The following is a 56,880-nucleotide window of genomic DNA, read 5'->3' as shown; positions in this document are numbered from 1 at the left end:
CAGCTATGCATCGACATCGCCGTGCCGCCGCGCATTCTGCGCACGTTCAGGCAGCCGCCGAACAGGTCGAGGCCGAGTGCGCGCAGTTTCGTTTCGCCATAATGATCGAGGATCCGGGCGAAGGCGCGCGCGGCGCTGTCATGCACTTTTTCGTGGATCGAAAAGCGGCGGACGATCGTGTCGGTATCCCAGGCGAGTCGCATCGCGAAGGGGAGGTCGAGCTTGGTCTGGTGCTGGCCCGGTGCGCCATAGAAAGCGCGCACATCCTTTTGGCGCGGGAAGCGGTCGGGCTGGTGCGCGATATCGACGGGAGACGGCTCGACGGTGCGCTGGCCGTCCTGCCACCGCTCCAGCGCGATCCGGGTTTGCGGACCGACAAGGCCGTCGATCGGGCCGGTTTCGATCCCCGCCTCGGCCATGATCGCCTGTTCCAGCGCGATGCGGCAGCGCGGATCGATCCATGGCGCGATGGTATGGCCGTCCGCGATCAGCGCATTCCGCGTGGCGCGGCGCGAAACATCGCCATAGAGGCCGTCGATCGCGCCTGTGTAAAATCCGCCTTTGGCGAGTGCGCGCTGCACCGTGCGATCGTCGATCAAAGTCCGTCTCCTGTTGAATAACCAAATAGGCAAATATTGCTCTAATAAGATATCCAACATATCAAGCGACACTGATTGTCCGGCGAAGATGGCTTGCATCGACCGTCCCTTGCCGCGACAAGGGACGGCAGCAGGAGCGACCTATGACCGACGACCCCCTCGCCCATTGGCGCGACCAGATTGACGATATCGACGGCCAGATGGTCGCGCTCCTCGCTAAACGCTTCAAGATCACGACCGAAGTCGGCCGCTGGAAGGCGGAGAATGCAGTGCCGCCGGTCGATCCCGACCGGGAGCGCCGCCAGGTCGAACGGCTTCAGACGCTCGCGTCCGAAACCGGCCTCAGCCCCGATTTTCTCGAACGGTTTTTGCGCATCATCATCGATGAAGTCGTCTCGCATCATCGCAAGATTCGCGACGAGGATTTCGACGCCCCCTCGCCGCTTTAGGGTCAGGACCCTAGTTCCGTGACGCCGCCGGACATCTATGGCTGGCGCACCGATCCGGCCGTACCCGATTTCGATGATAGCCAGCCGCTGATCGTGTTCGACGGCGATTGCGTGCTTTGCTCGCGCTCGATGCGGCTGATCCTGCGGTTCGATCGCGCGCGGCGCTTCCGCCTCACTCCGGCCCAAGGCGAGATCGGACAGGCGCTTTACCGGCATCTCGGCCTGCCGACCGATGCATTCGAGACCTATCTGCTTATCGCCGACGGCCGCATCTATCAGCGCTCGACCGCCGTTGCCCAGATCGCCCGGCGCCTCGGCTGGCCATGGAAAGCCGGCGCGGCGCTTGCGATCATCCCCCGCCCGGTCCGCGATGCGCTGTACAATCTCGTCGCCCGCCACCGCTACCGCCTCTTCGGCCGCAAAGCAGCGTGCGGCATCGCCGATCCCGCGCTCAGGGACCGGATGTTGTGACCGGCGCCGCGTTACGGCTGCCCAACCCGTCCAGCCTCATCGGTCTGAGCGGCCAGCCGATGCCGCCGGAGACTATGGCGGCGACGAGATTGCGGGCGGGCCAGAGGCCGGCGAACCAGTGGACGAGCTGGTCGCGGATGAAAGGGCGGAGGCCGTCGCCGGCCTGATAGAGCGGCGTGAAGACGCAGCTCAGCGCCTGATAGATCTGGATATGGTTGGTGCGGAGCCAGGCGTAATAGGCAAGCGCATCGGCGATATCGGTATGACGATGGAAGGCCGAGGCGAGGCCGGCAGCGTCGAGCAGCGCCATGTTCGCGCCCTGGCCGAGCTGCGGGCTCGTCGAATGCCAGGCATCTCCGAGATGCGCGAACCGCGCTGATACCGGTCGGCGAACGGTGCGGTGTGCATAATGGGCGAAGACCATGTCGCGCGTGTCGGCGATCTGATCCAGCAGCGGGGCGGTTTCGGGCCAGAGCGCCAGCACGGTATCGCGCCATTTGGCTGTCCCGCCTGCGTGCAACGCCTCGATCTGATCAGCGCGCACGCTCCAGAAGAAAGCCGCGCCCTGCTTGTCGTTCGAAGGCCGGAGGCCGATCGGCATGACGCCGACCATCTCATGCGCGCGGCGATAGCGCTGGTCGAGCGCATCGTCGAGAAAGCTCACGTCATGCGGCCAATCCAGCGTTGCCCATAAGGCGCCATAGGCAAGATCGCGGCCCGATGGCGGGGCCAGCGGGGTACGCGCGCCGAGCGCATCGATCAGACAATCGAACCGGGCGGACGTTGCGCCGTCGGCAAAGTCGAACCGTCCGCCGCCTGTGTCGATATCGACAGCCGTGACGGTGCGGCCCGTTTCGATCGCAATGCCTTCGGCGCGTACCGCATCGTACAGCGTTCCGAACAGCAGTGCGCGGTGCACGCCATAGGCGCAGGCGTCACCGCGCAGCGCCCCATAGCGGACATCGAGCGCGCGCTTGCCGGAGGGGATGGAGGTGCCTTTGAGGAAATCGATGCGCGCGCCGCGTTCGCGAATAGGTGCGGCCAGGCCGAGCGTTTCGAGCACCTCGAGGCCGCTCGGTTGCACAAGCAAGCCGGAGCCGACCGGGCGCGGTTCCTCGAACCGTTCGAACAGGGTGATGCGATGGCCGAGCCTGTGCAGGAACAGCGCCGCCGCCAATCCGCCCGGACCGCATCCCGCTATGCCGATTTCATATGCGCGCGCCATCGCCCCTCTCGATCCGGCGCGATTCAGACGATCTCGGGCGGCGCGCTTTCGGCGGCCGGCAGGCTGAGCCGCACCAGCAGACCACCCAGATCTTCGCTTTCCTCCAGGGCCACCGCGCCGCCATAGATTTCGGCCACATCGCTGACGATGGCGAGGCCAAGGCCCGTGCCGGGCTGGTTCGTATCGAGCCGCGCGCCACGGCCGAAGATCGCGTCACGTTCGGCCTCGGGAATGCCGGGCCCGTCATCCTCGATCAGGATATCGACGAAATCGGGCACGGATTCGGCCTGACGCGCACGCTTTTCGACCGTCACGAATACGCGTCCGCCGCCATATTTCGCGGCATTCTCCATCAGATTACCGAGCAGTTCATCGAGATCCTGCCGCTCGACGGCGACGATCGCATCCTGCGCCCCGGCGATATCGATCGTCACATCGTCGTGCAGGTGGCGCACCGCGCGCTCGACGGATTGGAGCGCCTGCCAGACCGGGCTGCGCGACTGGCCGGCGCCGCGTCGCCCCACGGCCCGGGCGCGCGCCAGATGGTGATCGACCTGCCGCCGCATCACGCGTGCTTCGCGGATCACCGTATCGGGCAGGTCGGCATCCTGCGCCTCGGCCTCGTTCTGGATCACGGTAAGCGGGGTTTTCAGCGCATGGGCGAGATTGCCGGCATGGCGCCGCGCTTCCTCGGCCTGGCGCTCATTATGGTCGAGCAGGTTATTGAGTTCGACGACGAGCGGCTCGATCTCACGCGGCAGCGTTTCGTCGACGCGAGCCTGCCGCCCGGTGCGGACATCGGTGATCGCCTCGCGCACCCGCCGGAGCGGCCAGAGGCCATAGGTTGCCTGCAAGGCCGCGAGCGCGATCAGGCCGAGACCGAGCAGGGCGAAAGACCGGACGAGCGTGCGCCGCAATTCCGCGATCTGCTCGTCGAGCACGGCGCGCGACGAGGCGACCTGGAAGCGGAACGGCGTATCGCTTTCGGGCAGTATCGCATCGCGCTCCAAGATACGCAGCGGCCCTTCGATCCACTCGTCCTCGTTATAGCTGTGGATTTCGAAATCGTTATGCGGCTCGCCGACCGGCAGGGCACGATCCCAGAGCGAGCGCGAGCGGAACGGTTCGCGCCCGCCGCCCGATACCTGCCAGTAGAAGCCCGAATAGGGTTCGAGGAAGCGTTGATCGGCGGGCTGGCGGATAAAGCGGACCTCGCCATCCGGATCGAGCTCGGCCGAAACGATCATCGCGGAGAGCACATATTCGAGGCGGGCGTCGAAATTGCGTGTGAAGGCCTGGCTCAGCACCCGGTCCAGCGCGAAGCCCCCGATCGCGAGCAGCACGACGATCCAGATCGAGGCGATGCCGATCATGCGCCGGGTCAGCGAACCACCCTTGCGCGCCGCGTCTATGCTGGCGCTCGCTCTGCGAAGATGTTTCGTCGGCTGGTCCATATTCGCGAGCTTACTACACCTTTCGCGCCGGACTTGTCGAAGAGCGGTTTTGGTTGGTCAGAAACTTCCTGTCGGAAGTTCGCCGCACCAGCCCTCTCCCCCTCCCGACCTCCCAACAGGATACACTCAATGGGAGGTCGGGAGGGGGAGAGGGCTGGTGCGGCGCTCAACCGCTAGGTTGAGTCTGACAAACTATTCAGCTCGCCGCTCGCTCGGGTCTTCGAGGCTGTAGCCCAGCCCCCGGATCGTCGTTATCACCTCGGCGCCGAGCTTCTTGCGGATGCGTGTGACGAACACTTCGATCGTGTTGGAGTCGCGGTCGAAATCCTGGTCGTAGATATGTTCGATCAACTCGGTCCGGCTGACCACCTTGCCCTTATGGTGCATGAGGTAGCTGAGCAGTTTATATTCCTGCGCGGTCAGCTTCACCGGCTCGCCGTCCAGCGTCACCTTGCCCGAGCGGGTGTCGAGGCGGACATCGCCGGCGACGAGCTCGCTCGACGCGTTGCCGGATGCACGGCGGATCAGCGCACGCAGCCGCGCGATCAACTCTTCGGTCTGGAACGGTTTCGCCAGATAATCATCGGCCCCGGCATCGAGCCCGGCGACCTTGTCGGACCATGAGTCCCGCGCCGTGAGCACCAGCACGGGTATCGTAATATCTTCCTTGCGCCAGCGATCGAGCACGGTCAGCCCGTCGATCTCGGGCAGGCCGAGATCGAGCACGATAGCGTCATAGCTTTCAGTGCTTCCGAGAAAATGCCCGTCCTCGCCATCGGTGGCGAGATCGACAGCATAGCCCGCGCCTTCGAGCGTCGCGCGGAGCTGCCGCCCCAAAGTCGGTTCGTCTTCGACAATCAGTACGCGCATGGTTCTTTACCTATCGCTTCGGTTCCGTATCCGGCCCGATCCGGCATCCACTTCAACGCGAATGACCTGACCGTCCCGCATAAAGGTCATGCGATAGGTGTTGCTGCGCTCAAAATAAATAGGGTTGCCCAGATAGTCATAGCCGCGCATCTGCGTGACGACGCGGCGTTCGATGACGCGCAGGGGCATGGCGCGGCCCTGCTGGCGGTTCTCGAACACCATGTCCTGCTCGCTGCGCTGCTGGGCATGCGCTGGCATGGGCGCAGCGATCATCGCCGCGACTCCGAGCGCTAAAGCAAGACGGATTCCCATTGCCATAATGGCTGGCATAGACCGGGGGCATTGAACAACTGGTGAATAACCGAACTGGCTCTGGTTCAGGAAAAACTGTTGCAACTATGCCGCAGCACAACGGGTTCAACAGGCCGTGCTGCCGAAAAAGGGCGCTTCGCGGGACCACGATCCGCGAAGCGCCCCATTGAGCCGGTTATATTTCCCGCAGACGCCCTTCGGAGAGCTGGGAATGGGGGACCGGCCCCTTGCGCCGCCTGTGTGAGGAATGGCGGCGCAATTCTGTCTGGCGGCCTAGTCGCCGCTGCCGCCGAGGATCAGCGCCCGGGCTTCCGCGATCGCCTCGGCCTCATCCTGATCGCCGGCGTTGATTGCGTCGCCGAGGCCGTAGAGCGTCGCGGCATGCGTATTGCCCATATTGGGCTCCTCGGTCAGCGTGATACCGTTATCGGCGCGGATCGCCTCGTCCCAGGCCTGGCGCACGGCGGCCCAATAGGTCTCCGTGTTCGCCCAATAACTGTCAGCAGGCGCGGGATCGTAATCCTCGGTCTTGGCGTAGGTGTTGAGCACTATCTCCTGAACGACCGGGAAGGTCTCGCCATCTTCCTCGCCCATTTTGAGATTATCCTGCCAGTGGATCCAGCCGACCGGCGCGGGCGAATGACGGTTGATCGCGAGATAGCGGTCATAGATCGGATCGCGGATGGCATCGCGCCGGGCGAGCGGCCGCCAGCTCCAGTTCGATTCCCAGCGCGGGACACCGCCCTCGGATGTCCAATGGCCGATGCCGCCATAGCGCGGCGAATCATCGACCTGCCAGACGGTCTGTGACCAAACGCCCTCACGCTCCCCTTCGGGCACGGCGACGAGGTCCCAGCGGCCATTGCCGGCATAGGAGAGATAATCGGCGGGTTCATAGGTCCAGTCCTGCCGCCAATGCTTGACGACCATCGGATTGTCAGAGCTGCCGACAATCAGCAGATGCTGGAGTATGATATGATCGCCCGTGTCTTCGAGAATGCGCACGCTCTCGAAGCCGCCCGACATTTTCTCCTCGAGCGGTGTGTAGTCTGCATGCCAGCTCGTCGTTTCGCGCATATCGAAACTGACGCGATAGTCGCCGGCCATGCCGAGAATCGCGGCGCGTGCGGCTTCGAAATCGGCGCGCTCTTCGGCGCTCATTGCGGCGGTGTCGACTTCTGCGGCAACGGGCGCAAGCGGCGCGACGGTCAGCATGGCGCCGGCCATCAGCATGGCTGTGAAACGGGATGTGGTCATGGTCTTCTTCCTTCTGTGGTTTCGGCCCCTCCTCATAGGGGCCGTCATGGTCAAACTCTTAGGGCCTAGAAGCGCGCGCTCAGCGAGACGCGCACATTGCGGCCGGGTTGGGTGAAGGCGTCGGTGTCCGGTGCGTTCACGCCGAGTCCACGTACGTCCGCCCACCAAGCATATTTCGTATCGAAAATGTTGAACAGGCCTGCGCGCAGCGTGAAATTGTCGGTGATCCGCCAAAATGCCGTTGCGTCGAACACCGTGAAGCTTGCGGGCCGGAAGCATTCCGTTGTGCAGACACCGATCGTATCCTCAAGATCCTTGCGCGCGGCGAAGGTCATAATGGCCTGTGCGCCGAAGCGATTGTTGGGATCGCGCCAGCCCGCGCCGAGCACGATTTCAAGTGGGTTGATCGTCGAGAGCGGGGCGGACGAGCCGTCTGGCTGGATCACGTCGCCCGTCGCCCAGGCGAAGCTCCCATCGATGTCGAAGCCGCCCGGAAAATCGAACGAGAAGCGGCCTTCGATGCCTTCGATATCGACCTCTTCGAGATTGATGAACTGGAAGACGCCGGGATCGCCGGGGCTGAAGGTTCCGGATACGACTTCCTGGCTGATGAAATCGTCATAGCGGCCGATAAAGCCGGTCAGCGAAGCCGAGAAAATGTCGCCGGTATAGCGCACGCCGCCTTCCCAGGTCTCACTGGTTTCGGGATCGAGGTCGGGATTGGGGAGCGAGGTATAGCCGAAGATGAAATTTTCGAAGAACTGATTAACCTGGCTCGGTTCGGGCGCGCGGAAGCCCTGCGCGTAATTGGCATAAATGCTGAAGCCCGAGCCCATATCGACGACCGCGCCGATCCGCGGCGTGAAGCGCGAACCGCTTTGGCCTTCGGGCGTGAAGGTCGGCAGCAACGGATCGGGATCGACGTTGAGATCGTAAAAATCGAAGCGCGCGGCCGGGAAGAAGGTGACAGGGCCCAGTTCGAATTCACCACCGAGGAACAGGCCGCCAAGCGTGAAATCGGTTTCGGGAAAGGCCGCGCTCGGAAATGTCTCGCCGATCGGCGGCACATCGCCGTCGCGCAAACCGGTCTGGTTGGTCACGGAGATATCGCCGCCAAATACGATGCGTTGCCGGACATCGCCATGTCCAAAGGCCAATCTGGCCTCGGCATGCGCGCCATAGACTTCGTTGTTGAACGTGTTGAGCCGCTCCCGGTCGGGCGGGTTGGTCGGTCCGCTGCGATCCTCATCGGCAAATTGCCGGTTCTCGCCATCCTGCCAATAGAGTGCGATCTGCGCATATTCGAATGTGCCTTCGCCCTGGTAGCGCCAGTCGAGGCTCACGCGCGTGCGTTCGATGGTGTCGCGCGCCGTCAGGCTGTCGGTCGTCGCGCCGGTGAAGAAGGAGGTGACGCGGCCGCTCAGCACATCGCTGAATACGAAGCTGTCGAGATATTCGCCGGTCAGCCGGATCGTATGTTCTGGCGATGCCGCGAAGACGATCTTGCCGAGCAGCGCATCGGAACTCGTATCCTGAGGATTGGGCAAGGTGCGCGTCTGGCCGGTGCCGCCGACATCGCCCTCATTGTCCAACTCCTCGCCGTCGCGGCGTGTATAGGCGATCATCGCGGATATGTTGCCCGCGCGGCCCGCAAGGATCGCGGTCTCGGAAAACTCGTCGCTCGCCGAATCATAGGTAAAGCGCCCGAGACCGGCGATATCATTGTCGCCTTCCAGAAAGTCTTCGGGGTCCGATGTGATGAAGCTGACAACGCCCGCCAGACCGTCCGATCCGTACAGCGCCGAGCCGGGGCCGCGCAGCACTTCGAGCGATTTGACGACGCCGATATCGACATAGTCGCCACGCCCGGCCGCCTGTGCGCCGAAGGAGAAACCGTTGGGCGCGCGAATACCGTCGACCTGGATCAGCACGCGATTGCCGCCGATCCCGCGAATATTGATGTCGGCATTGCCATCCCGGCCCGTAGAGCCGAGGGCCGCGCCGAACCGCGCCGGTGCACGGCGCACAGTCACGCCCGGTTCGAAGCGCAGGATATCGCGGATATCGGTGGCGAGCAGGTCGGCAATCTCTTCGTCATCGACCACCGTGACGCTGACCGGAACTTCGCTGGTCAGCAGTGGCTGGCGCGTCGCGGTAACGGTGATGACGGGGCGGCTGGCTGTAGCATCCGCCGTTCCGGAGGCGTTCGCCGGAGAGCTGTATAAGGAAGCGGCAGCTATGACCGCAGAAGACAGCAATATGGTCCGATACACTCAATTCCCCCTACAGGCCACACAGATGATAATGCGAGTGATTCGCAATATTATCTAGAGCCGGCTTTTGGATCGGTCAACGGATAATGTGCTGCGCGGCGAAATTTGTTCGCCTGTGCAGAGAGACAGGCTTGAGGCGGGCGCGCGCGCCAATTAAGCTTTTGTCATGGTTAGCCAATTCTCCGCCGCGCGATCGGGATGACGGGCAGCGCGTTCATCCCGCCCCATCCGCCGCGCACGGCGGAAGCGGCGCCGATCTGGCGGGGCTTTTTCGGCGAGCGGGCGCGCAATTCCGTCTATGGCTGGTCGGAAAAGGCGTTCGAGATCGATCATATCCGGCGGCAGGTGTTCCGCTTCACCGTCCATATCCCGCTCGATCCCGATGCCGTGCAGCGCGTGCTGCAGAGCAATGCCGCCAATTATGCGAAACCCGATATCGTCAAGAAGCTGATCGCGCCGATGATCGGCCGGGGCCTGCTCTCGTCCGACGGCGAGCTCTGGCGCAAGCAGCGGCGGATCGTCGCGGCAAGCTTCACGCCGGGCGCGGTCGAGACGGTCGCGCCGATCTTCGGCGCAGCGGCGGATGTGCAGGCGGCGCACTGGGTCGATGGCGATACCGGCGATATGGCTGCCGAGGCGACAGCGACAACGATGACGATCATCGCCGATACGCTGTTCAGCGGCGATGCGCGGCTCAAAACGCCCGAAGCGATGCGCAATATCGCCGCGTCCCTGAAGGCCGGCGGCGAGGTGCGTGTAACGGCGATCCTCGGTCTGCCGCCGCTCCCATGGAACAAGACGATGCGCGAGGGGCAACGCGCGCAAAAGGCTTTACGCCGGACCTTGGCCGATGTCGTGCGCGATCGCTTTCCCGATGGCGGCGACGACTTTCTTGGGGCTCTGATCCGCGATCTGATCGACCAGTTCGGCCGCGAGGAAGCCCTGCCGCTCGCCGTCGATAATGCCGCGACCTTCTATCTGGCCGGGCATGAAACGACAGCCAATGCCGTGACCTGGACGCTCTACACGCTCTCCGCCCAACCCGATCTGCAGGAGCAGGTCGCCGAAGAGGTGCGCGCGGCGCTGGCCGAAGACGATGCGGCGACTCTCGCGGACCGGGTGCCATTGCTCCGCCGCGTACTCGACGAGACGCTGCGCCTCTACCCGCCCGTTCCGCGCTTCGATCGCCAGGCGATCGGGGAGGACGAATTGAGCGGCACCAGGGTCGAACCCGGCGATATCATTTCGATCTGGCCCTGGGTGCTGCATCGCCACAAGGCGTTGTGGGACGATCCGGACATGTTCGACGCCGACCGCTTCCTGCCGGAAGCCAAGGCCGAGCAGCATCGCTTCCAATATATCCCGTTCGGCGCGGGGTCGCGCATCTGTGTCGGCATGCGCTTTTCGATCGTCGAAGCGCTGACGATCCTTGCGCACTGGCTGGCCGCGTGGCGCTTCGCGCCCGCGCCCGGCCATACCGTCCGCCCGGTCGGCACGGTGACGCTCAAGCCCGAAAACGGGCTACCTCTGGTCCGACACCGGCGGGACTGATTGCGGGCTGGCCGTTCTTCGCCGCGCCGCCTACATGCGCCCGATGGCCGCGCCGCTTCTCTCCTACGAAAATCTCGGGCTCAACCAGGGCACGGGCTGGCTCTTTCGCGGCATCGATATCCATATCGGCGCGCGCGACCGGCTGGCGCTGATCGGCCGTAACGGCACGGGCAAGACGACGCTTTTCCGTCTGCTTGCAGATCAGATCGAGGCGGACGAGGGGCGGCGGACGATCCAGCCAGGCACCAATATCGTGCTGCTCGAGCAGGACCCGGACATGAGCGGGCATGCGACGCTTAAGGACTGGACGCTGGCTGGCGAAGACGCGCCCGCGCCGCATGAGGTGGACGCGATTGCCGGGCAGCTCGGCATCGATCTCACCATCGATCCCGAGACCGCCTCGGGCGGCGAGCGGCGCCGCGCCGCGATTTCGCGCGCATTGGCGCAGGACCCCGATATCCTGCTGCTCGACGAGCCGACCAACCATCTCGACCTCACGGCCATCGACTGGCTCGAAGACTGGCTCGGCCGCTACACGGGCGCGTTCATCGCGATCAGCCACGACCGGACGTTTTTGAAGCGCCTGACCCGCGCGACGCTGTGGCTGGATCGCGGTACTCTGCGCCGCGCCGAGATCGGTTTCGGCGGATACGATGCATGGGTCGAAAAAATCTATGCCGAGGAAGCGAAAGCGGCCGAACGGATAGACGCCAAGCTCAAGATCGAGATGCACTGGCTGCACCGCGGCGTGACCGCACGGCGCAAGCGCAATCAGGGGCGGCTGACCAAGCTCTACGAGATGCGCGAACGGCGCGAACAGATGCTGTCGCCAACCGGCGTCGCCAAGCTCGCGGTCGAGAGCGACGAGGTGAAAACCAAGAGCATCATTGATGCGCGCCGGGTGTCGAAAAGCTATGGCGCCGAAGACGACAGGCGCACGATCATCAACGATTTCACCTTCAAGGTGCAGCGCGGCGACCGGATCGGCATTGTCGGCGCGAACGGGGCGGGCAAGACGACGCTCCTCAAACTGCTCACCGGCGAGATCGAGCCCGATGCCGGGCGGATCAAGCGCGCCAAGACGCTCGATGCGGTGATCATAGATCAGCAGCGCGTACTGATGGAGCCGGACAAGCGGGTCCGCGATGTGCTCAGCGAAGGTAGCGACTGGATCGATGTGCGCGGTACGCCGAAGCGGATCGAGGCCTATCTGAAGGATTTCCTGTTCGATTCGAAACTGACAGACGCGCGGATCGGCACCTTTTCGGGCGGGGAGAAATCGCGGCTGTTGTTGGCGCGCGAATTCGCGAAAATCTCGAACCTGCTCGTGCTCGACGAGCCGACCAACGATCTCGACATGGAAACACTGGACCTCTTGCAGGAGGTGATCGCCGATTATGAGGGCACGGTGCTGATCGTCAGCCATGATCGCGATTTTCTCGACCGCACGGTCACGGTGACGCTGGGCCTCGATGGGTCGGGGAAGGTCGATATTGTGGCGGGCGGTTATGCCGACTGGGAACGCAAGCGCACGCCGCCGGTTGAGAAGCAGACCAACGGGTCCAAGCCGAAATCGAAAGCGCCGCCCCCTCCTCCGCCATCGAAGCCGACCAAGCTCAGCTACAAGGACCAGCGCGATTTCGATCGGCTGCCCGGCGAAATCGAGAAGATCGACGCGGCGATTGCCGAAGCCGAAGCGGCGCTCGCCGATCCCGACCTCTATCAGCGCGACGCGGATCGCTTTCACGTGCTGACACAGGAGATCGAAGACGCCCGCGCCACCCGCGCCGCGCATGAGGAGCGCTGGCTGGAAGTTGCCGAGATGGCGGAAGCGCTGGAGAGCGGCTAGCCCAGCCCCTCGTCGGCCAATGCCTGCTGCACGCTGGCGCGTTCGAGATTGCGCGCCTGATAGGCGTCCAGCTCGGCGGGCAGGTCGATCTTCAATCCCTGCGCCCAGCGCAGCACCACGAACAGATAATTGTCCGCGACGCTCAGCTTACCGCCGACGAGCCAGTCCGCGCCCTCCATCAGCTCGACGGTCAGAGCGAACTGCCCGGCCAGTTTCTCGCGCGCGGCCTGTTTGGCCTCTTCGCTGCCGTTCCAGAAGAGCGGGACGAACTGTTTGTGCAGCTCCGTCCCGATAAAGCCGAGCCAGCCGATCATCGCATATTTGTCTGCGCCCTCGCTCGGTCCGACATCGTAATGGTCGGCGAGATAGGAGAGCACGGCCGGGGCTTCGGTGATGAGACCGGCATCGTCCGTGGCGAGCGCCGGAACATAGCCTTTGGGCGTCACGCTGCGATAATCCGAGCCGTCGGGCAGCAGCTTCTTGCGGATATCGACCTTGATCGCTTCATAGTCGGCGCCGCTTTCGGCGAGGGCGATATGGGCGGCGAGGCTGCAGGCGCCGGGCGAATAATAGAGTTTCATGGGAGTTCGTCCTTTCGATGCTGGGTCAGGTCCGAGATAGTCACTCGATCTAGCGTATCCACGCCCCCGATGCGTTCGAACGATAGCCGAGAATTTCGTACGTCCGGTCGATCAGGCTCTGCCCGCGCTCGTTGAGCATGATGCCCGGGCCCATCTGGTTCATCGTATAGCTGAAGGCGAGGCCGCATTCGGGGTCGGCGAAACCGACCGAACCGCCCGCGCCGACATGGCCGAAGGCGCGCTCGCCGATGATCGCGCTCATCTGCTCGCCGCCCGGATAGGCGCGATTGTCCATCGATTTCATGAAACCCGAAGCGAAGCGCGTGCGGCTCAGCAGCGTGGCATCGATGCCCGTGGCTGCCGAGCAGCGCTCCATGATCGCAAGCTGGTCGGCGGACACGAGCGTCACGCCATTGTGCGATCCGCCATTGGCGAGCGGTGTATACATCGCCACCTGCCCGCGCGCATTGGATATGCCGCCCCCGCCGCCGATCTCGGCGCGATGTCCGTCGGCATCGTTGGGGCCCCAGCCGCCGGTGTTGAGGAAGCTCAGCGCTTGGAGCGAATTCGGTTCGGTCAGCAGTTTGATCGTGAACGGGATCGGCGTTTCCTGCCCCGTCGGCTGGTAGAGCCGGATCGGCGCGATGGGGTGGGGAAAATCTTCAGGGATACCGATCCAGAAATCGCTGCCCAGCGGCTCGGCGACTTCCTCGCGGAAGAACTGCCCGAGGCCCTTGCCGGAAGCGCGCCGTACGAGTTCGCCAACCGTCCAGCCGAAATTGACCATATGATATCCGGCCGTCACGCCCGGCTCCCACCAGGCCTCCTCCTGCTCCATCCGTTCGATCATATAGTCCCAGTCGAGAAAGCCACCCGGCTTCACCGGTTCGCGCAGCGCGGGCACGGCGCTTTGATGGTTGAGCATCATCTGGACGGTGACGCCCTCCTTGCCCTTCTGCGCGAATTCCGGCCAGTAATCGGCGACGGGCCTGTGCAGTTCGAGCTGGCCGCGGTCGATCAGCATATGCGCGCACAATGCGACCGCCGCCTTGGTGCAGGAAAAGACGATGGAGACCGTGTCCTCGCCCCAGTCCGCGCCGGTATCCGGGTCTGCCGACCCGCCCCACAGATCGACCATCGTTTCGCCGTTGACGCTCAGGCAGACCGACGCGCCGACTTCGCCCCGCTCGGCGAAATTGCGCTCGAATTCTTCGCGGACGGCGGCGAATTTATTGTCGGCGGTGCCGTGGACTGTGCTCATATGCGTTCCTTCTCATTTGTCGCGGTTTGTCTCTGCCAAAGACCGGCCAGAGCGCCCAGCCAGTTCAACGATATATTGCCAGGCGACACGGCCCGAGCGGCTGCCCCGGCGGGTCGCCCAGCCGATGGCGTCCGTTTCATCGAAGGCCAGTTCGAAATGGGCCGCATAGGCCTCGATCATCGCCAGATAATCGGCCTGGCTCGCGGCATGAAAACCGAGGCTCAGGCCGAAGCGATCGGATAGCGCAAGGCTGTCGTCGCGCGCGTCGCGCGGGTTCACCGGATCGTCCTGCTCGGCCATCGAGCGCGGCACGATATGGCGGCGGTTGGAGGTGACGTAGAGCCGCATTTTGGCGGGTCGCGCTTCGGCCCCGCCTTCGAGCAGCGAGCGCAGGGCGCGGGCGGCGGCCGCATCGCCGTCGAAGCCGATATCGTCGATAAACAGGATGAAGGCGCGCTCCACTGGCGCGAGCAACGCGAATAACTCTGGCAAGCTGTCGAGCCGGTCGGACGCGACCTCGATCAGCGCGAGATTTTCGCCCTCGGCCTGCAGCGCGGCGACGGCGCTTTTAGCCAGCATCGACTTGCCCGATCCGCGTGCGCCCCAGAGCAATATGTCATGCGCCGCCGCACCCTGCGAGATCCGGCGGCTATTCTCGAGCACCGCCGTTTTCTGCGCATCGATCCCGGTCAGCAGCGCCAAATCGAGCGGCGCGAAATGCTGCGCGACATGAAGCCCGCCCTCGCGCCAGATATAGGCGGGATGGGCAAGCGGATCGGCCGGCTCGCCGAGTGGCGGCGCGATCCGGTCCAGCGCATCGGCGATGCGGGACAGGGTGTCGTCGGTCATGGGGCGCTTGTAGACGCCGAAGCGCGTTTCGCGCCAGTTATGTTTGGCCGGCGCGCGCGGCGGCCAGCCGTTCGGCGATCTGCGGATCGTCCGGTGCGAGGCTTTGCGCCTTTTCGAGCATCGCGATGCCCAATTCCGGATCGCTGCTGCCATCGGCAAGGATCCAGCCGTAAATCTCGCTGGTCGAGGCGTTCATCGGCAGCAGCAGATAGGCGCGGCGGGCAAGCGCGAGCGCGCGGTCCACATCGCCCATCTCGTATCGCGCCCAGGCAAGATTGGCGAGCAACGCCGCGTCGCGGTCGCCGAGGCGCAGGCGCAATTGTTCGAGGATCGCGGCCGCCTGGGTCCAGCGCCCCGCCTGCAGGTTGAGCTGCGCGGAGATCATCGCGGTTGCGATATTGCGCGGGTTTTGTTGCCGGAACAGGCTGAGCACGCGCAACGCCTCTTCCGGCTGTCCGGCACGCTGCAGGGCCTCAAACATGCCGAGCGCGGCACGTTCGGAAAAGCGGATATTCGCTGCGCTCGCATAGGCGGCCGCAGCATCGCCATAGCGGCCGACGGCTCCGAGTGCGTCGCCATAGATAAGATGCGCGTCCGGCGCGCCGAGATTGGCGTTGCGCAGCGTTTCTGCGCGCGCGAGTGCGTCGCCGGTGCGGCCAAGCGCGAGATAGGCGCGGATCAGCTCGACTTCGGCCCGGGCGCCGCCGCCTTGTGCGTCGCGCTGGATCAGCGCCAGAGCCGCGGCGTCTTCGGGCGGCGCGCCGAGCGGCGTCAGGCCGCTGCGCATGGGCCGGGCCGCGCGGCTCAGATAGAGCGTGGCGCGTTCGAAATCGCCTTCGCGTTCCCAGGCGCGCCCGACCAGGGTCAGCACATAGCTATCGGCATCGGGGCGGTCGGCGAGCGGGCCCAGCGCGGCGATCACGGCGGGCATATCGCCGGCATGGAATTTCGCCGCGCCGAGCAGACGGGTCGCCGTCCGGTTGGCCGGCTGGAATTCGAGCAGGCGCTCGAGCCGCCGGATCGCCGCCTCGTAATTCTGTTCGCCATAATCGATCGTCGCCTGCAGCAGCATCATCGACGGCTGGCCATCGAGCATGCCGCCCGTCAGCGAGACGATGCGCCGGGCGAGCGGGAAATCGCGCGCCCGCGCTGCAAGCACCGCCTGCAGATAGAGCGCGCGCGGATTGCCGGTATCGAGGGCGAGCACGTCGCGCGTCGTATCCAGCATGTCGCGCATCCGGCCGATCTCGCCGAGCGTCGCCGCGCGTTCGAGCAGGGCCGGAATGTGGCGGTCGTCGATCTCGAGCACGCGATCGAACCAGGCGAGGCTAGCGACCAGACCATATTGATCGCGCGCCATCCGGCCCTTGAGGATCAGCGCATCGATATCGGCCGGATCGAGCCGCAGCGCTTCGTCGACTGCCTCGATGGCCCCGGCCTGTTCGCCGGTCGTCAGTCGGAAACGCGCGATATCGAGCCAGAGCCCGGCGCTTTCAGGATCGTTCTCGATCGCGATGTTGAAGGCTTCGGCCGCGGCCTGGATCTGCCCGAGCTGCTGGAAGGCACGCCCGCGGATGCGCGCGGCTTCGCCGAAAAATTCGGGATCAATTTCGGCATTTTCGGTTTCGGCCAGCGCGGCGTCGGCTTCGCCCATGAGCAGCATCGCCTCGGCCATCAGGTGGCGGGTGCGTTCGGGCGGCACGCCGGCATTGCGCGCTCGCTCGACCGTCCCGCGCGCGGCCGTTCCGTCGCCGAGCGCGAGCTGGCTGCGTGCGAGCAGCCGCCATGCGGCTTCGTCGCCGGGCGCGTGGTCGACGGCGTTCATCGCCTCGACCCGGGCGGCCCGATGATTGCCGCTGGCTTCGAAGGCCTCGGCGCGGGCCAGGGCGCCGGCCGGATCGCTGCCGCGCAACGAAACGATCATGACGAGCACAAGGACGACCGCCACGCCGCCGCCCAGCCAGAGCAAGGCGCGGCGCGGGATGGCCGGCAGCTTCAACCGGAACCTGCGTTTGCGCCGCCGCCGGCTCATGGGCTCAGATCATATTGTTTGAGCAGATCGTAGAGTGTCGGGCGACTGATCCCGAGCAGCTTGGCCGCCTGCGAGATATTATTCTCCGCGCGCGACAGGGCGAGCCGGATCGCCTTGCGGTCGGCGATTTCGCGCGCGGCCTTCAGGTTCAGCGGTTCGTCATCCGCGCTGTCCTCGAAATCGAGATCGGTGGCCGTCACCAGCTTGCCATCGGCCATGATGGCTGCGCGTTTGACCCGATTTTCGAGCTCGCGGACATTGCCCGGCCAGTTCCAGCCTTCGATCGCGGCCAGCGCTTCGGGGCTATAGCCCTTGACCGCCGAGTTCATCTCGCCGGCATATTTGCGCAGGAAGTGGCGGGCCAAGAGCGTCGGATCGCCGGGCCGTTCGGCGAGTGCGGGAATCGTGACGACGATTTCGGCGAGCCGGTAATAGAGATCGTCGCGAAAACTTTTCTCGGCGATCATCGCGTCGAGATCCTGGTGCGTCGCGCAGACGATCCGCACATCGACCGGAATCGTCTTGCGTCCACCGATCCGCTCGACCACGCGCTCCTGCAGGAAGCGCAGGAGCTTCACCTGCAAGGGCAGCGGAATGTCGCCCACTTCGTCGAGAAACAGCGTGCCGCCCTCGGCCAGTTCGATCTTGCCCTCGGTGGTTTTGACCGCGCCGGTGAACGCGCCCTTCTCATAGCCGAACAGTTCGGCTTCGAGCAGATTTTCCGGAATCGCCGCGCAGTTGATCGCGACGAACGGCTTGTCGGCGCGCGGGCTTTCGTCGTGCAGGCCACGCGCGAGCAATTCCTTGCCGGTGCCCGAGGCGCCGAGCAGCATGACCGAGACATCAGCCGATGCGACGCGCTCAATGGTGCGCGCGACCTTGAGCATTTCCGGCGCGGCGGTGATCATGCCGCCGAGCACGGTTTGATCCGCCCCGGTGCGGCTCGCGAGCCGCTCATTTTCGCGTTCGATCGCATGGAGCTGAAATGCCCGGGCTACGATCAGGCCGAGCTCGTCGATATCGACCGGCTTCTGGTAGAAATCATAGGCACCGCTCGAAATGGCGCGTAAGGCGCTTTCCCGCGCGCCATGGCCCGAAGCGATGATCACCTTGGTATCGGGCTTTAGCGTCTGGATCGCTTCGAGCGTCGCAAAGCCCTCGCTCGTTCCGTCCGGATCGGGCGGCAGGCCGAGGTCGAGCGTGACGACCGCGGGCTCGTGCTGACGAAACATATCGATCGCCGTCTCGCGGTCGCCGGCGATCACGACGTCATAGTCTTCATAGGCCCAGCGCAATTGCCGCTGCAGGCCTTCGTCATCTTCGACGATCAGAAGCACGGGTTTGGTATCAGCCATCAGGCGATCTCCCGATCGGTTTCGGCATCCGCCGTCGCGGCAGGCAGGGTGATGGTGAAGCGCGTGCCTTCGCCCTTTCGGCTATCGACATCGATCCGGCCGCCCATTTCTAAGACGAGCGAGCGCGCTTCGAAGGCGCCGATCCCGAAGCCGCCGGTTTTTGACGAATTGAACGGCTGGAACAGTTTTTCGCGAACGAAATCCTTGTCCATGCCCGCGCCATTATCCTCGATCGCAATCCAGGCCTCGTCGTCATCGCCGCCCACAACCAGCCATATCGGCGTTTCGGCCGGGCTCGCGTCGATTGCATTCTGCACGAGATGGGTGAGCGCCGTTTCGAGCCGGACGGGATCGGCCATGGCATGGCATTCGGGGCCGCCGACGATGCGGATCGGATGCGCCTGACCCTTCTGCCCGGCAATCTGTTCGGCCATCTTGCGCAGACCCAGCGGGCGCGGCGCCTCGCTGCGGGCGCGGTCCTTGGGCGCGAGACGGGCCAGAAGATCGTTCATCTTGCCCACCGAATCCTGCAGCGTCGCGACCATATCGGCACGGAATTCCGGATTGTCGGCATGGCGCTCCGCATTGCGCGCGACGAGGCTCAGCTGGCTCACCAGATTCTTGATATCGTGCAGGATGAAAGCGAAGCGCCGGTTGAACTCGTCGAAACGGCGGGCCTCGGCCAGCGCATCTTGGCTGCGTGCTTCAGCGAGATAGCTAGCGGCCTGCCGACCCGCGATGCGCAGCAGATCGAGATCCTCCCAGTCGAGCGTGCGATCGACCTTGGGCCGCTTCAGCAGCACCGCGCCGGCGAGCCGGTCGCGATGGATGAGCGGCGCGAGCGCCCAGGCGTCCGCCTCGTCGAGCATCCAATGCGGGACGAGCGTTGCGATCGCCTCCGGATCGCCATGCTCGCCGCGCCGCAGCGGGTCGAGTTCAACAATATGGCCGCTCGTGCCGAGCCAGTCGCCGAGCGCGCCGTCTTCGGTCGGTTCGGCGCTTTCGAAATCGTCCCAGTTCCAGCGGGCGCCGGGTCGAAGGCTGTTGTCGTCCTGCGGAATGAGCAGCAGCCCGCCCTGCGCTTCGGTGATCTCGCCGAGCGCCTGCACCACCCGCGCATCGAGCGGGTCCGCGCCGCTGCCTGGGCGGGCCAAGGTATGGTTGAACCGGATCCATTCCGCGCGATAGTCGTAGCGATGTTCGAACAGATGCTTGGCGACCTTGACGCGCAGCCAGCCGCGCACGCGTTTCGACGGCAGCAATATGATGGCGCCGGCAGAGAAGAGGAAAACGAGCGCGACCTGGACGAGCGCCGCGCTGTTGCCGGCGACCATATCGATGATCCGCGTCGCGACGAACATGGCGAGGAAATAGCCGCCGATCGCGAGCAGCGAGAGCGAGCGGAAGGTGACCTTGCGCGAAAGTTTGAGTTTGGAATCGGTGTTGCGGCGAGCCGCGAGCAGGAAGGTCGGGACGAGGCCGATCATCAGCGCGCCGCGCACCGCGAGCAATTCGACCGGCGGTCGTCCGGTCAGCCAGGCGAAGGTGTAGAGGTTGAGATCGTACACCCACATCGCGGCTATCGCGATCATGGTGAGCCGGATGCCCCAGCGCGTTTCGGGAGTCGCCGCCGAATAGAGCGCATGGACGAGCAGCAAGGCGCCGATGGTGAAACACAGATCGAGGATCACCGTGCTTTCCGCGGCAAAGGCCTGCACGGCGGCGCTGTCCGGCAACAGGCTGAGCATGCCGTTGGTGAGAATCTGCATCAGCGCGACGGCGAACAGCGCAACATAGATCAGCCCGACGAACGGCCGGCGATCCTCGCCGAGGCCGCGGCGCAGCAGCACGAACATGAAGGTCAGAAAGCCAAGATTGCGCGCCGTCTCGCCAAGGCTGGCGGCGATGGAGCCCGGCCCAAAGGCGGCGGCCAGCCCCGCCCAGATAGCGGTGAGCAGGAAAGCGATGGCAAGGATCGTCTTCCCCGATTGGGCTTCGCGATTGGCGAACTGCCAGATCGCGAGCAGCCCGAACAGGATGGCCGCGATTCCGTGGCCCCAGATGCCGGCCGTTTCGATCATCTCAGCGCGCGCCTTCGGGCCAGATCACGACCCGCACCGTCTGCAACAGGATCAACAGATCGAGAAACGGTGTGTAATTCTTGGCGTAATAGAGATCATATTCGAGCTTGTGCCGCGCATCTTCGAGGCTCGCGCCATAGGGATAGTTGACCTGCGCCCAGCCCGTGATCCCCGGTTTCACCATATGGCGTTCGGCATAATAGGGCATCTTGGTCGCCAGATCGTCGACAAACTGTTTGCGCTCCGGGCGCGGGCCGACGAAGCTCATCTCACCCTTCAGCACGGTCCAGGCCTGGGGCAGTTCGTCGATTCGCAATTTGCGGATGATCCGGCCGACCCGCGTCACGCGCGGATCGTTCTTCTGCGCCCAGACGGCCTCGCCATCCTTTTCCGCATCGTCGCGCATCGAGCGTAGTTTGATGAGCTCGAATTCCTGGCCATATTGGCCGACGCGCTTCTGGCGGAAAAAGGCCGGACCCTTGCTCTCCAGCTTGATAGCGATCGCGGTCAACAGAATGATCGGCGCGGTCAGGACCAGCAACAGGCTGCTCGCAACGATATCAAACAGGCGTTTCAGCGCGCTCGAAATCCGCCGCCCGCTCGAAAAGCCGTCGGAAAAGATCAGCCAGCTCGGATTAACGCTGTCGAGATCGACCCGCCCGGTTTCGCGTTCGAGAAAGCTCGACAGATCGTTGACATGCACGCCGGTCGTCTTGATCCGCAACAGATCGTCGAGCGGCAGGGCGTTGCGCCGTTCCTCGAGCGCCAGCACGACTTCGCTGGCGTTCAAGAGTACGACATGATCGGCAAGATTGTAGATCGCCTCGCGGTTAATCGCTTCGGGGATTTCCTGCCGGCCGTCGTTCATTGCGATATAGCCGACGACGACGAAGCCCGATCCCGGGTCCGTGGCCAGTTCCTTGATCCGCTGCGCGCGCGTGCCGGCGCCGAGCACGACGAGACGACGTTTGAAGGCCGCCCCGCCCAGCGTCTTGCCCAGTAGGATGCGCATGCCGAACAAGAGGACGGTTGCGATGATCATCGAATAGAAAAGGTTGGAGCGCCAGAGCGAGAGATCGGGCACAAGGAAGAAGATCGCCGAAAGGCAGATGATCCCGATCGAGATCGCGACGAGCAGGCGCGCGAGCGCGAAGCGCAGCGAATTGAGCGCCTCGGTGCCGTAAACGCCGACCGCAATCATCGCGATCTCCAGCGCCACGGCAAAGGCGAGCAGTTCGGGAATCCGCGTCGTCAGCGGCTCGGGAATCGCGCCGATCTGGCTGAGGCGATAGACCCAGCCGAGCTCCGCCGCGACGAAGAGCAGGATGAAATCCATGATCCCCAGCAGCAGCACCGCATTGGGCACATAATGTTTGAACAGCCTGATCACGCCCGGAAACGCCCATTATTGCCTGCAATTCAGACTGTCTTAGCCGCAAATCGTAAAGAAATCCGACACAATGCGCGTGTCGGGATATTTTACGCCCGCAGGTTGGAGTGCGCGGGGTGAAACCCGCTATTTTCCTTTGAAATCGGGGGCTCGCTTCTCGAGGATCGCATCGATGCCTTCGATATGATCCTCGGTCACATGCATCAGTGCCTGGCTCGCGGCCGACATTTCCATGATCGTGTCGAAATCGCTCGTCGCACCGCGCCGCATCAGCTGTTTCGCCAGACGTAGCGCTTGTGGCGGCTGGGCGGCGATTTTTTCGGCCAGCGCCATGGCAGTGTCCATCAGCTGCTCGCCCGGTACGACGCGCGAAACTAGCCCCCATTCGAGCGCCGTTTCGGCATCGACCACATCGCCGGTATAGAGGAGTTCGGCCGCCCGTGCGTGACCGATGATGCGCGGCAACAGCCAAGCCCCGCCATCGCCCGGAATCAGCGCGAGCTTCAGGAAGGTCACGCCGAATTTCGCTTTGTCGGAAGCGATCCGCAGGTCCGCCATGCAGGCGACGTCGCATCCGAGGCCGATGGCCGGGCCGTTAACCGCGGCGATCAGCGGCAGCTCGAAATGGTAGAGCGCGCTGACCAGCTTGTGGATGCCGCCGCGATAGCTGCGCCGGATATCATCGGGTGCGCCGCCGAACGCGCCATCGCGCTTGCGCATCGCCTTGATATCGCCGCCGGCCGAAAAGGCCCGGCCCGCACCGGTTAGGATCGCCGCACGGATATAGGGATCGGCCGTCACCTCGTCGCACGCGGCGGCGATCTCGGCGCCGTCCGGGCCGTTGCTCAGCGCGTTCATCGAGTCCGGCCGGTTGAGGGTCAGGATCGCGACCGCGCCGCGCTTATCGACTTTGAGCACGCTCATCGGGCTACCAGTTTTCCTTGAACGGGCGGAGGTCGATTTCATGCGTCCAGGCCGAGCGGTGCTGGCTGTGCAGATGCCAGAAATTTTCGGCGATCGCGTCCGGATCGAGGCTGCCATCCTCGCCCAGCTGTTCGAGATAGTCTCCGAAGCGGCTGCGCACCATTTCGCCGTCGATCACGCCGTCGATGACCACATGGCCGACATGCACGCCCTGCGGTCCATATTCGCGCGCCAGTGACTGGGCGAGCATCCTGAGGCCGGCCTTAGCGGCCGCGAAATGGGCGAAGGCCGGCTTGCCGCGCATCGAGGCGGATGCGCCGGTGAACAGCATCGTGCCATGGCCCTGTTCGGCGAGGATCGGCATCGCGGCCTTGGCCGTCAGCATGCCGCCAAGGCAGCAGACGCGCCAGAATTGTTCGAACTGTTCGGGCGTCAGCTCCGCGAACGGGATGATCGCATTATTGCCGACATTATAGATGACGGCGTCGATCGGTCCGCGTTCCGCTGCATGATCGAACAGCGCCGCAATATCGCCGGCATCGGTCGCGTCCCCGGCCAGCGCTTCCGCGCTGCCGCCATCGGCCGCGATGCTGTCCACGACCGTATCGAGCTTGTCCTTGGTCCGGCCGGAAACGATGGTGTGCAGTCCCTCTGCGGCGAAGCGCCGCGCGATTGCCGCGCCCAGGCCACGTTCGGCGCCGACGCCGAGAACAATTGCCGATCCGGCCATGATTCACCCTCCGTGTTTGTGTGCGCCCTCCAATACACGCTTCGGGTGCATGCCGTCGACATAGCCCATGAAGGGCGGGTGGATCGAATAGCCGATCAGTTCGCGGGCGCGCTCGGGCAAGGTCGCCGCCTCAGCGGGCGTCATCGTCATCGCCATATTCTCAAGTTGCCGCGCCCAGCCCGTGCAATATTGGGGAGTGACGATCAGGCGCGGCGCGTCCGACCGGTTGGCGCCGCCACGATGCCAGAGCGTGCCCTTGGTCACCATCAGCGAGCCTGATGGCATGACCGCCTTGATCGCATCGTCGCGTGCGGCCGGATCGTCATCGACGTCGCGGATGTCGGTGTTGGCGAAATCGGCGGCGCTGTTCGCGCCCGCAATGCTGTCTTCGGGCCACAAATGGCTACCGGGCAGCAGCTCGGTCGCGCCATTATCCTCGGTCATCGGGTCGATCGCCCAGAAAGTGCTGACGCCAAAGGATGGGCGCGGGCGATCGACGCGCAAATGGCTGTCGTCATAATGCCAGGGCTGGACGGTCTCGCCCGGCTGCAGCTTGATCGCGAGGCAGGCGGAAAGCAGGCAGGAGCGCCCCAGATCGGCCTCGGCAAAGGCGAGCGCCAGCGGATGGGTAACGAGATCGGCGAACACTGGCGACTTGGCGAGCATCGCATAGACGCGATTCGATTTCATGCCTTCGAAATCGTTGCGGCCCGTGACGTCCGCATCGAGATAGGGCCGCAGCGCGGCGCGCTGCCGATCCACCTCTTCGGGCGGCAGGACGTTTTCGAAGATCAGATAGCCGGTTTCGTCGAACTCCGCCTTCCAGTCGGCGAAGCTGCGCCCGTCCAGCCATTGTGCGATGTCGCTCTCCGCGACACCCTCTTCGCCCCGCGCCATATCAGGCCGCTGCCGCTACGGGTTCGGGCCGCACCGCGCGCCGGATGACATCGCGATAGCCGCGCGAGAGGCAGTCGTGCCGGTCATAATAGCCGCGTTCGCGCAGCAGCCGGTGCAGCTTCGGCAGGTTATAGGGCGGCACGGCCGCGAAATGGTGATGCTCGCAATGATAGTTGACGTAGTTGGGTGCGAGGAACAGCCGCTCGATCGGGTTGGCGATCGTGGTGTTGGTGTTTTCGCGCGGTTCAAGGCTCAGCCGGTCCTTCACCACGCCATGCTCGCCAATATTGCGCAGCCGCGTGACGGCCGGGAAGACGAACAGCTCGGCCACCCACCACAGCGCATAGGCCCAAGGCGCGCCCGCAAACCAGAGTGACGCGAACAGCGCCGCATGGAAAACGAGCCAGGGCAGGTCCTTGGGCAGTTTCAACTTGCGCAGTTTGAAGATCAGGTCGCGAATGCCCGTGCGCCCGGTGAAGTCGCGCGTGAATTTGCGGCGCAGACTGTCGCGCGGCACCGGATAGTTTTTGACGAGCGCGATATCGGGGTCCTTCGGCGTGCCGGCATGTTGGTGATGTGTCAGATGATATTTGCGATAGGCTTTGAGCGACACATTCATCGGCCCGCCCGCCAGCCAATGACCGACAAATTCGTTGACACGGCGGCTGGAGAAGAACGCATGATGCGCGCAATCGTGCATGATGACCGAAAGGCCGAGCTGCCGCCCGGCGAGCAGCGCGATCGCCAGCAGGATCGTCAGCGGGTTGGGCCACAGGATCGCCATCGCGAATGCACCGGCGATGATCGCGTAGGTTATAACCAGAATGGCCAGCGCCTTGACGTCGGATGTCTTCATCAGCGCGCGCAATTCGTCCTTGCTGACGGCGTCGGACAGGCTGACCGGTTCGGACATGATCGCTCCCTTGCAAGGTGACCGGAAAACTTATAACTGAAAATCGAATATTATGTCAATTTCTGTTTCATTCGACCGGCCGGACGGCGCGGACATGACGGGGCGTAGCCTGATCCTGTCGCTAATGAATGCCGTCGGCACGCGGCAGATGACGGCGGCGCAGCTCATCGCGGCCGGTTCGATATTCGATATCGAAGACAGTGCGATGCGCATGGCCGCGACGCGACTGATCAAGGAAGGCCTGCTGGAGAGCGCTGGGCGCGGGCTTTACGTGTCCGGCCCCGAATCTCGGCCCTTGCGCGATCAGGTCCGCGGTTGGCGCAATGTCCGCGAACGCACGCGAGACTGGGCGGGCGGCTGGCTCGCCGTCCCCGCCGGCAATCTCGGGCGCACGGACCGCAAGCAGTTGGCGGCGCGCTCGCAGGCGCTCAAGCTCAACGGTTTTGCCGAGGCCGAACCCGATCTCTGGGTGCGCCCGGCCAATCTGGCGATAGAGATCGACGCGCTGCGCGGCGAGCTGATCGGGATCGGTCTCGACGAGGGCGCGATGCTGTTCGCACTGGCCGACTATGCCGCGCCCGATGGCGTGGATTTCGCAACGCTCTGGGACATTGAAGGACTTCAGGCACGCTATGCCGAGGCGCTGGCGGTCATCGAAACGAGCGCCGCCCGGCTTGGTGACCTGCCGCTCGGCGCGGCCGCCCGAGAATCCCTGCTGCTCGGCCAGGCCGCGATCCGGCTCATCAATCTCGATCCGCTGCTGCCCGGCGCCATGGTCGATAACGGCCCGCGGGACCGGCTCGTCGATGCGATGAAGCGTTACAACGCACGTGGTCAGGCGATCTGGCGCGACTATTACCGATCGGTTGCCTAAAGCATGACCAGTTCAGGTTGAGGCATCCGTCATTGCGAGCGAAGCGAAGCAATCCAGAGCGGCTAGCGATATCGCCTGCCGCCCTGGATTGCTTCGTCGCCTCCGGCTTCTCGCAATGACGATTCAATTGAAGCCGATTATGCTCTAACGGCTTTCGCCGCGCGGGCGAAACCGCCATAAGGCCGCGCATGGCGAAACCCCCGATCACTCCCGTCATCCTGACCGGCGGCAGCGGTACGCGGCTCTGGCCGCTCTCGCGTAAGGCGCGCGCCAAACAGTTCCTTCCGCTGGCAAGCGAGCGCACGATGCTCGAAGAGACGATCGCGCGTGCGACCGGCGACCGGTTCGCGCGGCCGATGCTGGTCGGCGGTGCGGCGCAGGCCGATATGCTGCGCGCGCTGGGCGGCGATGCGCGGCTGATGCTCGAGCCGATGGCGCGGAATACGGCAGCGGCGATCGCGCTCGCCGCGCTCGCCCTCGCCCCCGATGCGCTGATGCTGGTCATGCCGAGCGACCATGTGATCGCCGACGTCCCGGCCTTTCACGCGGCAATCGAGACGGCGGCCGAACTGGCGGCGGAAGGCTGGCTTGTCACGTTCGGCATCGCGCCGGACGGGCCGGAAACGGGCTATGGCTATATTCTGGAAGGCGGAGCCATCGGCGATGGCGCGTTCGCAGTCGAGCGGTTCGTCGAAAAGCCGGACCGCGAAACGGCGGAGCAGTTTCTGGCCGCGGGCGGCTATCACTGGAATGGCGGCATCTTCCTGTTTACCGCCCGCGCCTATATGGCCGGGCTCGACGCCCATGCGGCGGAAATCGCGGCGGCGGCCCGCGCGGCGATGGCGGATGTGGCGGCGGATGCGGATTCCATCGAACCCGATGCCGCAGCATTCGGCACCGCGCCGTCCATTTCCATAGACTATGCGGTGATGGAAAAAGCGGAGCGCGTCGCCGTCGTGCCGGTCAGCATGGGCTGGTCGGACCTTGGCAGCTGGGACGCGCTGCATGAGTTGTTAGAGAAGGATGCGGCCGGGAACGCGCTGTCGGGCGAGGTGCTGGCCATCGACAGCGCGAATACGCTTATCCGTACGGATGGCCCCAGCGTTGCCGCAGTCGGCGTCAACGATCTGATTGTCGTCGCGACGGGCGATGCCGTTCTCATATTGCCGCGCGGCGAAAGTCAGCGCGTGAAAGATGTGGTCGAAGCACTCAAGGCCGGCGAAGACCCGAACAATCTTCTCTAGCGCACGGTGATCGTCCGGCTGCCGATACCGGTATTCCCGGTGATCGGATGATAGGCGATGACCGATATCGTATGGACGCCGCTTTCGGCCGGCGTGAACGCGCCCGCGAACTGGGTGGCCGTTCCCGCATAGGCGAGATCGCCATCCGTCACCGCCGCGCCGTCGCGCGTGACGCTGTAGCTGATCTCATACTGGTCCGCGTCCCAGGTGCCGCCCGGTGTGAGCGGGCAGCCGCACAGATGGGCGACTTCCACCGCGATCGGCACCTCGGCTCCCGCCGTGAATTCGCGGCCGAAGGAAGAGGGTGCGCCGAAATCGACGATCAGGCCGGACAGCGTCAGGATCACGCCGTCCGCGCCGTGCGGCGGGCGGCCCGGTATCATCCAGAGCGTCTGCGAGGCGGCGGTGGCTGCTTGGGGATGATCGACCGGCCCATGGGCGTCGATCCGCACCAGCGTCGGCGCATCGATATCGATCGTCGCGGAAAAACCGGCATCGCCTTCGCCGGCAATGCTGCCATGCCGGGCGCGTGGCGTATTGACGATCCGGTCGGTATTGCCGGTGATGCCCGAGGTGACGCCCTCGGCGAGCACGGCATTGGTCTCCGCATCGCGGATAACGACATGCGCGCCGCCCAATGTCGTCCCGATGAATTTCGCATCGTCGGAGAGGACGCGGACCGTGATCGGCGTCGGTTCGGCCGCAACTGTCGCTGGCATGGCGAGCAGCACTGCGGACAGCATAAGGGTCGAAAATCTCTGCATTTTCAGGCCTCCGGTTGAGCGTTGGGATGCCCGACTAATCGCCTGCAAAGGCAAAGGGCGTCAAGGCCCGTTCGCGTTCGTTGATAAGTAGCGCGCGACCCAAGGGCGGCGCGCTGCGCTGCGGGCAATCGGCACGCGTGCAGGCGCGGCAGCCCAGCCCGATCGGTGTCGCGGTGCCCGCTTGCAGATCCATCCCACGTGCTTCGGCCAGCGATCCGGCATGCTCGGCGGCCAGCCCGAGCCCGATCGCGAATTCCGCGCGCACGCCGCTCGGCGCCCGGCTGACCGGATGGACGGTGCGCGAGATGGTCAGCCAGCGGCTCTCGTCCTCAAGCACCACGAGCTGCCGCGCGAATTCGCCAGGCCGGTCGAAGGCGCGGTGGATATGCCAGAGTGGGCAGAAGCCCGTCGCATCGGTCAGCGGCGATCCGCTCGCCCCGGCATAGCGCTTGGACACCGTGCCCGCCCGGTCGATGCGCATCATGAAGAAGGGCAGGCCGCGCTCGCCGACGCGCTGCAGCGTCGTCAGCCGATGCGCGACCTGTTCGAAGCCCGCACCGAAGCGCCGCTGCAGCAGCTCGAAATCATAGCCGCTGCTCTCGCAGGCGCGCAGGAACCGGCGATAGGGCATCATCAGCCCGGCCGCGAAATAGCCGGCGAGATGCCGGTGATAGAAACGCTCCTGCACGGCTTCGGCAAATTCCGCCCCGGCGACGAGCGCGTCGATCTCCGCCTTGGCTTCGATCTGGGCGAGCTGGAACCCGGCCTGGAAGGTGCGGCTCGCCTGGTCGAGCATTTCGGAGAGCTGCAACTGACGCGCGTGCAGGTCGAGGCGGCGGAGCCGGTCGGGCATGACATCGGCGGGCAGGATGCGGATCGTGAGCTGATGCTTGGAGCGCAGACGTTCGGCGATCGCGCCGTACAGGTCGCCCGCGCCGAGGCGCAATTCATCCGCCAGCGCCTCGGCCTGGCCGTCGAGATCGGCATAATGGTTTTTCCACCGCTCGATCTCGCGGCGGACGGGGATGATCGGATCCAGCGCCTGCGGATCGCCGCTGCCGCCGCCTTGCACCATCCGGTCGAAGGCGCGCGCGAAGGCTTCCGCGCCGCCGGGCGCCGCAGCCAGCCATTCGAGCAGCTCGTTGCGGTCGATATCGAGATCGGCGAACAGCGGATCGGCGAGCCGCCGCCGGAGTCCGGTTTCGCCGCCGCCCGGCTCGTCGTCGGACAGGCTGCGCGGATCGAAATCGAACTGTTCGGCGAGGCGCAGCAGGAGGGTCGCGGAGAGTGGTCGCTGATTGCGCTCGATCAGGTTCAGATAGCTCGGGCTGATATCGAGAGTGTCGGCCATCGCCGCCTGGGTAAGCGCGGCCTGGCGGCGGACGCGCTTGATCCGGTGTCCGGCGAAAAGCTTGGGGTCGGCCATGGCTTTCCTTCCACCGCCGAATGAGTGTTGTCAATAAATTTACAAAAATACAAAGTGAAAGGCAAGATGGCCGACTCCCGGACCTCATATATCGCACTGCAGCATAGGCGGAAAAAGCCGAATCAGCTATGTAGTCCCTCGAAGCGCGGCGGAAAGCCGTTCCTCCCCAATCGAAAAAGGCATGTAAAGGATTAACTGAAATGGCGACTTTCGAAGAGCTGATTCCCGCCGCACCCGGCCGTTTTGACGGCATCACCCGTCCCTATGGGCCCGACAAGGTCGACGCGCTGCGTGGATCGGTGAAGATCGATTATACGCTGGCAAGCAAGGGTGCGAACAAGCTTTGGGAGCTGCTGCACACCGAAGACTATATCAACGCGCTGGGCGCGCTGTCCGGCAATCAGGCTATGCAGATGGTGCGCGCTGGGTTGCAGGCGATCTACCTGTCGGGCTGGCAGGTCGCGGCCGACAATAATACCGCCGGCCAGACCTATCCCGATCAGTCGCTCTACCCGGCCAATGCCGGACCGGAGCTTGCGCGCAAGATCAACAACACGCTGCAGCGCGCCGATCAGATCGAACATTCTGAAGGCGGGGCGGAGCGCGATTGGTTCGCGCCGATCGTCGCCGATGCCGAAGCCGGTTTCGGCGGTCCGCTCAACTGTTTCGAGATCATGAAGGCCTATGTCGCGGCCGGCGCGGCGGGCGTCCATTACGAAGACCAGCTCGCTTCGGAGAAGAAATGCGGCCATCTGGGCGGCAAGGTGCTGATCCCGACCCAGGCGCATATCCGCAATCTCGATGCCGCGCGCCTCGCCGCGGACGTGTGCGGCGTGCCGATGGTGATCTGTGCGCGTACGGATGCTGAGTCTGCGAAACTGATGACTTCGGACATCGACGAGCGCGATCACGAGTTCATGACCGGCGAGCGGACTCCCGAAGGCTTTTTCCGTCTCAAGGACGGCACCGGCGTCGATCACTGCATCAAGCGCGGCCTCGCCTTTGCCGAACATGCTGACCTTCTCTGGTGGGAAACTTCGAAGCCCAATCTCGACGATGCCCGCCGATTCGCCGAAGCGATCAAGAAGGAATATCCGAACAAGATGCTGGCCTATAACTGCTCGCCGAGCTTCAACTGGGAGGCCAATCTCGACAAGGATACGATCGCGAAGTTCCAGCGCGAGATCGGCGCGATGGGCTACAAGTTCCAGTTCGTGACGCTGGCCGGTTTCCACCAGCTCAATCACGGCATGTTCGAGCTCGCCCGCGGCTACAAGGATCGCGGCATGGCGGCTTACAGCGAACTGCAGCAGGCCGAATTCGATTCCGAAGAAAATGGCTACACGGCGACACGCCACCAGCGCGAAGTCGGCACCGGCTATTTCGACATGGTTTCCAACGCGATTACGGGCGGACAGAGCTCGACGACGGCGCTCGCCGAGTCGACCGAAGCCGACCAGTTCGTCGAGGCGGCCGAGTAATGAAATAAGGAGTTTACTGATGGGGGCAGGTGCCCCCATCTTTTGTATTGAACACCCTATGGGAGAGGGTGCCTGCCCAGATTATCGAGCTTTTCCTGGGGAGGAGAAGAGACGCCCGTCCGGAGCAATCCAGGCGGGCGTTTTCTTTCTTACCCCGCGTGCTGCTCGGTCCAGCGCTGCAGCTCTTCCAATATCCCGATCGCCGCCTGTCCGCGGTCCGTGATGGAATAGCTTACGGCAACCGGTTTCGTCTCGATCACCGTGCGGCGGATCAATCCATGTGCTTCCAGATGGCGCAGGCGCTCGGACACCATCTTCTTGCTCGAACCGCTGATCATCCGGGCGAGATCGTTGAAGCGGACCGGCTCGTCGCGCAGATGCCAGAGGATCGATGCCGTCCATTTTCCGCCGAGAATAGCCATGCCCTGTTCGATCGCGCATGGCTCGTCGCATCCGTCGCGGACCGATTTGCGGCCCTTGCTGTCGATTTCGATCCGCGCGTCCATGTTTGGCCTTCGGGTTAGGTTACGAAAAGTATACTGGTTGATTTTCCTTTCCACAGCTAGCAGGTCGGCCAGCGTTCCGCCAGCGCGCCGAAAGGACCGACATGCCCCAGCCCGATATTCACCTTTTCACCGCCTCGACCATGAACGGCTGGAAGCCGACCATCTTTCTCGAAGAAGCCGGGGTCGACTATGATCTGACGCCGATCGATTTCAGCACGAAGGAGCAGAAATCGGACTGGTATATGAAGCTCAATCCCAATGGCCGCATTCCGACCATCGTAGATCGCGGCAACAGTGATTTCGTCGTGTTCGAATCGGGCGCGATCCTCTGGTATCTCGCGGAGAAATACGGCCAATTTCTGAGCGCCAATCCCGATCTCAAATCCGAAACGCTGCAATGGATCATGTTCCAGATGGGCGGCATCGGCCCGATGATGGGGCAGGCCATGTATTTCCAGCGGATCGCCGCGCCCAATGGGCAGGAAGAACCCTTCTCGATTCAACGCTATGTCGACGAAAGCCGGCGGTTGCTCGAAGTGCTGAACGGCCGCCTAAAGGGCCGCGAATTCCTGGTCGGCGACAGCTTTTCGATCGCCGATATCGCGACCTATCCCTGGGCGCGGGCCTATCCCTGGGCCAAGGTTTCGATCGACGGCCTCGACCATCTCGCCGCCTGGTTCGAACGGATCGATGCGCGCCCCGGCGTGCAACGGGCGCTACAGAAGCCGAAACCTGTCCCCGCCTTTTGGGGCGATGCCGACGATGCCGAATTCCTCAAGGAAAATGCCGGCCGCTTCTCGAGCGATGTGAAGACATAGTGTAGGCGACTCCAGCCTAATCTTCCAACGCGGCGCCCGCTTCGTTCATTGCCGCACTGGCCGGGATGTCCCAGAAGAAGGGCGTACCGAGCAGCCCTTCGACGCGGAGCATGCCGAAACCGATTTCGCGCGCTTCGTATATCGCTTCGTTTAGCGATACGCCGCCGTCCCGATACAGCCATGCCGCGAACATATGGCTCGCGCGACCGCTGCTCGCGCAGTGCAGCAGCACAGGCGCGCCGTCGGCTTCGTCGATAGCCGCCGCAACTTCAGCGAGCGCTTCGGGCGTCGCCGGATAGTCGCTTCCACCCTGCGGCACATGGACATAGCGCATGCCGAGGCGCTCAACCGCCGCTGCCTGATCGAAGGAGAGCCGTTCCATCTCGCCCGGCGTCCGCAGGTTGATAACGGTCGTCACGCCCGCCGCCGCCATCCTTGCCAATCCGGCCTCATCGGGCTGGCTTGCAATATAGAGATCGCCATAGCGCCCCAGCGTCCCGGAGAAACCGCTATTGTCGATCATCTCTGCGGACAGCGGCGCGACCGATTCAGCCGCACCGGGAGACACAGCCAGGGTGACAGAAGCCAATGCAACAAGAGCGCATTTGAATGTTCTCATAGTATCAATCCCCGGCATTTTCGGGTTGCAGGATATCGAGCGCCGCGGCGACCAGCGCTTCGGTCGCCGTGCCCACAACGATTTCCGCGTCCGGCGCCCAATGGGCGCTGTGAAGCGATGGCAGTTCGATCTCGCCGCGCTGCGCCGCTTCCCAGCGATCATGGGGCACGCCGCCAACCCAGAAGAGCACGCTCTGCACATTTTCGCGGTCGGCGCGATAATAGCGGCTGAAATCTTCGCCGCCCATCACGGGCTGGCCTTCCAGCACGCGCTCCTCGCCGAACCGGCTGCGCCATAGCGCGAAGAGTTCGCCCGACATTTCCGGCGTATTGTAGACCGCCGGCGTATATTCATCGCGCCGCGTCACGACCGGCAGCAACTCTTCGGGCAATCCGGCCACCATGCCTTCGGCGCGCGCGATCCGCTCGATGCCGCTCAGCAATTGTTCGCGCACTTCGTCGGTATAGCTGCGCACGGTGAGGAGCAACTGCGCTTCGTCCGAAATGATATTGTGCTTCGATCCCGCGCGGAAGCTGCCGACCGTAACGACGGCGGGCTGTTGCGGATCGATCTCGCGGCTCACCAACGTCTGCAGCGCGCCGACGATCCGCGCGCCGAGTACGATGGGATCGCGCGTCGTGTGTGGATAGGCGCCATGCCCGCCGACGCCGCGCACCTGAATGTCGACGCTATCGACATTGGCCATGGCAAAGCCGGATACAACGCCGATAAAGCCCGCCGGTGCGGAGGCGGCGTTATGAAACGCCAGCGCGTAATCGGGCCGGGGAAAGCGCTCATAGAGCCCGTCTTCCAGCATCATGCGCGCGCCCGCGCCGCGTTCCTCGGCCGGCTGCAGGATCGCGACGAGCGTGCCCGACCATTGATCGCGCCGCGCGACGAGCTGGCGGACTGCGCCGACCCAGGCGGTCATATGCGTGTCGTGCGCACAGGCATGCATGACGTATGACTCAATGCCTTCATCGGTGGTGGCGACAACCGTGCTCGCAAAGGGCAAGCCGGTTTCCTCTTGCACTGGCAGCCCGTCCATATCGGCGCGCAGCAACAGCACCGGACCGGGGCCGTTTTCCATCACCGCGACGACGCCATGGCCGCCAACGCCCGTCGTCACGTCGAGGCCCAGTTCTTCGGCGATCGCGGCGAGATGCGCGGCGGTATCGTCTTCCTGAAAGGAGAGTTCGGGATTGGCGTGCAGATGGCGGTAGAGTTCCATCAGCTCCGGCATATCCGCGGCAACGGCGTCGCGCAGCTCATCTGCCTGCGCGGGCACCGCGGCGAAGAGCAGGGGAAGGGCGAACAACAGGCGTTTCATCGTGATATCCTTGAACGGAGTGCTACTGATCGGGCGCGTGTTCGGCGTCAGGCGTAAAACCGGCATCGGCTTCGAATTGCGCGATGGCTTGCGACCGGGCCATCAGCTGGATCGGCAGCATGACCGCGCCGATGACAGTGGCGACGAGCGGCGTCAGCGTGAACAGGTTGAACAGGCCGTCTTCGGACCAGTTCAGCAGGAAGATCGGCAAGCTCACGAAAAAACAGATCGCATAGATCCAGGTCGCGAAATTGGGAAAGGCGAGCAGCTCTTCCCCGGATGCGGCGCGAACCGCGTAAATGCCTTTCTGGTCGCCGGCCTTGTAGAAATAGAAACGGCCCGACAGGCCGGGCGCGATCAGCGCGCGCATATCCTGCTTGGCGACCAGCTTTCTGTGTTCCGCCGTTTCCCCATCCGCTTCGCGAACCACGATCGAGCGGTAGATCATCTGCGCCCAGCCGGAGCGGCCCTCATCCGCCGATTCTATCGTCCCGTCGATGGTCCAGACGCTCATCCGGCACTCCCCTGATCCTCCGGCACCAGTTCGATGACATCGACCAGCGACTCGAAGCGTGGATAGGGTAGCACGATCCGCCAGCGGGCATCGCCGATCCGCTCAAGTATGCCGGCCATGTCGCGCGTCGTGTCCCGGCCATAGACATGGGCGCGGGTCTCATCGCCGAGCACGAGCACGCCGAGAAAGATCATCCTGAGCCGATTATCGGGATAGAAGGTGCCGCTCGGCCGCTGCGATCCGGTGAGCTTGACGAAGCGCAGCGTTTCGCCCTGATCGTCGATCCGGCAGCGAAACCAGGGATAGGCGACGAAGGAGAGCGGTACGCTGCCCTGCGAACCGAGCTTCACGAACCGGCAGCGATAATAGCCGGCCGGTGGGCGCGGATCGGCGCGCCCGGCATCGGGCTGCAGCAATATGCCTTCCTGGGCCACTTCATGCGCATGGCCGCCAGCCGCAGCATCGGCGACCCCTTCGCGGAAGGAGCGGCGGACATTCGAAATCCGCTGCCGATCGTCGTCCGTCGCGATCGACCGCCAAATGGTCGGGAGTTCCTGATCGGGATTGGCGCCCGCAGGCGTACCCGTTACGCCGGTCGTATAGGCGCAAGAGGCGGTCAGCAAAGCCGCTGTTATCGCGGCCAATATTGCATGCACTCGCCCGGTCATGCGGCAAGACCTAGCCGATCTTGCCGGTGCGGCATAGACGCTACTGCGCCGTCCAGCCCCCGTCGATCACGAGATTGGCGCCGGTCATCGATGCGGCTTCGTCGCGGCATAGGTAGAGGGCTTGGGCGGCGACCTGTTCGGGCGTCACGAACTGTTTGGTCGGCTGGGCGGCGAGCAGAACGTCGTTCATCACTTCCTCGCGCGTCATACCGCGCGATTGCATGGTGTCCGGAATCTGCTTCTCGACGAGCGGCGTCCAGACATAGCCGGGGCTGATACAGTTGACGGTGATGCCGTGCTGCGCGGTTTCGAGCGCGAGCGTTTTGACGAGCCCGGCAATGCCATGCTTCGCCGCGACATAGGCCGATTTGTTGGGACTCGCGACGAGCGAATGCGCCGAAGCGGTGCAGATAATCCGGCCCCAGCCCCTCTCTTTCATCGCCGGCACGGTCAGCCGCGCGAGATGCCAGGCAGAGGACAGGTTGATCGCAATGATCGCATCCCATTTCTCGGGCGGAAAATCGTCGATCGGCGCGACATGCTGGATGCCGGCATTGGCGATCGCGATATCCGCGCCGCCCAGTTCCTCGGTGCAGCGCGCCACCATCGCTTCGATCGCCGCCGGGTCCGTCATATCGGTATCGGAATAGAGCGCCGGCGCGCCCGAAACTTCCGCCAGCGCCACGCGCTCGGCCTCGATCTCATCGGCATCGCCAAAGCCGTTGATCATCACGCTCGCGCCCTCGGCTGCCAGCTCTTTTGCATAGGCGAGGCCGATGCCCGACGTCGAGCCGGTGACGATCGCCGTCTTGCCCTTGAGAAACATGAAAACGCCCTTTTACTATGCGGGGTTGAGATCGAATGCGGCGCTCTTGCCGTCCGCGATATTGCGCGCGATCACATCGCCGTGGCGCATCGTTTCGGCGACCGCTTCGCGACCGGCCTGCCAATGTTCGTCCATCGTGCGGCGGGAGAACTCATAGTCGCGCGATCCACCCTCCCAGGCATTGGCCTTGTGAATGAGATGGACGATGTTGAGCGCGGGTTCCTCGGCCAGCGCCTTCAATGCGGCGATATCGGGATCGTCGCACAGTTCCGCGGGCAGTTTGCGCAGCGCGGCTCGGATCGTGCCCGCCGTCTCGCTGCGCGCGAGAAACTGGTCGGTGATCTGGCGGGTGCGGCTCGAATAGCGGATTTCCTTTTCGCGCGCGAAGACATCGGTAATCGTCGATGGCCGCACGTCGGACGCGCTGAACAGGTCCACCTGGAAGACCAGCATGTCGCCTGTCCGCTCCGCGACGATATGCTGGAGCGGCGTGTTGGAGACGAGCCCGCCATCCCACCAAAGTCCGCCATCGATCTCAATCGGCGGCAGGCCGGGCGGCAATGCGCCCGAGGCCATGATATGCCGTGCGTCGAGCCGCTCATTGGCGCTGTCAAAATAGCGAAAGTTCCCGCTTTCGACATTCACCGCGCCGACCGAGAGGCGCACATCGCCGCCATTGACGAGATCCCAATCGACATGCGCGTCCAGCGTGTCGCGCAGCGGCGCACTGTCATAGAAGCTCATCGCCCCTTCGCTGTCCGGCAGCGCCATGAAAGGCGGCACTGCGCGGGGTGTGAAGAAGCCGGGCACGCCGAAAGCGGCGACGAACCCGGCCGACCATTCATGCATCGCCTCGCGGATGTAATCGCTCGGCCAGACGGGGAAGTTCGGCACGGCCGATGTCATCTCCTCCCAGAAATGCCGGAGCCGCAAGGCGCGATGGCCGGGTGGGTTGCCCGCGATGATCGCCGCGTTAATCGCGCCGATGGAGATGCCCGCGATCCAGTCCGGCATGATGCCGGCTTCGGCCAGTGCCTCGAAGACGCCGCCTTGATAGGAGCCGAGCGCGCCGCCGCCCTGCAGGACGAGTGCCGTCTGTTCGGGCAGGGGTAAAGCGTTGTTAAAAGAGGGGTCGATATCGGCCATAACGCCTTGGTTTATCGGGCAGGCTTCTGCGCGTTGCAACGCCATGCGGGGCCCAGTCTCTTAATAAATTGCGGTTTGTGTTTGGCTTGCGCATTATCGCCGCGACCAACGAAGGGAATCGCGATGCGCCTCGACGATCTGGATCCGAGCAGGAACACCCGCGACCGAGGACGCGGTGGCAGTGGCGGCGGTGGGTTCAGCCGGGGTGGCCTTGGCGGGTTGATCGGATTGCTGCCCTTGCTGCTCGGCCGCCGCATGGGCCTCGGCACGATCATCATCATCGTGATCATCGGCTATTTTCTTTTCTCGAGCGGCGGCCTGCAGATGGGCGAGGTTACGCCGACGATCCAGTCCGGCCAGGCGTCGGGCGTCGAGCAGCCATGCGACACCGAGGCCGAGCTGTTCGCCTGCCGTGTCCTGACCTCGACCGAACAGACCTGGACCGACTTGTTCCGGCAAAACGGATCGCAATATGCGCCGCCGACGCTCAACTTCTATGAGGGCGGTACGCGTTCGGGCTGCGGCGCGGCGTCGGCCTCTATGGGGCCTTTCTACTGCCCGGCCGATCAGGGCATCTATCTCGACACCAGCTTCTTTCGCGAGATGGAAACCCAGTTGGGCGCGACCGGAGATTTCGCGCAAGCCTATGTCATCGCGCACGAGGTCGGCCACCATGTCCAGTATCTGACCGGCCAGCTGCGCGACGTGCGCAGCCGCCAGCAGGCCGTCGGCCGGGTCGAGGGCAATCGTTTGGAAGTGCGGATAGAGTTACAGGCCGATTGCTATGCCGGCGTCTGGGCGGCGCGCAATCGGGACCGGATGGAGCCGGGCGATATGGAAGAAGGCATGCGCGCCGCCAGCGCCGTTGGCGACGATAGGCTACAACGCCAGGCCCAAGGTTACGTAGTGCCCGAAAGCTTCACGCACGGTACGTCGGAACAGCGGATGCGCTGGCTGCGCCGGGGGATGGAGACCGGCGATCCGGCCGCCTGCGATACATTTGCGACTAACCGGCTTTAGTTTTTGGCCGCGTTCTTTTTGTCGACGAAGGACCAGTTGACCAATGCTTGAGCGATCATCGCGCTGACTAGCGCCATGGTTGCCGTTGCAAGCGTATTGAGCGGTGGCTCGAACGTCATAAGTGCGAATCCCAGAAGCTCGGCGTGATAGATGCCGAGATCGGCCGCAATAGCCAGCGCGCAGCTTACAATGGCCAGTACAAGCCAAAGCGTGGAAACCACTCTTTGTGCCCCCAAGAGACGTAGGATGGCCGGATCCTTGCCATCGGCGTTGGCGAGTTTGAGATTCAATGAGGCCTCCGAGAACCAGCGCCAAATACCGGTCAGCGACAATATCGCCATGGCCGCCGCCGCGGCGCCGAAAATCGAACGGAAGAGCGCGGTAATCCGCGCGATTGCGTCGGTGCTCAACGCCTCGATACCGAGCAGTGCCGCCATGCCGCCGATCGCAGTCTTCACCAAAGCCAAGGTGCTGCCGCTTTTCTGCCCATCGGCAGGGTCTGCCGTTTGCGCGCCTTCCGGCCCCGATGCTTCGTCGGGGTTGCTGCTTCCCGTTGCTATCGCGTCTTTCGCTTTGTCGATCGCCTCGTTTACCGTATCACCGTCCAAACCGAAGGCGGCCAAAATGCCGCCGGCCAGAAAAAAGACAATTCCGGTCAGGATCAGCAGCGCGATCATTATTGCGATATACTGTACCCATGCGAGGATACTGCGACCGGCATTGAGCCAGCGGCTCATGCGGGCCTTGTCTTCGTCGTCTTCAGCCTCCTTCTCAGTCGGCAATGCGCCGCGGATATACCATTTTTCGCTGTGAACGAGTCGCTGCCACCAATATTTTGCCGTGTGAGCGAGATCGTCCTTTTTGTCCTTCCCGTCTGCTTCTTCTTTCTCTTTATCCGCCTCTCTGCTGATTGGTCTGAATAGCCAATTGACGAGATCGTACCGCTGTTCCGTGCGCCGGTTACGCGTCGAGCGTTCGCTCGATCGGAAATAGCGGATGTGCGAGAGGCCGGGCATCCAGTCCATAACGGTGCGGACATTGGTAAGCGGCTTGGGCACTCCCTTCAGGTTTTTCGAATCATATTCGTCGAGAACGCCGGCGACAGGGTCATTGGCCGACGCCACATTGATCCATCGAAACCGTTCGCCGAAGGCCGGCTTGTCGGCAGGTCGGTCGTCGGCGGTCGCGACGATCCGCGGCCAGATCGCCGCAAACTTGTCGAGCGGCGAGCCATAGGTGAGAAATCCGCGCAAGTGTTTGAAGAGCCGCCGGCGGTCGATCACGTCCGTATCGGAGAGCCAGGCCGGGCGGGCCGGCATCATCATGTGAATATCCGAAACCGGCCTTTTTGCGGTGTCCTTTCGATGCTTGAATTTTTGCGGCAACCGCATCCACTGCTCTTCGCTCAAATAGTTGGGAAGAGCGTGGCCGATTTCCGTGAGGCCGTTATACGCCACCACGGAACCCAGACTGTGCGCGCATATATACCAGCCGTCATAATCGCGTTCCGCCATCGCAACCATCTCGGACACCATCCGCCGCCGTATCGGCACGCGTAGCGGCAAGCCGGGATCACTCGCACGGCTGCGATTTGGCGTCGCCCGGCGCTCATAGGTGCGGACATCGCCGACATATTGGAAGATCAAGGTGGTGGACGGCGCATCGGCGAAGAATTCGAACAGCCTTTTGAGCAGCGCCCAGGAGAAAACCGTCAATATCGTTACCAGCCCGGCGGCGGCCAGTCGCACGCGCACGCTCCATTCGGCGAAGAAGCGGCCGGCGACGCTTTCCGGCATTTGGGCAGTTGCTGTTCGAACAGCTTCATCCTGAGTGTCTTCAGTCTTGGCGGCTTCAGAATGATTCTTGTCGCCTCTGCTCTGGCCAAGCTGGTCGGTATCTATGCCCGTGGGATCGATCTCGCTATAGATCGGCGCCGCCCATTGCCCAAGCCCCCAAATCCAGAAACCGATCTTCTCGCCAAGCGAGTCGCGCGCGCCAAGGTCGCTCCACCAGACTTCATGACAGTCGACTTCGATGTCTGTGTCGGAATCCTCTTCGCCCGCGTGCGTTATGGACAGCGTTATCGGCGGCTTCTGCTTCGCGGGGCAGAGATCCACATCCGGGGGCTCCCAGTCCGCCGTCCGGTCCACGACTGAAATCGTCCGCGGGGTTTCGGGCGCTTCATCTGTCTCTTCGGACTTTTTTCGATCTCGAGCTTTGGCCTGCGCCTTGCAGCGCTCTTCCATCTTGAGAAGTTCGGCGAATTCCCGGACCGAATTGCGCAGATGTTCGAAGCGCTTTTGCTCACCGATTCCGTGAACGAATAGCAGGCCGATCCTCGTCATACGCGCCCCTCCTGCAATCAGCATGGATCGCAGGATCGAGTCGGATCAAGCCGAGGCGCTTGAAATCGCGCCCGAAACGGTCAGACCTTGACGAGCATCTTGCCGGTATTGTTGCCGGTGAACAGGCCGAGAAAGGCGTCGACCTGGCTGTCCAGGCCTTCATGCACGGTTTCCTGGCTCCTCAGTTTCCCGGCTTGCAGCATCGCGCCCATATCCTGATGGAACTCGGCCATCCGGTCCATGAACTGGGTGACGATAAAGCCCTTCATCATGATGCCCTTGCCGATCAGGTTCATGATGTAGCGGAACTCCATCGGCTCCATGCTGTTATAGCCCGAGATCATGCCGCACTCGGCAAAGCGCGCGCCCGGATTGGCGACCGCGAAGGCGCAGTCGAGATGCTCGCCGCCAACATTGTCGAAATAGACGTCGAGGCCGTTGGGCATGGCTGCCATCATCTTGTCGAGCAGCTCGCCCTCCGCCTTGTAATCGATGCAGTCATCGGCCCCGAGCGACTTCACCCATTCGCATTTGTCCGCGCCGCCGGCCGAGCCGACCGCCGTCATGCCCTTCGCCTTGGCGATCTGGATCACCGTCGAACCGACCGCGCCGGCCGCGCCGGACACGAATACGATATCGCCTTCCTTCGCCTGACCGACCTCGAGCAGGCCGAAATAGGCGGTCATCCCCGGCATGCCGAGAAAGCCCAGAAAGGACTGTACAGGAATGCCGAGATCGGACAGCTTTTGCGCTTCGGCGGCCGGGATCACGGCTTCGTCGCGCCATCCGGCCATATGCTGGACCATGTCGCCGACGGCGAAACCATCGGCATTGCTCTCGACCACCTCGCCGATCGCGCCGCCCTGCATCGGCTCGTCGATCGCGAAAGGCGGGACATAGCTTTTCACATCGCGCATCCGGCCGCGCATATAGGGATCGACCGAAAGCCACGTGTTGGCCACGCGGATCGTGCTGTCGCCCATCGGTGTCTGCGCGAAATCCTTGAGCTCGAAATTCTCATGCGCGGGCATTGCGATGGGACGGGATTTCAGGTGCCATGCAGTGGCCATAGGTCTCTCCTGGTACGAATCGGGTTTTGAATTGCAACCGAGCGTAGCAGGAATGGATTCGCTTTGTCAGAATTTCCCTGTCGGGAAACCGCGGCATCGGCCTGAGTACGGCAAATAACCGCCGGAACATTCCGCCGTTGCGTGTCGCTCGTGTCGCGGTTAAAGGAAGCGCCCGCCGCGCGAAAGCGGCGGAACCGATGGTGCGGGGCTGTAGCTCAGTTGGGAGAGCGCTGCAATCGCACTGCAGAGGTCGGGGGTTCGAATCCCCCTAGCTCCACCATCGTTTCGAGACAGATGGACGTCCGGGGGACGTTCGTTCGAAACGGCGCCCAAGCCCAAGCGCAAGCGCCGGTCGCCCCCTTTTGACCCATCGCAAGACAGCGGCTCATGGCTCGCCTATAGAATGGCCCATGATGATCGAAGCGCGCGGACTGGGCAGTGTGCGCGTCGCCGCGGCGACGCTGCGGCCGCTCGGCGCGATCATGACGGAGGCGGAACTGGACCGCGGCGCTGTGCTCGAAGCCGCGCACCTACCGGATACCCTGCTCGATGCCGGCCACGAAGACAGTGTCAGCCTCGCCGATTATTACCGGCTGACCGAGCAGATCGCGCTCGCGATCGGCGACGAGACCGTTCATGTGTCGGCCCGTCCGCTGATGCTCGGCACGTCCGATTTCATCCGGGACCGTCTGCGCAACGCCACAACGGTGCGCGGCATGCTCGATATCCTCGCCGAGAGTTACAACGTCATTCATGGCGGGCGCTACAACCGGGTCGCGGCGGCGCGCGATACATTGTCCTTCGTCATGGACGACAGCGATTTTCCCTATGCCATCGCCCGGGACGATGCCTTCATACTCTTCTCGCTCGAAGCGTTGCTCATCTATGTCCATGTCCTGCTGCAATCGAGCAGCACGGCGGACGCGCCGCTTCCGGTGCGCAGCCTGCGCACGCGGCGCGAGAAGGATGCAGCACCAAGCCCGCTCGCCGCATGGGGCGTTCCACTGGTGCATGGCGCGCCGCATTTCGCCATCCATTATGACGAAGCGGTCGCGGACTGGCCGGTCGATCCGGCGCGCTGTTCCGTGCTCGGCTCGCGCACCATCTATGGCGGCATCGCCCGCACGCTCGACAGCCTCGATACGGCCGATCCGCTTGTCGGCGATATCGTCCAGCGGACCGTTCAGGCGCTGCGAGACGGGCTTGGCGATCAGCACGCTGTCGCAAGGCATCTGGGCATGAGCGTCGCGTCACTGCGCCGGCGGCTCGAAGAGCGTGGCGCGACCTTCCGCGATCTGCGCGCGAAAACGCTCGCGCAAGAGGCCAAGCTGAGGCTGGAGCAGGGGCGCTCCGTTGCCGCCATTGCCGAGGAATTGGGCTTTAGCGACGGCCGCAGTTTTGCACGCGCTTTCCGCTCCTGGACGGGCCTTTCTCCCCGGCGTTATCGGCGCGGCACGGGCGACTGAGCGAAAATGTCCCTTTCAAATTGATCGAACCCGTCATCGACCGGCTTGCTTCGGCGCGGTTAGGGAAAGGCAGAAGCTGGCAGCAATAGCCGGTGCTTTCGGGGTAGCGATTGCGATGAAAAGTGCAGCATGTCTTTCGGCCGTCCTGATTGCCGCGATGGCGATCGGTCTTCCCGGCTGCGCGAGCGAAGCCTCCGGCCCGCAAACAGCGACGGCAAGCGAAGCGGCTGCCGAAACCCGCATGGTCGAAATGGACGGCGCGCAGATCCGCGTCCGCCTCGAAGGCCCTGTCGACGCGCCGGTTATCGTGCTGCTGCATGGCTTCACGATGAGCCTGGAAAGCTGGGACGGCTGGGCGGAACAACTCTCCGGCGACTATCGTATCGTCCGCTACGATCTGCTCGGCCATGGCCTGACCGGGCCCGACCCGCTCGCGCGCTACGCGCCCGACGAACGCGTAGCGGTGCTCGGCCGGCTGCTCGATGCGCTCGATATCGAGCGCGCGACATTGGGCGGCAACAGTTTCGGCGGGCTCGTCGCCTGGCGGTTTGCCGCGGCGAAACCCGAGCGGGTCGAGCGGCTGATCCTCGTCGATAGCGGCGCCTATTCGATCTACGGCGTCACCGAAGACCCGGTGCCGGTGCCCGATGCGATGCGCGGCTATCTGCTCGCCGCGCCGCTTGCCGGCGTGCAGGCCTCGGCGATGCAGATCTATGCCGATCCAACCCGCCTGCCGGAGGGCCGGATCGAACAGATCCAGCAAATGATGGCCCAGCCCGGCAATGGCGAGGCCTTTATCGGGCATCTCGAAGAATTCGTGCTGCCCGATCCCGAGGTCGATCTGGCGCGGGTGACCGCGCCGACCCTGATCCTGTGGGGCGAGGAAGACCGGGTGATCCCGCTCGACCATGCCCGGCGTATCGAAGCCGCGATCCCGGATGCGCGGCTCATCACCTATCCCGGCGTGGGGCATGCGCCGCAGGAAGAAATACCGGCGGAGACCGCCGCCGATGTCCGCGCCTTCATTGAGGGCAGCGGCCAATGAGAACGATATCTTACAGGGAGCCAAAAATGACCAATCGCAGCAACCGCGCCATCCGCTATCTGAGCGGGATCGCCCTTGCGCCACTCGCTTTCGCGCTGCCCGGCACTGCCCAAGCGCAGACGGGCACGGGGGCCGAGACGAGCGAAAACCCGCCGATCATCGTCAGCGCCCGGCGGCGCGACGAGGCGCTGGTCGAGGTGCCGCTATCGATCACGGCGGTGAGCGGCGAACAGCTCGAACAGACGGGCACGCTCGACATTACCGAGATCGCCGAGAGCGTGCCGAACGTCACATTCGAAGTCTCGCGCGGCACCAATACGACGCTGACAACATTCATCCGCGGCGTCGGGCAGCAGGATCCGGTCGCCGGGTTCGAGAACGGCGTCGGTCTCTATGTCGACGATGTCTACTATAATCGCCCGCAGGCCGCAGTACTCGACATCTTCAATGTCGAGCGGATCGAGGTGCTGCGCGGGCCGCAGGGCACGCTTTACGGCCGCAACACGATCGGCGGCGCGGTCAAATTCGTCACCCGGCGGCTCGAAGACAGCCCCACCGGCGAAGCGCGGATCAATGTCGGCACCTATGGCCAGTTCGACGGTGTCGCTTCGGTGGCGGTGCCGCTCGGCGATAGCGGATTCTATGTCGGCGGCGCCACAGCACTGCTGACCCGCAACGGCTTCGGCGAGAATCTCAATCTCGGCATCGACAATTACGACAAGGATGTGTTCGCCGCGCGCGGCACCATCGAATATGCGCCGAATAGCGATATCTTCGTACGGATCACCGGTGATTATACCGACGACCGGTCCAATCCGCGCCAGGGCAGCCGCCTGATCCCCGGCCTGCTCACCGGCGCGCCGGTGCTGGATGATGATTTCGATACGCGCGCCGGCTTGCAGGATCCCCGGCAGCGGGTCGAGGCTTGGGGCATTTCCGGTACGATCGAGATCCAGGTCAGCGACACTATCACGCTGCGCAACATCATCGCCTATCGCGATGATGAGAGCACGACGCCGATCGACTTCGATAGCCTGCCAAGTGCCGATCTCGATGTGCCGGCCGCCTATGCCAACGATCAATTCTCCGAGGAATTCCAGATTCTCTACGACGACGGTAGACTAGCGGGCCTGCTCGGCTTCTACTATCTGGACGCCAACGCCTCGACCGATTTCGACGTCATCCTCGATGTGACTGGGCAGCTGACGCCGCCGCCCTTCGGACCGCTACCGGGCTTTACGGCGAAGACCTTTGGCGATGTTGCAACCGAGACCTGGTCAGTGTTCGGCGATTTCACCTTCGATATCACCGAGCAGTGGAGCCTGTCGGTCGGCGGGCGCTACACCAATGACCGGCGGGATTCACGCGTTCTGCGCCAGAGCTTCATTTTCGGTCCGACGCCGCAATTCGGCGGCAACAATCCGTTTCTGACGCTGATCGCGACGACGTCCGATTTCGACGGCAGCGAAACGTTCGAGGAATTCACGCCGCGCGCTTCGATTTCCTACCGGCCGACGCCCGATCACAATATCTATTTCGGTTATGCGCGCGGCTTCAAGGGCGGCGGGTTCGACCCACGCGGCCAGACGAGCGCCGCGCCCGATCTCGACGGCGACGGCGATATCGACGATGCGGATATCTTCGAATTCATGCGCTTCGCGCCCGAAACGGTCGACAGTTTCGAACTCGGCTATCGTGGATCGCTCGCAAACGGCGCGGTCAATCTCGCGCTCGCCGGCTTCTATGCCGATTATACCGATATCCAGATTCCGGGTTCGGCCGGCGTCGACAGCGACGGGGATGGTACCAACGATACCTTTATCGGCATCACCTCCAATGCCGGCGCGGCGACCATCTGGGGCATCGAGTTTGAGGGTCAGGCGCGTGTCGGCCGCGATCTTGCGGCGGCCGGAGACCGGCTCGGCTTCAATTGGGCGCTCGGCTATATCAACGCCGAATATGACGAGTTTATCGATGCGTTCGGCGTCGATGTCGCCGACCAGCGTGTCTTCCAAAATACGCCGGAATGGACGCTGTCTGGTACGCTCGATTATTCGGTGCCGCTATGGGATGGCGATCTCAATTTCCTGACGACGCTCAGCTATCGCAGTGAAACGAGCCAGTTCGAAGTCAGGAGCCCGCTCGACCAGCCCGGTTATGCGCTCTGGGATGCGAGCTTGGTCTGGACGTCTGACGACGATCATTGGCAGCTCGGCGTGCATCTGAAGAACATTACCGACGAACGCTATATCGTTTCGGGCTATAATTTCGTGGCGCCCAACGGAATGGGTGGCTTCGTCCCGACGCTCGGCCTCGAAGGCACGCTGACCGCCTTTTACGGCGATCCCTTCCGTGCCTTCGCCAGCGCCCGGATGCGCTTCTAGCGGACAGGCGGGAAGCCGGCGCGCGCGATCGTCGATACCGCCCTATCGGCATTGTACTGACGCAGACGGGACAGGGCACCCGTCTTGCCTGCACGCCGCTTTGCGTTCACCTTGGCCGTTCGCAAGAGTCGTAGGAGAGTTGGGCCATGGCCGATATCGATGCTGCAACCGAAATCCGGGCGGAGGCCGATGTGCCGTTCACCGTTCGCCCGCTGACACCGGCGATTGGCGCGGAACTGCTCGATATCGATCTCGGTGCGCCCGACATCGCCGATGCGATACCGGCGATCCGGCAGGCGCTGCTCGATCACAAGGTCATCTTCTTTCGCGATCAGGATATCACGCGCGAACAGCATCTCGCCTTTGCGCAGATGTTTGGCGAACTCGAAATCCATCCGGCGACGCCCAAGGATCAGGACTATCCGGAGATCCTGCGCATCGAACATGGGCCGAAAAGCCGGGGACAGGAAAATGCCTGGCATTCGGACGTCACTTGGCGCGCCGAACCGTCGCTCGGCTCGATCCTGCGCGCCATCGAAGTGCCCGAGGTCGGCGGCGATACGCTGTTCGCCGATATGCACGCGGCGTTCATGGGGCTGTCCGACGAGATGCGCGGTTTCATCACTGGGCTGACCGCAGTGCACGATATCGCGCGCGTTTTCGCCAAGCGGCTCGGCAAACGGCCCGAGGAGCTACACGACCAATATCCGCCGATGGAGCATCCGGTGGTGCGCACCCACCCGGAAATCGGACTCCCCTGCCTTTATGTCAACACGGCCTTCACCAGCCATATTAAGGGGCTCTCCGAACAGGAAAGCGCGGATCTGCTGCGCCATCTCTACGCGCAGGCGAGCAATCCGGAAATCCAGTGCCGCTTCCGCTGGACGCCGGGTTCGATCGCCTTTTGGGATAACCGCGCCTGCCAGCATTTCGCCGCGTCCGACTATTTCCCGGCGCGCCGCGTGATGGAACGCGCAACGATCAAGGGCGACCGGCCTTACTGGGACGGCGCGGCCGCAGCCTGAACCGATCCCGGCGGCGATGCCATTCCCGGCTTGACCATCGCCGCGCAAAAGCCTTTACGACCGCATAACCGATGCCGCCGCAGGGCGGGCCATCGAACGGAGTAGTATATGAAGGTTATCATTCTGGGCGGGGACGGCTTTTGCGGCTGGCCCAACGCGCTCTATCTGTCGCAGCGCGGCCATGACGTGATCATCGTCGACAATCTCTCGCGCCGGAAGATCGACGTCGAGCTGGAGGTCGAGAGCCTGACGCCGATCCGCCCGATCGGCGAACGGCTGCGCATCTGGAAAGAACTGACCGGGAAAACGATCGATTTCCATAATTTCACGGTCGGCGAACATTATCACCGGCTGCTGACGCTGATCGAAGACGAAAAGCCCGACGCAATCATTCATTTCGCCGAGCAGCGCGCCGCGCCCTATTCGATGAAATCGAGCGCGCATAAACGCTACACGGTCAACAACAATCTCAACGCGACGAACGATGTGCTCGCCGCGATCGTCGAAAGCGGGCAGGATATCCACCTCATCCATCTCGGGACGATGGGCGTCTATGGCTATGGCACAGCGGGGATGAAGATTCCCGAAGGCTATCTGAATGTGAAGGTCGATACCGAACATGGCCCGGCCGAGCAGGAAATCCTCTACCCGGCCAATCCGGGTTCGATCTACCATATGACGAAGACGCAGGATCAGCTCTTCTTTTTCTTCTACAACAAGAATGACGGGGTGAAGATTACCGATCTGCACCAGGGCATCGTCTGGGGCACGCAGACCGAGGAGACGAAACTCGACGAGGGGCTGATCAACCGTTTCGACTATGACGGTGATTATGGCACGGTGCTCAACCGGTTCATCATGCAGGCGGCGATCGGCTATCCGATGACCGTGCACGGTACGGGCGGCCAGACCCGCGCCTTCATCCACATCACCGACACCTGCCGCTGTATCGAGCTGGCGCTCGAAAACCCGCCGCAAACCGGCGAACGCGTGAACATCCTCAACCAGATGACCGAGACGCACCGGGTGCGCGATCTCGCCAAGATGCTGGCCGAGCGCACGGGCGGCGAAATCGCCTATCTCGACAATCCGCGCAACGAGGCGGACGAGAACGATCTGCACGTCGCGAACGACCGGTTCCTAGGCTTGGGGCTAGATCCGGTAAAGCTCGGTGACGGGATGGTCGCCGAAGTCCGCGACATCGCGGCGAAATATGCGGACCGCTGCGATCGCGAGAAAATTCCCTGCGTGTCGACCTGGCGGTGACTTTGAAGCTGATTCCCGCCCGAACCATATCTCCTGCCAGAAAGGCCTTGGATGTTTAGCGACCTCGCCCATTATCTCGAAAATGAGTTCGAAGACGTGCAAGGCTGGTGCATTCCGCAGCTCTGGCAATCGATCGAGCCTCTGGCCCGAGCGATGCGATCAGATGGAGACGCCGGGCCGGTTGCCGAAATAGGCGTCTATCACGGCAAATTCTTTATCGGCCTCGCCAAAACCATGGGCGCGAAAGCCCATAATACTGCCATCGATGTGTTTTCGATGCAGGAATTCAATCTGGATGGCGCTGGCAAAGGCGACGAAGCCGTCTTTCGCAATAATCTGGAACAGTGCGGTATCTCCGAAGCGACCGATCTTATCGAAGCCGATTCGATGGGGTTGAGCGATGATGACGCCGCTGCGTTACGCGCAAAGACGGGCGGTTTTTCAATGTTCAGCGTTGATGGTTGTCATACCGCCGAGCATACGGTGAACGATCTGGAATTCGCCCTCAAAGTTATTCGGCGGGACGGGATCATTTTCATCGACGATTATAATAATGCGAACTGGCCCGGCGTGCAGGAAGGGATAGCGAAACACTATTTCGGCGGATCACGGCGCTTCGTGCCTGTGCTTTACAGCTGCAACAAACTGTTGCTCTGCAATCTGTCTTTTCATGATCGCTATATCGAAACCGTACTCGCGCACCTCAAGGAGCATTTTCCGGACACGCGCTGTCGCGATCATGCGCGTTTTGGCTATCGGTGTCTTTCCATATTCTCAGACACCGCTGATGGGGCTGTTCTTAGCAGGGTTTAACGATCGCTAGCCGTCACAGCCACAACCAATAGGGACCCTCCTGTCGGAAACTTAGATTAATCCATGGTCACCGACGACCAAGCCAAAGCACAGGCCGGACGATCAAAGGCTTCAGTTCGTCTCGGCTTTCCGAAACAGTTTCGCGGAAATATTGTGATGGCCCCATAGCGCCGGATCAGTATCGAAATCCGGAGATAAAAATTCGCTTATGATCTCGGGCTGAGCGCTTTCCAGCTCGTAGTGAAGAAATCTGCTATTCTCCGCAGCGCTGAAATACTCGATGACTTTTCGCGAATGCGCGAGATATGAATTCTTCCATATCGACGCTAGCTCATCATCAGTATCTATCGAAAGAGCTTCCTTATAGCGCCGCGCAAAGGATCCGTTTCCATGAACGAATCTTGAGTTAATCCATTTATCCACGTCCCTTGTGACCAGCAGATAATAGCTGTCTGGATAGTGATCATGAATGTATTCGAATAGAGACGCTGCTTCATAGAATGTGCTACTATCGAGGTAGTTAATATCGCAATAGCCTTTAAATTGATCGATATTGCGGAGAGGATCGAGCCCAGAGAAGAAGTTATTGGATATATGGATGGCTAGATTGGCCGCCTTTTTCTTTCCGCCGTTGTGGCAAGATTTGATTCCATTCCCTTCAAGAAATCTGTGAAACGTGCCCGTTGCACATTTATTCAAAGATAGGTTGAATATCTTCTTCTCGTTCATGAATTCTGCGTCCACTGTTCGATGCTATATAAAGGCAGAGTTTGTTTGTTGTTCCAACTGATGACGTTGGCTAGAGGGTGAATTCGGTCGCAGGCAGTGATCGGGGAATCGTAACGACAGGTCAATCTGGCATTTGCAGCCACGAGATTTTCCGCCGAGATGTTGGTTTTGTTCCGGGAAACGCGCTGCCGTTGGGTGGAGAGTAACGCTAATGATGCAAAGCGACGAGCCTAATATTTTTGGCGGGACGTTTCGCAAACTCGCATTTCGACAGACATCAGAAGATTTGCCCGCTCCCGACCAGAAAGACGATCAGGAAGTGAAAGCTGTCGCTGGCGTGATGGTCACTTTCGAGATGGAGGGGGACTGTCTGGATGATTTTGGATATCTCCAGATGCGATTCCGCCTCACCCGGTCGACGAGTGATCCGCAACCCGTCTCCGTGTCCGTGCATGTTCTAGGCGTAGCGAGCCCACCACGACAGATTTTCGAAGATGGAGAGATATATCTCGATTATGGGATCAAAAGCGCATTAGCGAAAAAAGGGAAGTTGAAAGCCTTTCTGTTCGTAAGCGGAGAACGGCCTCCGACCGAGGGTTGGTCAATTGAGTGTGTGTCGCTGCGCGGGGGAATTCGCAGCGCTAGTGAAATCAACCGCTCTATATCCGCTGCGCGGACATTGGCCAAAGAGGAACAGGGTGACGCCGGATGGTTCGACCATGATCAGCTCATAGACGGTATGATCGAGTTCGTTGAGTCGGGTCGTCCTATGTCAATGGTTCGATTTGGCGATGGCGAAGGGCGCATACTTGGCTATCCTTCGGATTTTTCGAATTCGGAAACGATACCTCAGTGCCTTCGATACATGTTCGGCCGCAAGGCCTTGGATGAAATCTATGCCCGCGATCCGGTTTTCGGCGTACCGAACGCGATGATGGAACTGCAGGGGTTTCTCAGAGAATCGATTCAGGAGGCGGATTTTCTCGGAACCTCGAGTTTCAAGCATATGAGACTGGACGGCACGGGCAATGTGATTTGGGCGCAGCTGGCCTTTTGTCGTGCCTATCTCGCATGTCGCGAGAAAATTTCGGCTTTGGGCGCTGATCGCGCGTTCGACACTTTCATATTCAGGTTCGCCGCGAGACATGGGAGTCTCGATCGCCTGATCAATATTTTGGATCATGTCACTTTTGTCACGCATACCGATCCGAGACCCAAATTTTTGGATCGCTATCCTAATGTGAAGCGCGCTGACTTCATCCAGATCCCCGGCCACGCATCGTTCACGCAGCCCGAGAGCAGCCATTATCCATCCGAATACCGAAACATTGTCGATCGACTCAGAGTTGAACGCGAAGGCTCCGTTTTCTTAGTTGGCGGAGGATATCTCGGGAAACTCTATTGTACCGAAATAAAGCGCAGGGGCGGAATAGCGATTGACCTGGGCGGTGTTTTCGATGCGTGGATGGGCGTCGGAAGATCTCGATTGGTGAAGCAAACGGATCTGCGGCTCTAAACGGCACTGGTTGGCCAAAGAAGTTTTCGGTCCGACTCCCCTTAACGTGAACGTAAGCGTCGGCTAGACATTCTCGACGTCCGCAAACCCGCACCGGAGAACGCCCTGATGCTCGAGCTCAACCACGAAAACTATACCCGCGTCGATTGGACCGGCCCGCGTAACGCGCCCATCTACGATGTCGGCGAGATCGTGAATCTTTCGGACATCGATCTGTTCCGCAAGGGCCAGCCGATCGAGGGTTATGTCGAGCTTCTCGAAAAAGCGCCGATCTATTGGCAGGACGAGCCGATGGAGAAGGAGCCCGGCTATTGGGCCTTCTCCCGCTATGCCGATGTGAAGACGATTTCGAAGAAGCCCGAGATTTTCTCCAGCCAGAAGGGCGGCGTGAACATCTCCTATGGCGATCCGGACAATATGCACCCGCTGCTCTCGCCGGCCGCGCTCGACAATATGATCGCGCTCGACGGGGAATCGCATCTCGAGCTGCGCCGCCAGCATATGCCCTTCTTCACGCCTGCCTTTATCGCGAAGCTCAAGGAGAAGGTCGACGTCAAGGTCGGCGAACTGCTCGACGAGCTGGCCGAACATGCGCCGCACTGCAATCTCGTCGACGAGTTCGCGGCGCAGTTGCCGCTGTTCACCCTGGCCGAGCTCTTGGGTGTCGACCAGGCGGACCGGCCGCGGCTCGTCCAGTGGATGACGGACCTGGAGATGGCGCCCTATTTCGGCGCGATCCGCGAGGGCCTGCTCCAGCCGACACCCGAGATGATCCAAGTCTATAATGGCTGGGAGGACCGGATCCGCGAATTCTTCGATTACGGTATGCACGAGATCAAGAAGCGCCAGGAGGAACCGCGCGAGGACCTTATGTCCGCCATCGCCAACGCCGTCGTCGATGGCGACACGATGCCCGAAATGTATCTCTATGGCGCCTGGGAACTCATCTTCATCGCCGGCAACGATACGACGCGCAACTCGATCAGCGGTATGATGAAGCTGCTGACCGAGAATCCCGATCAGAAAGCGAAGCTCGTCGAGGATCTGGATCGCCTGCCCAATGCGATCCAGGAGGCCGTGCGGCTCGTGTCACCGGTCATCCATATGAAGCGTACGGCGCTCGAGGATACCGAAGTCGGCGGGCAGAAGATCGCGGAAGGCGAGAAGGTCGTCATGTGGTATGGCGCGGCGAACCGCGATCCGGCGATGTTCGAAAACCCGCACGCCTTCGATATCGAGCGCAAGAATGCGGCGAAGAATCTCGCCTTCGGCTTCGGCAAACATGTGTGTCTCGGTCGCCAGATCGCGCTGATGCAATTGGAGGCCGCCTATCGCCAGCTGCTCGTCCGCTTCCCGGACATGCATATGGACGGCGAAATGGTGTGTGCGCCGAACAATTTTGTGCACGCGATCACCGAGCTTCCAGTGACGTTCAAGGCGTAGGGACGGGATCGCGAGACGGCTTGCCCTTGCCTTTCGGAGCGAAGGTCCGCAAACCCCACACCATCATGAGCGCAACCGTAACCCCGATCCGTGGCGGCGATACGCCGCCCTCGCTCGATCCGATCATGGCGCTCGTCTCGGCCGATCTGGACCGGGTCAATCATGTCATCCTCGATCGCATGCGCTCCGACGTGCCGTTGATCCCGGAGCTTGCCGGGCATCTGATCGCGGGCGGGGGCAAGCGGATGCGGCCGATGCTGACGCTGGCCTGCGCGAAGCTGCTCGATTATCCGGGCGACCGGCATCACAAGCTCGCGGCCTGTGTCGAGTTCATCCACACGGCGACGCTCCTTCATGACGATGTCGTCGATGTCAGCGATCAGCGGCGCGGCAAGAAGACGGCCAATGTGATCTGGGGCAATCCGGCGAGCGTGCTGGTCGGCGATTTCCTATTCTCGCGCTCGTTCGAGCTGATGGTCGAGGATGGCAGCCTCAAGGTCCTGCGTATCCTGTCGGGCGCGTCCGCCGTGATCGCCGAGGGCGAGGTCAACCAGCTCACTGCCCAGCGCCGGATCGATACCGGCGAGGATCGCTATCTCGAAATCATCGGCGCGAAGACCGCCGCACTCTTTGCCGCCGCGTGCCGCATCGCCGCCGTCGTCGCCGAACGCGACGAGGAGGTCGAGGAAGCGCTTGACGCCTATGGCCGCAATCTCGGCATCGCTTTCCAGCTCGTCGATGATGCCATCGACTATGTCTCGGACGAAGAGGTGATGGGCAAGGATGTCGGCGACGATTTCCGCGACGGTAAGGTGACGCTGCCCGTGATCCTCGCCTATGCGCGCGGCAGCGACGCGGAAAAGCAATTCTGGCGCGACGCGATCGAAGGGCGGCGGGCCAGCGATGAAGACCTCGCGCATGCCAAGGACCTGCTGATCCACCACAATACGATTGCCGACACCATGGCCCGCGCCCGCCATTACGGCCAGCGCGCGATCGACGCGCTGGGGCCGTTCGCCAGCGGTCAGGCCAAGGCCGCGCTGACCGAAGCCGTCGAGTTCGCCGTGGCACGGGCCTATTAGCCAGACTCCCGCAGATCGGGGACCCATCATGCGACGTTTTGTCCTGACCGGCGCCCCCGGCGCGGGCAAGACTGCGATCATCCGCCAGCTAGCGGCGGAGGGGTTTGCAACCGTACCCGAGGCGGCGACCGATATAATCGCGCGTGAACAGGCGAACGGTATCGACGCGCCTTGGGAGCGCGACGGTTTCATCGCGCAGATCGCCACGCTGCAAGAGCAGCGCCTTGCCGGGGCAACCGGCGCGATCCAGTTTTACGACCGCTCGCCGATCTGCACCTATGCGCTGGCGCGGCATCTCGACGTGCCGGTACCGCCGGTGTTGACGCGATTGCTGGACCGGATTGCCGCGCAAAAGCTGTTCGCGCGCCGCGTGTTTCTGATCGAAAGCCTCGACTTTATCGAGAACACGGCCGCCCGGCGGATCGGTCTCGACGAGGCGCGCCGTTTTGGCGCGCTCCATGCCGCGCTGTACGCCGAACTCGGCTATGAATGCGTGTCTGTTGCCCCGGCGTCCGTTGCTGACCGGACCGCCTTTGTGCGCGGCCATGCTGTGACCTAAAGGATACAGCGGGCGGAAACACTGTTGCGCGAACGCCGCAACGCCTTTCGCCCGGCCCCGCAATCGCGTTACACCGCCGCCATCATGACCAACGTGAGTCGCCTCTAACCGTGCCCAAATGGCTACCAGGATCGCCCTTGACGGCCATCGCACGCCCCTGCGCGCGGAGATTCGCGCCACCCTTGCGCTCGCCCTCCCCCTAATCCTCGGGAATTTCGCGCAAAACGCGATCAACACTACCGATATCATCATGCTCGGCCGCTACGATGTGAACGCGCTCGCCGCGTCCGCGCTGGGCGTGAACCTCTATTTCGCGCTCGTCATGTTCGCGGTCGGGGTTGTCATGGCGGCCTCGCCGTTGATCGCGGCGGCGCGCGGCAAGCGCATCCATCCGGTCCGCGATTCCCGGCGCACGGTGCGCCAGGCGATCTGGCTATCGATCATGATCAGCGTGCCGATCTGGCTGATCATCTGGAATACCGAGGCGGTGATGCTGCTCTTCGGGCAGGAGGCGCGGATATCGGCCGAGGCGGCGTCCTATAACCGCTTCGCGATGTGGGGCATGCTGCCCTTCCTGATCTTCCTCGTGCTGCGGCTCTATGTCTCCGCGCTGGAACGGCCGATCTGGGGCGTGATCGTCACGGTGATCGGCGTCGGCTTCAATATCGTCGCGGACTGGCTGCTGATCTTCGGCCCCGGCCCGTTTCCCGAACTCGGGCTGGAGGGTGCCGCGATTGCGAGCGTGATGTCCAACATCGTGCTGATGCTCGGCATGATCATCGTCACAACCGGGCTGAAGCCATTTCGCCGCTATCGCCTGTTTGCCAATTTCTGGCGCAGCGACTGGCCGCGGCTCTGGCATATAACCAAGCTCGGCGTGCCGATCGCGATCATGCTGACGCTCGAAGTCACGATCTTCAGCGCGGCGATCTTCCTGATGGGGCTCATTGATCGGGATTCCGTTGCGGCCCATGCGATCGCGCTGCAGATTGCGGCGTTCGCCTTCATGATCCCGCTCGGCCTCTCCCAGGCGGCGACCGTGCGCGTCGGCTTCTACTATGGCCGCGAAGATAGGGACGGCATCCGCCTCGCCGGGCAGGTCGCCTATGGATTGGGCGTCGGCGCGGCGATGCTGCTCGCGCTGATCATGATCGTCGTTCCCGGGCCTTTGGTCAGCCTGTTCATGGAAGAGGGCGTCGGCCCGGGCAGCCGGGTGTTCGACCTCGCCGTCAGCTTCCTGTTCATCGCCGCGATGTTCCAGCTTGCCGACGGGGTGCAGGCCGTGGGTGCTGGCGTTTTGCGCGGGCTGCAGGATACGCGCTGGCCGATGCTTTTCGCCGGCTTCGGCTATTGGGTCGTGGGCATCGGCGTGGCCGTCGGCCTCGGCTTTTATGCCGGGATGGACGGCATCGGCATCTGGATCGGCCTCGCCGCCGGGCTCGGCGTGGCGGCCGTCCTGCTGACCGCGCGCTGGATGATGCGCGAGCGGATCGGTTTGGTGGAGTATACGCCGAGGGCGGAGTGAAGGTCGAAGGGCGCGGAAGTTCTTTTTGTCAGACCTCGCCTTCGGCTCGGCGC

General features: G+C 63.0%; 50 protein-coding genes and 1 tRNA gene (1 of these 51 only partly in view). 21 read left to right on the top strand and 30 right to left on the bottom strand.

The window, feature by feature from the left end:
• Positions 1–599 carry the 5' portion of a M15 family metallopeptidase gene (locus Q0974_RS03620; RefSeq protein ID WP_299322751.1) on the bottom strand. Its footprint begins 178 nt before the window's first position, so 599 of the gene's 777 nt are visible here — the first part of the coding sequence; its start codon is at positions 597–599; the stop codon falls past the left edge of the window.
• Positions 600–742: 143 nt separating this feature from the next.
• On the opposite strand from Q0974_RS03620, the gene Q0974_RS03615 reads away from it, so the two are divergent.
• Both Q0974_RS03615 and Q0974_RS03610 read left to right on the top strand, forming a co-directional pair.
• Positions 743–1,048, top strand: coding sequence for a chorismate mutase (locus tag Q0974_RS03615; RefSeq protein WP_299322749.1), 306 nt, complete (start codon positions 743–745; stop codon positions 1,046–1,048).
• A gap of 18 nt (positions 1,049–1,066) precedes the next feature.
• The gene (locus tag Q0974_RS03610; RefSeq protein WP_299322746.1) at positions 1,067–1,519 is read left to right on the top strand and encodes a thiol-disulfide oxidoreductase DCC family protein; all 453 of its coding nucleotides are present in this window, start codon (positions 1,067–1,069) and stop codon (positions 1,517–1,519) included.
• On the opposite strand, the gene Q0974_RS03605 is transcribed toward Q0974_RS03610, so the two are convergent.
• The 6 genes from Q0974_RS03605 to Q0974_RS03580 form a co-directional block, all read right to left on the bottom strand.
• Positions 1,500–2,744 (bottom strand): NAD(P)/FAD-dependent oxidoreductase, encoded by a 1,245-nt coding sequence (locus Q0974_RS03605; protein ID WP_299322744.1) that lies wholly within the window; start codon positions 2,742–2,744, stop codon positions 1,500–1,502. The genes Q0974_RS03610 and Q0974_RS03605 overlap by 20 nt on opposite strands.
• 23 nt (positions 2,745–2,767) lie before the next feature.
• Positions 2,768–4,198: a HAMP domain-containing sensor histidine kinase gene (locus tag Q0974_RS03600; RefSeq protein ID WP_299322741.1), complete on the bottom strand. Its 1,431-nt coding sequence runs from the start codon at positions 4,196–4,198 to the stop codon at positions 2,768–2,770.
• Positions 4,199–4,390: 192 nt separating this feature from the next.
• On the bottom strand, positions 4,391–5,068 hold the full coding sequence (locus tag Q0974_RS03595) for a response regulator transcription factor (protein WP_299322737.1): 678 nt from the start codon (positions 5,066–5,068) through the stop codon (positions 4,391–4,393).
• A gap of 6 nt (positions 5,069–5,074) precedes the next feature.
• A complete protein-coding gene (locus Q0974_RS03590; protein ID WP_299322735.1) occupies positions 5,075–5,341 on the bottom strand; it encodes a hypothetical protein in 267 nt (88 codons plus the stop codon).
• 312 nt (positions 5,342–5,653) lie between these two features.
• Entirely contained in the window at positions 5,654–6,637 is a 984-nt protein-coding gene (locus Q0974_RS03585; RefSeq protein WP_299322734.1) for a DUF6607 family protein, read from the bottom strand.
• 65 nt (positions 6,638–6,702) lie between these two features.
• On the bottom strand, positions 6,703–8,910 hold the full coding sequence (locus Q0974_RS03580) for a TonB-dependent hemoglobin/transferrin/lactoferrin family receptor (RefSeq protein WP_299322732.1): 2,208 nt from the start codon (positions 8,908–8,910) through the stop codon (positions 6,703–6,705).
• Between the two features lie 198 nt (positions 8,911–9,108).
• On the opposite strand from Q0974_RS03580, the gene Q0974_RS03575 reads away from it, so the two are divergent.
• Positions 9,109–10,461 carry a cytochrome P450 gene (locus tag Q0974_RS03575; RefSeq protein WP_299322730.1) on the top strand — a complete coding sequence of 451 codons (1,353 nt, stop codon included), beginning with the start codon at positions 9,109–9,111 and terminating at the stop codon, positions 10,459–10,461.
• Between the two features lie 43 nt (positions 10,462–10,504).
• A complete protein-coding gene (locus tag Q0974_RS03570) occupies positions 10,505–12,310 on the top strand; it encodes an ABC-F family ATP-binding cassette domain-containing protein (RefSeq protein ID WP_299322729.1) in 1,806 nt (601 codons plus the stop codon).
• On the opposite strand, the gene Q0974_RS03565 is transcribed toward Q0974_RS03570, so the two are convergent.
• The 11 genes from Q0974_RS03565 to Q0974_RS03515 form a co-directional block, all read right to left on the bottom strand.
• Positions 12,307–12,891: a glutathione binding-like protein gene (locus Q0974_RS03565; protein WP_299322727.1), complete on the bottom strand. Its 585-nt coding sequence runs from the start codon at positions 12,889–12,891 to the stop codon at positions 12,307–12,309. The genes Q0974_RS03570 and Q0974_RS03565 overlap by 4 nt on opposite strands.
• Before the next feature lie 49 nt (positions 12,892–12,940).
• Positions 12,941–14,152: a serine hydrolase gene (locus Q0974_RS03560; protein ID WP_299322725.1), complete on the bottom strand. Its 1,212-nt coding sequence runs from the start codon at positions 14,150–14,152 to the stop codon at positions 12,941–12,943.
• 12 nt (positions 14,153–14,164) lie between these two features.
• Positions 14,165–15,001 carry an ATP-binding protein gene (locus tag Q0974_RS03555; protein WP_299322722.1) on the bottom strand — a complete coding sequence of 279 codons (837 nt, stop codon included), beginning with the start codon at positions 14,999–15,001 and terminating at the stop codon, positions 14,165–14,167.
• A gap of 37 nt (positions 15,002–15,038) precedes the next feature.
• The gene (locus tag Q0974_RS03550; RefSeq protein WP_299322720.1) at positions 15,039–17,000 is read right to left on the bottom strand and encodes a tetratricopeptide repeat protein; all 1,962 of its coding nucleotides are present in this window, start codon (positions 16,998–17,000) and stop codon (positions 15,039–15,041) included.
• A 29-nt stretch (positions 17,001–17,029) separates the two neighbouring features.
• On the bottom strand, positions 17,030–18,388 hold the full coding sequence (gene prsR / locus Q0974_RS03545; RefSeq protein ID WP_299322717.1) for a PEP-CTERM-box response regulator transcription factor: 1,359 nt from the start codon (positions 18,386–18,388) through the stop codon (positions 17,030–17,032).
• Positions 18,388–20,469, bottom strand: coding sequence for an XrtA/PEP-CTERM system histidine kinase PrsK (gene prsK, locus Q0974_RS03540; protein WP_299322714.1), 2,082 nt, complete (start codon positions 20,467–20,469; stop codon positions 18,388–18,390). The genes prsR and prsK overlap by 1 nt, the downstream gene beginning before the upstream one ends.
• A gap of 1 nt (position 20,470) precedes the next feature.
• The gene (locus Q0974_RS03535) at positions 20,471–21,859 is read right to left on the bottom strand and encodes a TIGR03013 family XrtA/PEP-CTERM system glycosyltransferase (RefSeq protein ID WP_299322712.1); all 1,389 of its coding nucleotides are present in this window, start codon (positions 21,857–21,859) and stop codon (positions 20,471–20,473) included.
• 126 nt (positions 21,860–21,985) lie between these two features.
• Positions 21,986–22,783 (bottom strand): crotonase/enoyl-CoA hydratase family protein, encoded by a 798-nt coding sequence (locus Q0974_RS03530; protein WP_299322710.1) that lies wholly within the window; start codon positions 22,781–22,783, stop codon positions 21,986–21,988.
• A gap of 4 nt (positions 22,784–22,787) precedes the next feature.
• A complete protein-coding gene (locus Q0974_RS03525; RefSeq protein WP_299322709.1) occupies positions 22,788–23,513 on the bottom strand; it encodes an SDR family NAD(P)-dependent oxidoreductase in 726 nt (241 codons plus the stop codon).
• Positions 23,514–23,516: 3 nt separating this feature from the next.
• On the bottom strand, positions 23,517–24,410 hold the full coding sequence (locus Q0974_RS03520) for a phytanoyl-CoA dioxygenase family protein (protein WP_299322706.1): 894 nt from the start codon (positions 24,408–24,410) through the stop codon (positions 23,517–23,519).
• 1 nt (position 24,411) lies between these two features.
• On the bottom strand, positions 24,412–25,323 hold the full coding sequence (locus Q0974_RS03515; RefSeq protein WP_299322704.1) for a fatty acid desaturase family protein: 912 nt from the start codon (positions 25,321–25,323) through the stop codon (positions 24,412–24,414).
• A 52-nt stretch (positions 25,324–25,375) separates the two neighbouring features.
• Between Q0974_RS03515 and Q0974_RS03510 the strand changes: the two genes are divergently transcribed.
• Both Q0974_RS03510 and Q0974_RS03505 read left to right on the top strand, forming a co-directional pair.
• Positions 25,376–26,197, top strand: coding sequence for a hypothetical protein (locus Q0974_RS03510; protein WP_299322701.1), 822 nt, complete (start codon positions 25,376–25,378; stop codon positions 26,195–26,197).
• A gap of 188 nt (positions 26,198–26,385) precedes the next feature.
• On the top strand, positions 26,386–27,441 hold the full coding sequence (locus tag Q0974_RS03505; protein ID WP_299322696.1) for a mannose-1-phosphate guanylyltransferase/mannose-6-phosphate isomerase: 1,056 nt from the start codon (positions 26,386–26,388) through the stop codon (positions 27,439–27,441).
• Here the strand turns inward: Q0974_RS03505 and Q0974_RS03500 are convergent.
• Both Q0974_RS03500 and Q0974_RS03495 read right to left on the bottom strand, forming a co-directional pair.
• A complete protein-coding gene (locus Q0974_RS03500; RefSeq protein ID WP_299322693.1) occupies positions 27,438–28,205 on the bottom strand; it encodes a hypothetical protein in 768 nt (255 codons plus the stop codon). The two genes, Q0974_RS03505 and Q0974_RS03500, sit on opposite strands and share 4 nt — an antisense overlap.
• Before the next feature lie 34 nt (positions 28,206–28,239).
• On the bottom strand, positions 28,240–29,631 hold the full coding sequence (locus Q0974_RS03495; protein ID WP_299322690.1) for a short-chain fatty acyl-CoA regulator family protein: 1,392 nt from the start codon (positions 29,629–29,631) through the stop codon (positions 28,240–28,242).
• Between the two features lie 200 nt (positions 29,632–29,831).
• Between Q0974_RS03495 and aceA the strand changes: the two genes are divergently transcribed.
• Complete coding sequence (aceA, locus tag Q0974_RS03490; protein WP_299322688.1) at positions 29,832–31,112, top strand: isocitrate lyase; 1,281 nt, start codon at positions 29,832–29,834, stop codon at positions 31,110–31,112.
• 149 nt (positions 31,113–31,261) lie between these two features.
• On the opposite strand, the gene Q0974_RS03485 is transcribed toward aceA, so the two are convergent.
• Positions 31,262–31,618: a helix-turn-helix domain-containing protein gene (locus Q0974_RS03485; RefSeq protein WP_299322685.1), complete on the bottom strand. Its 357-nt coding sequence runs from the start codon at positions 31,616–31,618 to the stop codon at positions 31,262–31,264.
• A 101-nt stretch (positions 31,619–31,719) separates the two neighbouring features.
• Here Q0974_RS03485 and Q0974_RS03480 point away from each other — a divergent pair, with 101 nt between their 5' ends.
• On the top strand, positions 31,720–32,436 hold the full coding sequence (locus tag Q0974_RS03480) for a glutathione S-transferase family protein (protein ID WP_299322684.1): 717 nt from the start codon (positions 31,720–31,722) through the stop codon (positions 32,434–32,436).
• A gap of 16 nt (positions 32,437–32,452) precedes the next feature.
• Here the strand turns inward: Q0974_RS03480 and Q0974_RS03475 are convergent, their stop codons facing one another.
• The 6 genes from Q0974_RS03475 to Q0974_RS03450 are packed head-to-tail and all read right to left on the bottom strand — an operon-like array spanning position 32,453 to position 37,539.
• Positions 32,453–33,055, bottom strand: a complete 603-nt coding sequence (locus tag Q0974_RS03475) for a protein tyrosine phosphatase family protein (RefSeq protein WP_299322681.1) — start codon at positions 33,053–33,055, stop codon at positions 32,453–32,455.
• 4 nt (positions 33,056–33,059) lie between these two features.
• Positions 33,060–34,385 carry an amidohydrolase gene (locus Q0974_RS03470; protein ID WP_299322679.1) on the bottom strand — a complete coding sequence of 442 codons (1,326 nt, stop codon included), beginning with the start codon at positions 34,383–34,385 and terminating at the stop codon, positions 33,060–33,062.
• A gap of 22 nt (positions 34,386–34,407) precedes the next feature.
• Positions 34,408–34,899: a hypothetical protein gene (locus tag Q0974_RS03465; protein ID WP_299322678.1), complete on the bottom strand. Its 492-nt coding sequence runs from the start codon at positions 34,897–34,899 to the stop codon at positions 34,408–34,410.
• The gene (locus Q0974_RS03460) at positions 34,896–35,567 is read right to left on the bottom strand and encodes a DUF4893 domain-containing protein (protein ID WP_299322676.1); all 672 of its coding nucleotides are present in this window, start codon (positions 35,565–35,567) and stop codon (positions 34,896–34,898) included. Before Q0974_RS03460 ends, Q0974_RS03465 begins: the two co-directional genes overlap by 4 nt.
• Before the next feature lie 40 nt (positions 35,568–35,607).
• Complete coding sequence (locus Q0974_RS03455; RefSeq protein WP_299322674.1) at positions 35,608–36,393, bottom strand: 3-hydroxybutyrate dehydrogenase; 786 nt, start codon at positions 36,391–36,393, stop codon at positions 35,608–35,610.
• Positions 36,394–36,408: 15 nt separating this feature from the next.
• Positions 36,409–37,539, bottom strand: coding sequence for a DUF3734 domain-containing protein (locus Q0974_RS03450; protein WP_299322671.1), 1,131 nt, complete (start codon positions 37,537–37,539; stop codon positions 36,409–36,411).
• Between the two features lie 123 nt (positions 37,540–37,662).
• On the opposite strand from Q0974_RS03450, the gene Q0974_RS03445 reads away from it, so the two are divergent.
• A complete protein-coding gene (locus Q0974_RS03445; protein WP_299322668.1) occupies positions 37,663–38,559 on the top strand; it encodes a neutral zinc metallopeptidase in 897 nt (298 codons plus the stop codon).
• Here the strand turns inward: Q0974_RS03445 and Q0974_RS03440 are convergent.
• Together Q0974_RS03440 and Q0974_RS03435 are read right to left on the bottom strand one after the other, a co-directional pair.
• Positions 38,556–40,904, bottom strand: coding sequence for a hypothetical protein (locus tag Q0974_RS03440; protein ID WP_299322667.1), 2,349 nt, complete (start codon positions 40,902–40,904; stop codon positions 38,556–38,558). The genes Q0974_RS03445 and Q0974_RS03440 overlap by 4 nt on opposite strands.
• Before the next feature lie 80 nt (positions 40,905–40,984).
• Positions 40,985–41,974 carry an NADP-dependent oxidoreductase gene (locus Q0974_RS03435; RefSeq protein ID WP_299322664.1) on the bottom strand — a complete coding sequence of 330 codons (990 nt, stop codon included), beginning with the start codon at positions 41,972–41,974 and terminating at the stop codon, positions 40,985–40,987.
• A gap of 204 nt (positions 41,975–42,178) precedes the next feature.
• Between Q0974_RS03435 and Q0974_RS03430 the strand changes: the two genes are divergently transcribed.
• The 7 genes from Q0974_RS03430 to Q0974_RS03400 all read left to right on the top strand — a co-directional run bounded on the left by Q0974_RS03430 (position 42,179) and on the right by Q0974_RS03400 (position 49,973).
• Positions 42,179–42,254 (top strand) — tRNA-Ala (locus Q0974_RS03430).
• Positions 42,255–42,384: 130 nt separating this feature from the next.
• Positions 42,385–43,440 (top strand): AraC family transcriptional regulator, encoded by a 1,056-nt coding sequence (locus Q0974_RS03425; protein WP_299322662.1) that lies wholly within the window; start codon positions 42,385–42,387, stop codon positions 43,438–43,440.
• A gap of 115 nt (positions 43,441–43,555) precedes the next feature.
• Complete coding sequence (locus tag Q0974_RS03420; RefSeq protein ID WP_299322659.1) at positions 43,556–44,485, top strand: alpha/beta hydrolase; 930 nt, start codon at positions 43,556–43,558, stop codon at positions 44,483–44,485.
• 26 nt (positions 44,486–44,511) lie between these two features.
• Positions 44,512–46,869: a TonB-dependent receptor gene (locus tag Q0974_RS03415; protein ID WP_299322656.1), complete on the top strand. Its 2,358-nt coding sequence runs from the start codon at positions 44,512–44,514 to the stop codon at positions 46,867–46,869.
• A gap of 146 nt (positions 46,870–47,015) precedes the next feature.
• Complete coding sequence (locus tag Q0974_RS03410; protein ID WP_299322655.1) at positions 47,016–47,894, top strand: TauD/TfdA family dioxygenase; 879 nt, start codon at positions 47,016–47,018, stop codon at positions 47,892–47,894.
• Positions 47,895–48,002: 108 nt separating this feature from the next.
• Positions 48,003–49,160 (top strand): NAD-dependent epimerase/dehydratase family protein, encoded by a 1,158-nt coding sequence (locus Q0974_RS03405; RefSeq protein WP_299322652.1) that lies wholly within the window; start codon positions 48,003–48,005, stop codon positions 49,158–49,160.
• A gap of 51 nt (positions 49,161–49,211) precedes the next feature.
• Entirely contained in the window at positions 49,212–49,973 is a 762-nt protein-coding gene (locus tag Q0974_RS03400; protein ID WP_299322649.1) for a class I SAM-dependent methyltransferase, read from the top strand.
• A 111-nt stretch (positions 49,974–50,084) separates the two neighbouring features.
• Here the strand turns inward: Q0974_RS03400 and Q0974_RS03395 are convergent, their stop codons facing one another.
• Positions 50,085–50,702 (bottom strand): sulfotransferase, encoded by a 618-nt coding sequence (locus Q0974_RS03395; RefSeq protein ID WP_299322646.1) that lies wholly within the window; start codon positions 50,700–50,702, stop codon positions 50,085–50,087.
• A 211-nt stretch (positions 50,703–50,913) separates the two neighbouring features.
• On the opposite strand from Q0974_RS03395, the gene Q0974_RS03390 reads away from it, so the two are divergent.
• The 5 genes from Q0974_RS03390 to Q0974_RS03370 all read left to right on the top strand — a co-directional run bounded on the left by Q0974_RS03390 (position 50,914) and on the right by Q0974_RS03370 (position 56,827).
• The gene (locus Q0974_RS03390) at positions 50,914–52,218 is read left to right on the top strand and encodes a hypothetical protein (RefSeq protein WP_299322645.1); all 1,305 of its coding nucleotides are present in this window, start codon (positions 50,914–50,916) and stop codon (positions 52,216–52,218) included.
• 108 nt (positions 52,219–52,326) lie between these two features.
• A complete protein-coding gene (locus Q0974_RS03385) occupies positions 52,327–53,661 on the top strand; it encodes a cytochrome P450 (RefSeq protein WP_299322642.1) in 1,335 nt (444 codons plus the stop codon).
• A gap of 65 nt (positions 53,662–53,726) precedes the next feature.
• Positions 53,727–54,743, top strand: a complete 1,017-nt coding sequence (locus tag Q0974_RS03380; protein WP_299322640.1) for a polyprenyl synthetase family protein — start codon at positions 53,727–53,729, stop codon at positions 54,741–54,743.
• Between the two features lie 28 nt (positions 54,744–54,771).
• On the top strand, positions 54,772–55,302 hold the full coding sequence (locus tag Q0974_RS03375; protein WP_299322637.1) for an AAA family ATPase: 531 nt from the start codon (positions 54,772–54,774) through the stop codon (positions 55,300–55,302).
• Between the two features lie 118 nt (positions 55,303–55,420).
• On the top strand, positions 55,421–56,827 hold the full coding sequence (locus tag Q0974_RS03370; protein WP_299322634.1) for an MATE family efflux transporter: 1,407 nt from the start codon (positions 55,421–55,423) through the stop codon (positions 56,825–56,827).
• Positions 56,828–56,880: the final 53 nt, after the last annotated feature.

The organism is Parasphingopyxis sp., from assembly GCF_028279465.1.
In the GTDB taxonomy this organism is placed as follows: Bacteria; Pseudomonadota; Alphaproteobacteria; order Sphingomonadales; family Sphingomonadaceae; genus Parasphingopyxis.
The sequence above is the reverse complement of the archived record's forward strand: the minus strand, read 5'-3'. Positions and strand labels throughout refer to the sequence as shown.

What these genes read in the sequence shown, in the direction of transcription:
- Q0974_RS03400 (WP_299322649.1), top strand. Translation starts at nt 49,212, where the DNA reads ATGTTTAGCGACCTCGCCCATTATCTCGAAAATGAGTTCGAAGACGTG.
- Q0974_RS03475 (WP_299322681.1), bottom strand. Translation starts at nt 33,055, where the DNA reads ATGAGAACATTCAAATGCGCTCTTGTTGCATTGGCTTCTGTCACCCTG.
- Q0974_RS03520 (WP_299322706.1), bottom strand. Translation starts at nt 24,410, where the DNA reads ATGGCGCGGGGCGAAGAGGGTGTCGCGGAGAGCGACATCGCACAATGG.
- Q0974_RS03460 (WP_299322676.1), bottom strand. Translation starts at nt 35,567, where the DNA reads ATGACCGGGCGAGTGCATGCAATATTGGCCGCGATAACAGCGGCTTTG.
- Q0974_RS03375 (WP_299322637.1), top strand. Translation starts at nt 54,772, where the DNA reads ATGCGACGTTTTGTCCTGACCGGCGCCCCCGGCGCGGGCAAGACTGCG.
- Q0974_RS03440 (WP_299322667.1), bottom strand. Translation starts at nt 40,904, where the DNA reads ATGACGAGGATCGGCCTGCTATTCGTTCACGGAATCGGTGAGCAAAAG.
- Q0974_RS03470 (WP_299322679.1), bottom strand. Translation starts at nt 34,385, where the DNA reads ATGAAACGCCTGTTGTTCGCCCTTCCCCTGCTCTTCGCCGCGGTGCCC.
- Q0974_RS03410 (WP_299322655.1), top strand. Translation starts at nt 47,016, where the DNA reads ATGGCCGATATCGATGCTGCAACCGAAATCCGGGCGGAGGCCGATGTG.
- Q0974_RS03370 (WP_299322634.1), top strand. Translation starts at nt 55,421, where the DNA reads ATGGCTACCAGGATCGCCCTTGACGGCCATCGCACGCCCCTGCGCGCG.
- Q0974_RS03505 (WP_299322696.1), top strand. Translation starts at nt 26,386, where the DNA reads ATGGCGAAACCCCCGATCACTCCCGTCATCCTGACCGGCGGCAGCGGT.
- Q0974_RS03525 (WP_299322709.1), bottom strand. Translation starts at nt 23,513, where the DNA reads ATGGCCGGATCGGCAATTGTTCTCGGCGTCGGCGCCGAACGTGGCCTG.
- Q0974_RS03415 (WP_299322656.1), top strand. Translation starts at nt 44,512, where the DNA reads ATGACCAATCGCAGCAACCGCGCCATCCGCTATCTGAGCGGGATCGCC.
- prsK (WP_299322714.1), bottom strand. Translation starts at nt 20,469, where the DNA reads ATGATCGAAACGGCCGGCATCTGGGGCCACGGAATCGCGGCCATCCTG.
- Q0974_RS03385 (WP_299322642.1), top strand. Translation starts at nt 52,327, where the DNA reads ATGCTCGAGCTCAACCACGAAAACTATACCCGCGTCGATTGGACCGGC.
- Q0974_RS03405 (WP_299322652.1), top strand. Translation starts at nt 48,003, where the DNA reads ATGAAGGTTATCATTCTGGGCGGGGACGGCTTTTGCGGCTGGCCCAAC.
- Q0974_RS03395 (WP_299322646.1), bottom strand. Translation starts at nt 50,702, where the DNA reads ATGAACGAGAAGAAGATATTCAACCTATCTTTGAATAAATGTGCAACG.
- aceA (WP_299322688.1), top strand. Translation starts at nt 29,832, where the DNA reads ATGGCGACTTTCGAAGAGCTGATTCCCGCCGCACCCGGCCGTTTTGAC.
- Q0974_RS03510 (WP_299322701.1), top strand. Translation starts at nt 25,376, where the DNA reads ATGTCAATTTCTGTTTCATTCGACCGGCCGGACGGCGCGGACATGACG.
- Q0974_RS03585 (WP_299322734.1), bottom strand. Translation starts at nt 6,637, where the DNA reads ATGACCACATCCCGTTTCACAGCCATGCTGATGGCCGGCGCCATGCTG.
- Q0974_RS03530 (WP_299322710.1), bottom strand. Translation starts at nt 22,783, where the DNA reads ATGAGCGTGCTCAAAGTCGATAAGCGCGGCGCGGTCGCGATCCTGACC.
- Q0974_RS03605 (WP_299322744.1), bottom strand. Translation starts at nt 2,744, where the DNA reads ATGGCGCGCGCATATGAAATCGGCATAGCGGGATGCGGTCCGGGCGGA.
- Q0974_RS03565 (WP_299322727.1), bottom strand. Translation starts at nt 12,891, where the DNA reads ATGAAACTCTATTATTCGCCCGGCGCCTGCAGCCTCGCCGCCCATATC.
- Q0974_RS03600 (WP_299322741.1), bottom strand. Translation starts at nt 4,198, where the DNA reads ATGGACCAGCCGACGAAACATCTTCGCAGAGCGAGCGCCAGCATAGAC.
- Q0974_RS03425 (WP_299322662.1), top strand. Translation starts at nt 42,385, where the DNA reads ATGATGATCGAAGCGCGCGGACTGGGCAGTGTGCGCGTCGCCGCGGCG.
- Q0974_RS03450 (WP_299322671.1), bottom strand. Translation starts at nt 37,539, where the DNA reads ATGGCCGATATCGACCCCTCTTTTAACAACGCTTTACCCCTGCCCGAA.
- Q0974_RS03380 (WP_299322640.1), top strand. Translation starts at nt 53,727, where the DNA reads ATGAGCGCAACCGTAACCCCGATCCGTGGCGGCGATACGCCGCCCTCG.
- Q0974_RS03435 (WP_299322664.1), bottom strand. Translation starts at nt 41,974, where the DNA reads ATGGCCACTGCATGGCACCTGAAATCCCGTCCCATCGCAATGCCCGCG.
- Q0974_RS03560 (WP_299322725.1), bottom strand. Translation starts at nt 14,152, where the DNA reads ATGAGCACAGTCCACGGCACCGCCGACAATAAATTCGCCGCCGTCCGC.
- Q0974_RS03515 (WP_299322704.1), bottom strand. Translation starts at nt 25,323, where the DNA reads ATGTCCGAACCGGTCAGCCTGTCCGACGCCGTCAGCAAGGACGAATTG.
- Q0974_RS03485 (WP_299322685.1), bottom strand. Translation starts at nt 31,618, where the DNA reads ATGGACGCGCGGATCGAAATCGACAGCAAGGGCCGCAAATCGGTCCGC.
- Q0974_RS03570 (WP_299322729.1), top strand. Translation starts at nt 10,505, where the DNA reads ATGGCCGCGCCGCTTCTCTCCTACGAAAATCTCGGGCTCAACCAGGGC.
- Q0974_RS03445 (WP_299322668.1), top strand. Translation starts at nt 37,663, where the DNA reads ATGCGCCTCGACGATCTGGATCCGAGCAGGAACACCCGCGACCGAGGA.
- Q0974_RS03390 (WP_299322645.1), top strand. Translation starts at nt 50,914, where the DNA reads ATGATGCAAAGCGACGAGCCTAATATTTTTGGCGGGACGTTTCGCAAA.
- Q0974_RS03465 (WP_299322678.1), bottom strand. Translation starts at nt 34,899, where the DNA reads ATGAGCGTCTGGACCATCGACGGGACGATAGAATCGGCGGATGAGGGC.
- Q0974_RS03555 (WP_299322722.1), bottom strand. Translation starts at nt 15,001, where the DNA reads ATGACCGACGACACCCTGTCCCGCATCGCCGATGCGCTGGACCGGATC.
- Q0974_RS03595 (WP_299322737.1), bottom strand. Translation starts at nt 5,068, where the DNA reads ATGCGCGTACTGATTGTCGAAGACGAACCGACTTTGGGGCGGCAGCTC.
- Q0974_RS03420 (WP_299322659.1), top strand. Translation starts at nt 43,556, where the DNA reads ATGAAAAGTGCAGCATGTCTTTCGGCCGTCCTGATTGCCGCGATGGCG.
- Q0974_RS03480 (WP_299322684.1), top strand. Translation starts at nt 31,720, where the DNA reads ATGCCCCAGCCCGATATTCACCTTTTCACCGCCTCGACCATGAACGGC.
- Q0974_RS03575 (WP_299322730.1), top strand. Translation starts at nt 9,109, where the DNA reads ATGACGGGCAGCGCGTTCATCCCGCCCCATCCGCCGCGCACGGCGGAA.
- Q0974_RS03495 (WP_299322690.1), bottom strand. Translation starts at nt 29,631, where the DNA reads ATGGCCGACCCCAAGCTTTTCGCCGGACACCGGATCAAGCGCGTCCGC.
- Q0974_RS03500 (WP_299322693.1), bottom strand. Translation starts at nt 28,205, where the DNA reads ATGCAGAGATTTTCGACCCTTATGCTGTCCGCAGTGCTGCTCGCCATG.
- Q0974_RS03590 (WP_299322735.1), bottom strand. Translation starts at nt 5,341, where the DNA reads ATGATCGCTGCGCCCATGCCAGCGCATGCCCAGCAGCGCAGCGAGCAG.
- Q0974_RS03615 (WP_299322749.1), top strand. Translation starts at nt 743, where the DNA reads ATGACCGACGACCCCCTCGCCCATTGGCGCGACCAGATTGACGATATC.
- prsR (WP_299322717.1), bottom strand. Translation starts at nt 18,388, where the DNA reads ATGGCTGATACCAAACCCGTGCTTCTGATCGTCGAAGATGACGAAGGC.
- Q0974_RS03455 (WP_299322674.1), bottom strand. Translation starts at nt 36,393, where the DNA reads ATGTTTCTCAAGGGCAAGACGGCGATCGTCACCGGCTCGACGTCGGGC.